The following is a 57,135-nucleotide window of genomic DNA, read 5'->3' on the forward strand; positions in this document are numbered from 1 at the left end:
ACGGTTGCTGCTTCCGCGCCCGTCAGTTCGCACAGCAGATCGTCGATCAGGTCGTCGCGGTCGCCGCGGCGGCCGGTACCGAGATCGAATTCGAGGTTCACGGGTTGCGTGAGTGCGGCGACCACCGCGTTCACTGCATCGTCGGGCAGCAGCGCGCGCCCGAGATTGGTATGCAGCACGGTGCCGGTCAGGTTGAACACCGCGCGCACGGCGCCCGCGCTCTGCGCGGCCAGCGTGCGGGCGACGGCCGCCGCGATGTGCGGCTCGTCGAGCGGCTCGGCCGACGACGGATCATGCTGCGCGGCGGCACGCCAGCGCTCGAGTTCGGTGCGCACCGCGTTCAGCACGCGGGTGCGGCCGTAGTCGGCGAGCAACGGTTGCAGCGGCGCCGACGACAACACGCGCTCGACCGACGGCACGCGCGCGAGGACGGTATTCAGTTCATTCAAACCCGGTTCGGTCACGTGGTCGTGGCTCCATTTCGATGCGCGGCAGGCAAACGGGGCCGGGGCTTGCGCGCCCGCCCCGGCTGGCCGCCGTCAGTCCGCTTCGCGCGACATGTCCGGCCACAGCAGCGGGTTCGGCGAACTGCGCTGGTAGCCCGCTTCGTTCATCAGCAGATCGAGCGTGAGGCTTGCGAGATCGTCCGCCAGCGGCTCGAACTCGTAGTCCTTTTCCTGGTAGCCGATCTTGCGATAGGTCTTGCACTCGTCGCACGACTCGGCCTTGACGGCTTCGCTGCCGCCCTCGATTCCGTGATAGGCGATGCCTTTCGTCGAGTCGCAGTGCGAACATTTCGTGCGCACCATATGCCACTCGGTCGTGCAGAGCCCGCACTGCAGGAAACGGTAGCCCTGGAACTGGCCGCCGACGCGCACGACGCTCGCGACCGGATGCGAGCCGCATACCGGGCACAGCCCCGGCTGGTCGAGATACGGAATATCGGCCGGTGCGACGCGGCTGGCGAGATCGGTCCACACAACCTGCAACGCGGCCATCAGGAACGGCGCGGTGGCCGGGTCGACTTCGGCGAAGCGCAGCGCGAGGATCGCGTCGGCCTGCGCGTCGAGTTCGGCTGGCGACATCAGGCGCAGCCGGTCGAGCAGCTTCGCGAGCGACGGATTGACGAGCCCGGCGCTTTCGACGCGGTCGAGCAGTTCATACAGCACGGCCCGCCACCGCGGGTCGCGCTCGCCGTCGAGCGCGGGCACGAGCGGCATCGAATGCTGCTGCGCGCGTGCGATCGCTTCCGGCGACGGCAGCGGCAGGTTCAACTGCTGCAGCGTCGCGTGCTGCGCGTCGGCGACGGTGGCCATCAGCCGCAGGTAGCCGCTGATCGGGTTCAGGTCGGCAAGCTTGCGCAGCCGCGTGGCGCGCGCCGCGAATGCGGTGCCGCGCTCCGGCAGGCGAAAGCGGGGAATGGCGGAATGATCGAGCGCCGAGATCTCGGTCGGTTCGAGAATGCGTTGTGTCACAAATATGTCTTCCAAAAAACAAGCGCCGACGGATCGGCGCTTTTCAGGCGATTCCGACGGTGCCGGAACGGTACGCCGCGATGGCGAGCCGCCCCGCTCCGGTGCGCTACTTCACGCTTTCACGGAACCACTTCGGGTGATGCTTGCGTGCCCAGCCCAGCGTGACGGTGCCGCGCACCATCGCACCGATCGAGCCCTTCACCCACAACGCCGCGTAAATGTGCACGATGATGCTTGCGATCAGCACGAACGCCGCCACTGCATGCACGACGGCCGCCGCACGGATCACCTCGATCGGAAAATAGAACGAGAAGTAGCGCCGCCAGATCACGAGCCCGGACAGCAGGAGCAGCAGCAGGCACGCCACCAGCGTGAAGAATAGCAGCTTCTGTCCGGCGTTATACCGGCCGACGGGCGGCAGCTTGTCTTCCTGGTTGGTCAGCACGTCGCCGATCTGCTTCAGCCATTGACGATCGTCCGCGTCGAGCGCGTTGTGGTGCCAGAACCGCACCACGAGAATCGCGAACGACACGAACATCACCAGACCGACGAACGGATGCAGGATCCGCGTCCACTGGCCGCCGCCGAACAGCGCGGTGAGCCAGAACATCGACGGGTGGAACAGCGCGAGCCCGGACAGCGCAAGCAGCACGAACGTGATCGCGGTGATCCAGTGGTTCGTGCGCTCGTTCGGCGTGTAGCGAACGATCAGGTTCGGGTCGTCGTGTTTCATTTTCCGTCCTCCTTGATGCGTCGCGCCTCGTCGCGGGCGGCGGCTTCTTCCTCGTCGCTGACCTCGTTCGGACCGACCCGCGTGTAGTGGAAGAACCCGGCCAGCGCGGTCAGCGCGAGGCCGGCGACCGCCAGCGGCTTCGCGATCCCCTTCCACAGCTTCACCATCGGGCTGATCGACGGATTGTCGGGCAGGCCGTGATACAGCGACGGCTTGTCGGCGTGGTGCAGCACGTACATCACGTGCGTACCGCCGACGCCCTGCGGATCGTACAGCCCCGCATGCTCAAAACCGCGCTCCTTCAGGTCCTCGATCCGCTCGGCCGCGTGCTGCTTCATGTCCTCCTTGGTGCCGAACACGATCGCGCCCGTCGGGCAGGTCTTCACGCAGGCCGGCTCCTGGCCGACCGCGACGCGGTCGGAACAGAGCGTGCACTTGTACGCGCGATGATCCTTCTTCGAGATCCGCGGCACGTTGAACGGACAGCCGGTCACGCAATAGCCGCAACCGATGCAGTTCTCCTCGTGGAAATCCACGATCCCGTTGTTGTACTGCACGATCGCGCCCGGCGACGGGCATGCCTTCAGGCAGCCCGGATCCTCGCAGTGCATGCAGCCGTCCTTGCGGATCAGCCATTCGAGGTCGCCCGCCGGGTTCTCGTATTCGGAGAACCGCATCACCGTCCACGAGTGCTCGGTCAGGTCGGCCGGGTTGTCGTACACGCCGACGTTCGTGCCGATCTCGTCGCGCAGGTCGTTCCACTCCATGCATGCCGTCTGGCATGCCTTGCAGCCGATGCACTTCGATACGTCGATCAGCTTCGCGACGCTCCCGGTCACCGGTTCGCGCACCGTGGGCGGCGGCGTCGTGGTGGCGGAGACGCGCTTGATATCCAGCGATTGCAATGCCATCTCTTCCCCCTTACGCCTTTTCGACCTTCACCAGGAACGACTTGAATTCCGGTGTGTACGAGTTGCCGTCGCCGACGGACGGAGTCAGGGTATTGGCGAGATAGCCGGGCTTCGCGAGACCCTTGAAGCCCCAGTGCAACGGGACGCCGACCGTCTGGACCGTCTTGCCTTCGATCGTCAGCGGTTTGATCCGCTTCGTGACGAGGGCGACCGCGATGATGTAGCCGCGCTTGGACGACACCTTCACGCGCTCGCCGTGCGCGACGCCGACTTCCTTCGCGAGTTCTTCGCCGATCTCGACGAATTGCTCGGGCTGGATGATCGAGTTCAGCCGCGCATGCTTGGTCCAGTAGTGGAAATGCTCGGTGAGCCGGTAAGTCGTCGCGACGTGCGGGAACTCGGACACCTTGCCGAACGACGCGCGGTCGTCCGCGAACACGCGGGCCGCCGGATTGTTCAGCGCCAGAGGGTTGTCAGGGTGCAGCGGGTTCGCGGCGAGCGGCGTCTCGAACGGCTCGTAGTGCTCGGGGAACGGACCTTCGTTCATCGCTGCACGCGCGAAGAAGCGCGCGACGCCTTCCGGGTTCATGATGAACGGATTCATCCCGTTCTCGGGCGGTTCGTCCGCCTTGAAATCCGGCACGTCGGCCCCTTTCCACGCGCTGCCGTTCCAGCCGATCAGCTTGCGGGTCGGGTCGAACGGCTTGCCGCTCACGTCGCACGACGCGCGGTTGTACAGGATCCGCCGGTTCGCGGGCCATGCCCACGCCCAGTTCAGCGTCTGACCGATGCCGGTCGGGTCGGCGTTGTCGCGCCGCCCCATCTGGTTGCCGGCCTGCGTCCACGCACCGCAGAAGATCCAGCAGCCGCTCGCGGTCGTGCCGTCGTCCTTCAGTTGCGCGAAGGCGGCAAGCTGCTCGCCCTTCTTCACGAGCACCTTGGCCGGATCCTTCGGATCGGTCAGGTCGGCGAGCGCGCGCCCGTTGAACTCCATCGCGAGTTCTTCGGGCGTCGGGCTTTCCGGGTTCGCATACGGCCAGGTCAGGTTCAGGATCGGATCGGGATACTTGCCGCCCTCTGCCTGATACATCTTGCGCATGCGCAGGAACAGCCCCGCCATGATCTCGAGATCGCTCCTTGCCTCGCCCGGCGGCTCCGCGCCCTTCCAGTGCCATTGCAGCACGCGGCTCGAACTCACGAGCGAGCCGTCCTCCTCCGCGAAGCACGTGGTCGGCAGGCGGAACACTTCGGTCTGGACCTTCGACGCATCGACGTCGTTGAAGTCGCCGTGATGCTTCCAGAACTCGGACGTCTCGGTCGCGAGCGGATCCATGATCACGAGCCACTTCAGCTTCGCGAGGCCCGCGGCCGTCTTCACCTTCGACGGCGCCGCCGCGAGCGGGTTGAAGCCCTGGCAGATGTAGCCGTTCATCTTGCCGGCATTCATCAGCTCGATCGCCTGCAGCAGGTCGTACTGCTTGTCCAGCTTCGGCAGGTAGTCGTAGCCCCAGTTGTTCTCGGCGGTCGCCGCATCGCCCCACCACGACTTCATGAAGCTGACGTGGAACGCCTTGTAGTTCTTCCAGTAGCTCAGCTGGTTCGGACGCAGCGGCTGCTGCGCGCGCTTCTTGATGTACGCGTCGAAGTCCTGCTCGGCCTGCATCGGCAGCGTCATGTAGCCCGGCAGCAGGTTCGACATCAGCCCGAGGTCGGTCAGCCCCTGGATGTTCGAGTGGCCGCGCAGCGCGTTCATCCCGCCGCCGGCGATGCCGATGTTGCCGAGCAGCAACTGCACCATCGCGCCGGTGCGAATGATCTGCGCGCCGATCGAGTGGTGCGTCCAGCCGAGCGCGTACAGCACCGTGCCGGCGCGGCCGGGCACGGCCGTCGTCGCGAGCATCTCGCACACCTTCAGGAATTTCTCGTTCGGCGTGCCGCAGACTTGCTGGACCAGGTCCGGCGTATAGCGCGCGTAGTGTTTCTTGAGCAGGTTGTAGACGCAGCGCGGATGCTGCAGCGTCGGGTCGACCTTCGCGAAGCCGTCGTCGCCGAGCTCGTAGTCCCAGCTCGATTTGTCCGGATACGCGTGTTTCTCCGCGTCGTAGCCGGAATAGATGCCGTCGTTGAACGCGAAGTCCTCGCGCACGATGAACGAGAAGTCCGTGTAGTTCTTCACGTACTCATGCTGGATCTTGTCGTGCGTCAGCAGATAGTTGATGACGCCGCCCAGGAAGACGATGTCGGTGCCGGTGCGAATCGGCGCGTAGTAGTCGGCCACCGAGGCCGTACGCGTAAAGCGCGGGTCGACGACGATCAGCCGCGCCTTGCGGTGCGCCTTCGCCTCCGTTACCCACTTGAAACCGCATGGATGGGCCTCGGCTGCATTGCCGCCCATCACGAGAATCACGTCCGCGTTCTTGATGTCGACCCAATGGTTCGTCATCGCTCCACGGCCAAACGTCGGGGCAAGACCTGCCACCGTCGGGCCATGTCAGACACGCGCCTGATTGTCGAATGCGAGCATCCCGAGGCTGCGGACAGCCTTGTGCGTCAGGTAACCGACTTCGTTGCTGCCCGCCGACGCGGCCAGCATGCCGGTCGTGAGCCAGCGATTGACCTTCGCGCCGTCTTCGGCCGTCTCGACGAAGTTCGCGTCGCGGTCGGCCTTCATCAGCTTCGCGATCCGGTCGAGCGCGTCATTCCACGAGATCGGCTCCCACTTGTCCGAACCGGGCGCGCGATACTCGGGGTGCGTCAGGCGGTTCGGGCTGTGGATGAAGTCGATCAGGCTCGCGCCCTTCGGGCACAGCGTGCCGCGATTGACGGGGTGATCGGGATCGCCTTCGATGTGGATGATGCTCGGCTGCGCATTCTTCGCGCCGTCGCCAAGGCCGTACATCAGGATGCCGCAACCCACTGAACAGTATGGACAGGTGTTGCGCGTTTCGGTGGTGCGCGCCAGCTTGTACTGTCGGACTTCGGCAAGCGCTTCCGTCGGAGAAAAGCCCATCAGGGCGAGACTCGATCCGGCAAGCGACGTGGCCGTCACCTTCAGGAACTGGCGCCGGGACATTTGTAGCATGATGGTCTCGGCGGTTTTGTGGGGTTGGGAGCAACTGAAAGGATTATAGACAGCCAACGCAACTATGATGGAATCTTCGGATCAATACTGATTTGTCTGATCCGCCAATATCCCGCGGTCAGCACACCACCGAACCGTCATGAAACGACAGATCACCTCGGAAGCCACCCGTCTCGCGCAACAACAGGCCAACTGGGCACTCAACGCGTTCAGGCGCTTCTCCTCGGACCGCTGCTCGGCGATGGCCGCGAGCATCGCGTTCTTCTCCGCGTTCTCGCTCGCACCGACGCTCGTGATGGTGATCGCGGTGGCCGGCTGGTTCTACGGCGACGATGCCGCGCGCGGCCAGGTGTTCGAGCAGGCACATCAACTGATCGGCGACGATGCCGCGGCCAGCATCCAGACCATCGTGCAGAACGCGCATCGCGCAGGCGAGCGCGGCGGCATCGCGGCGCTGATCTCGTTCGCCGCGCTCGCGATCGGTGCGTCGGCAACGTTCGCGTCGCTGAACACGGCGCTGAGCGTGATCTGGCCGAGCACCGAAAACCGCTGGTCGAGCATGCTCGGGCTCGTGCGCGTGCGGCTGGTTTCGTTCGGGCTCGTGCTCGGCGTCGCGTTCCTGCTGATCGTGTCGCTTGTGCTCGACACCGCGATCACGTTCGTCGGCACCTGGCTGCTCGGCAATTCGCCGTATGTGGTCGTCACCAACCTGCTGCAGTTCTTCGTCGGCATCGCGGTGCTCGCGGGCGCGTTCGCCGCGCTGATGAAGTTCCTGCCCGACGCGCGCGTCGCGTGGCGCGACGCGGCAGTCGGCGGGATCGTGTCGGCGATCCTGTTCTCCGGTGGCAAGAAGCTGTTCGCGCTGTATCTCGCACACGCTGGCACGGCGAGCGCGTTCGGTGCGGCCGGATCGTTCGCGGTACTGTTGATGTGGCTGTACTTCTCCGCCGCCGTGCTGTTGCTCGGCGCGGAATTCGCGGCTGCGCGCGGCGTCGCGCACCGCCGCACCGCCGATGTGCCGGCCGCGTCCGCACAGGCCGAGCGCCCCGCCGATCACGCGCGCGGCAACTGATTGCCCCTTCCTGCTCGTCACGCGGCCGCGCATGTTTGCGCGCGCGCCGTGCCTTGCACAACTCTTCGCGCTTTCGCAACGACCTCGCCGCCGCGCGCCGGCGCGACGCTGATGCGTTCGTTGCATCGGCGCGTAACGCTCGCCGCAAAGGCAAACGTTTGCAAGCTCCGATTTCCGTGCGCGAACCCGCCAAATCGGCCCGTGCGTTGCCGAATGCATCAAACGTCGCAACAATCGCGGCGCAGCAATTGTCAACTATTTCAAAAAGAGGAACAGTTCTTGATGTGCTTGATATATATGGACTTTTTCTCGCTGTTACCTTTTCGAGACACTTTATTTTTTAAGCTTTCTTGCCTGTATGGCACTGAGCTATTCTCCAATCCGCAACAAATAACGACTGAATCATTTGCGTGGAGATACTCAACGATGAAGAAACTCGCTCTCTCGACCCTCTCGCTCGCCCTGCTGGGCGCCGCTGGCGCTGCTCACGCTCAATCCAGCGTGACGCTGTACGGCGTGATCGATACGTCGATCGCACTGGTTCACGGCAATGACGGCCAGGCCAACAACATGGTGCAAATGCTGTCGGGCAACCTGCAAGGCAGCCGCTGGGGCCTGAAGGGTGCTGAAGACCTGGGTGGCGGCCTGAAGGCAATCTTCCAGATCGAAAACGGCTTCAACCCGGGCACCGGCAAGCTGAGCGCATCCAACACGATCTTCAACCGCCAGGCTTACGTCGGCCTGCAAAGCAACCAGTACGGCACGCTGACGCTGGGCCGCCAGTACGACCCGGTGGTCGACCTGGTCCAGGCAGTCACGGCTGACAACTACTTCGGCAGCTTCTTCGCGACCCCGGGCGACGTCGACAACAACGACAACAGCCTGCGCGTCAGCAACGCGATCAAGTACGCTTCGCCGGTCTGGAACGGCTTCCAGTTCGAAGGCATGTACGGTCTGAGCGGCGTTGCAGGCCGTCCGGGCCAAGGTCAGACGTGGTCGGCCGCAGCCGCCTACAACAACGGCCCGATCGGCATCGCAGCCGGCTACTTCTACGCGAACAACCCGTCGCCGACGACGGGCCCGACCCGTTCGGGCTGGGGCTCGACGACGTCCGACAACATCGTCGACGGCCCGATCAACGCAGGCTACGTGACGGCGAAGTCGATCGGCATCGCGCAAGTCGCAGGCCAGTACGCAATCGGCCCGGTGACGCTCGGCCTCGGCTACAGCAACGCGCAATACAAGCCGGACGCATACTCGCTCTACACGTCGACCGAGAAGTACAACACGGGCCGCGCGTTCGTGACGTACCAGGTCACGCCGCCGCTGCTGCTGGGCCTCGGCTACTCGTACACGAAGGCGAGCGGCAACACGGACGCCAAGTACCACCAGGTGTCGCTGGGTGCGGACTACTCGCTGTCGAAGCGCACGGACGTCTACCTGCTCGGCGCTTACCAGCACGCGAGCGGTACGCAGTTGAACGACGACGGCACGACGTCGGCAGCGCAAGCATCGATCGGCTCGTACGGCTACGCCGGCACGAAGTCGCAGGAAATGGTCGCTCTGGGCCTGCGCCACAAGTTCTAAGAAGTACGCTTCCGGTGTGCATGGCGTCTCCGACGCCATGTCGCCGAACTGCAAAACCAGTCATCGGTTTCGGCCGTGGCTGGTTTTTTTTCGTCCGTCGCCAGCGGCCCGGTGGCGGGCTGCGGTCGCGTGCCAGCCCTCGGGTACGACAACGGACGGGAAGCGGCTCCTGGAGGGCCTGTGACGCGCCAGAGGCGCACTTGCGGGCATCCGGGCACGTCGACCGTTGCCCCGCCCTCCATTCGATCACAACGCGCGTTGCACGATCCGGACGACTATCCTTCGACGTGTCGAGTTCGGCAGGCTTCATCCGTCGTATCGATGGCGGCATGCACGCAGGCTGCCGCTGCCCTATCGACCGCTGACAGGAGACATCCCATGACGATTCAGAAGATCACGCCATTCCTCTGGTACTCGACGGAAGCCGAGGAAGCCGCAGCCTTCTATGCAGGCATTTTCCCGAACTCGCGTGTCGTGCGCGTCACGACGGTATCCGGCGCCGGCGGCACGCGGATGGTCGAATTCGAGCTGTTCGGCCAACCGTTCATCGCGATGAGCCACCCGCGCACGGAGACGTTCAACCACGCGATTTCGCTGATGATCAGTTGCGCCGACCAGGCGGAACTCGACCGCTACTGGAGCGCGCTGCTCGAGAACGGCGGCACGGCCGACAGCTGCGGCTGGTTACGGGACCGCTACGGCGTCTCGTGGCAGATCGTTCCGGACGCGCTGATCCCGATGATGGCCGACCGCGACGAGATCAAGGCCGCACGCGTGGCCGCCGCGATGATGCAGATGACGAAGTTCGATGTCGCCGCGTTGAAGGCAGCGTATGAGGGCACGGCGGGCTGACGTTGAGCCATCGGTGCGACGCGTGCGTCGCGAGGCGCGGGGACGCTCGTGCGGCGCGGTCGATCGTGCATGGCCGTCGGCGCAGGACGTCTCTGCCGAGGCGCTGCGTCGCGTGGCGATGCAATCCCGGGCGATGGTTGCGTGCCATGCCGACAGCTTCGGTTCGACGGTCCATTCATTACACGTCGCGCATCGCGCGTCGCGCGTCGCGAACGAATGCGGCAACCGGTTCGGCGAACATCGATCGCGTCATCGCCGTCACTGCGCAACCAGAGTCGGTGCGCGCGGCCGTGACGATCGGCGCATACGTATCGGAGAGAGGTAGGCCACTCCGCTCGCCGCGGCGATGTTCTCGATCGATGACTCCGCAGATCACGGCGCTGTGCCGAACGCATGCGCAAATGCGAGCACGACGTTGCATTCGTCGCCGCACCCGCCTGGTTTCGCGACGGTCGCGAGAAGGGAGGTGACCGTCTCGCACACAGGCATTGGCTCGAACGAGGCGACGACGCGCGATGCATCTCTTCGTCGACAGAATCGCCAGATCGCGATCGCTGCATGCCAGCCCGTCGATACCGACAACACAAATCGCAGCGCGACGACTCGCCCGAATTGCAGTGCGCGTCGCGCCGACATGCAGCCCGATCGCGGCGCGCGCGACCCTCGAGCTGCCGGAGAATTCGACGGGAACGGCAGCGTCCCGGCTCGTAAAACGAGGCTCGCACGGCCACGCATGAACAACGGGCCGCGCGGCAAAGCAACCCGCGAGCGCATGCGCCGCGCCCACCATCCGCACATACGACACGCCGCCTCGAATGCGCATCGCGCGACACGAGATCGCACACCCCGCCTCGACCGCCGCCCGATTTGCGCAACGCAATAAAAATCCCCGCACGCTTTCGCGTGCGGGGATCGTCGGACATCGTAACGGTTGCCGACCTGCAGTCGGCAACCGTTACGCGGCATTACGCTGCCGCGTCCTTCAGCTTCTTCAGCGCACGTGCCTTCACGCGCACGCTGGCCGGCTTTGCCGGGAACCAGCGCTCTTCACCCGTGAACGGATCCTTGCCGAAGCGCTTCTTCTTCGCCGGAACGACTTGCGCCGTGATCTTCAGCAGACCCGGCAGCGTGAACTCGCCTGCGCCCTTCTTGTGAACCGAGCCCAGCACGACGTTTTCGAGTGCGGTGAGCACTGCCTTGACCGCCTTCACTTCGACAGCTGCGCGCTCGGCGATATGCGTTGCGAGCGATGCCTTCGTGAACTTGTCCTTCAGCGGCGTCGGAGCAGCCGGTGCTGCCTTCGCGACAGCCTTCTTGGCCACTACTTTCTTCGCGGGCGCAGCCTTTTTGGCAGCCACTTTCTTGGTGGCCGGTGCGGCAGCCTTCTTGGCCACCTTTTTTGCGGAAGTCGCCATGTTTCTCCTACCAGGTGTGGTCGTTGGATACACGAAGCGTGCAACGCGCGCGCTTCAACGCCGGATTCTACAAGCGCCTTGACGCTTCGTGCAGTACTTTTATGCGTTTTCGCGGGGTTTCCCGCAGGTTTTGTTGCGCCCGACCGACTTCGCCGACGCTCGAGCATCGAAAAACGTCGTCACGTATACGTCCGGACCGGAATTACGTTCGATATTTGCGTACCTATACTGACCTCGCTCAGTGCCACGGATGCCTTCATGCGCGAAGTCAGATACGTCAAAGGACTCGACGGCCTGCGAGCCATCGCCGTCATCCTCGTTTTCCTGTCCCACAAGGGCCACGTCCTCGCTGTCGACGTGGGCAAGCTCGGCGTGTGGACGTTTTTCTTCATCAGCGGATTCCTGATCGTCGGCGAGCTTCATCGCAACCGTCAGGCGATCGAGCGCGGCACGATGACGCGCCGCCATGCGTTCGCGCTGTTCCTCGCCAAGCGCGCGCTGCGGATCTTTCCCGTCTACTACCTGCTGCTCGCCGCGCTCGCGATCGCGCACGCGCTGTTCTACCAGCGCGGCGTCAATCTCGGGCTCGCGTGGCACGCGACGTTCCTGTCGAACTACTGGATCGGCGTCGTCAAGGACGGCTGGCCCGGCTCCACGTCGCACTTCTGGAGCCTCGCGGTTGAGCAGCAGTTCTATCTGATTGCGCCGCTGACGCTGCTCGCCGTGCCTGCGGCGCGACACGTCCGGCTCGGCATCTCGGCCGTCGCGGCATGCGCGCTCGCACATCTCGCGCTCTATGCGGTCGATGCGTCGCCGGTGCTGATCTACGCGTTTTCCCCGTGGAATTTCGCGCTGATCGCGCTCGGCGGCATCGGCGCAATGGCGCTCGCCGATCGCGGTCCAGCCGTCGCACGCCGCATTCCGCCCGGCTGGCTCGGTGCCGCCGGCATCGTGATTTTCCTCGTGCTGCCCGCGCTCACGACGCTGCCCGACCTCGTGACGGGGCTCGCGGATCTCGGCCTGTCCGCATCGCTCGGCTCGCTGATGCTGTGGATCGTGACCGAACCCGACCATCCAGCCGTGTCGCTGCTCGACTGGGCGCCGCTCGTCTATCTCGGCACGATCAGCTACGGCTTCTACCTGTTCCACAACCTGATTCCGGCGCGCTTCGGCGTGTTGCCGGCAACGTTCGCGCACGTGCCGATCCCGGCGATCGTCCGGGATGTCCTGCCTGAAGTGCTGCAGTTCGCGCTCGCCGTGCTGCTCGCGCATCTGTCGTGGCGCTACCTGGAAAAGCGTCTGCTCGACTTCAAGAAACCGGTCGCCGCGATGCTGGCGCGCCACTTCGTCGCTCGGCCCGACACGTCGCCGCGCCGAGCGGAAAGCCGGCGTCGATGACCTCGAACCGGAAACGCGTGGCGCGACCACGGTACGCGATGCCGGCACGCGGAAACGGCGCCGGAAACGCGTTGCACCGAAGGAGCAAGGCTTGAATACGCCGCGTCGACATCAATCCTGCATCGACATCACCGCGAACGCGGGCAGCGGTCACACCAACCGGGCATCGATCAAACCGCAAGCAGCCGGTACGCCGGCACCGGTTTCAGTCGGACAAGCAATCCTGACCGAACGCGACCGACGCGCACCGCAAACCAGGCCGCGCGCCGGTACGTCAGGAGCCCCGCGCCCGCTCGCCTTAAACCCGCCCGACTTCAGCCCGACCGCTCGCCCGCCGTCCGTCACCCGCCCCGTTTCGCCCGGACGCAAAAAAGCCCCGACGCGCAAGGCAGCCGGGGCCAACGGAACAACCACCACCTGAAACAACGGAGCAGCGCGGCTGCTTATGCGACAGCAGCCAGCGTGGGCAGACAGGTACGCAGATACGCCTCGAATTCGCGGCTCACTTCCGGATGCTGGAGTGCGAGCTCGACGGTCGCCTTCAGGTAACCGATCTTGCTGCCGCAATCGAAACGCGTGCCGTAGTAGCGATACGCGAGCACCTGTTCGTGCGCCAGCAGCGACTGGACGGCGTCGGTGAGTTGCAGTTCGCCGCCCGCCCCCGGCTTGAGCCGGCGCAGGTGATCGAAAATCGTCGGCATGAACACGTAGCGACCGACCACGCCGAGGTTCGACGGCGCATCTTCCGGCGCCGGCTTCTCGATGATGCCGGACAGCTTGATGATGTCCTCTTCCCATTCGCGGCCTTCGACGACGCCGTACGAACGGCTGTCGTCGCGCGGGATCGTCTCGACTCCGATCACCGAGCTGTGATAGTGATCGAACACGTCGACGAGTTGCTTGAGCACCGGCTGCTCGCCGTGCAACAGGTCGTCGGCGAGAATCACCGCGAACGGCTCGCCATGCACGAGCTTTTCCGCGCACAGCACCGCGTGGCCGAGGCCGAGCGCTTCCGGCTGGCGCACGTAGAAGCAGTTCACGTGGCTCGGCTTGATGCCGCGCACGAGTTCGAGCAGCTTTTCCTTGCCGCGCGCCTCGAGCTCGGCCTCGATCTCGTACGACTTGTCGAAGTGATCCTCGATCGCGCGCTTGCTGCGCCCGGTCACGAAGATCATCTCGGTGATACCGGCGTTGATCGCTTCCTCGACCGCGTACTGGATCAGCGGCTTGTCGACGACGGGCAGCATTTCCTTCGGGCTCGCCTTCGTTGCCGGGAGGAACCGCGTGCCGAGACCGGCGACGGGGAACACGGCCTTGGTGACTTTCAACATGTTCGCATCCTGATTGCGTTGACTGCGCCGCGTCGACCTGCGACCCGGCGCGGTTGTTTTCCGAACGGCATATCGAGAATCGACGGTACGGCCAATTTCACTCCGTTCATTTTCGATATGGACCGATTGCCCATGTTTCCGAAAAAGAGATAATCAGCCGATCCGGTCGATATTGCCGCACCCATTGTCGAAGCAGAAACAAATTACCGATTTCACGGATACAAATACTTACGATTCGAATTCCTCGATATACGGGACGCTACCCCGTTCGAGACCGGGGCGAATCGGCTCGTTCTTCAGCGCCTCGCGATACGCCGACAGCACGGCCATGACCAGCAGTACTGCCGCGCTCGCGATCCAATGCATGTCCATCTTGCCGCTCCTTGCATCAATCAACCGGAGCTTCAAACTAACAGAAAAAAATCGGCAAATAATTGCGGCGGCTTCGAAACCGCTTTCAGAACGTGAATAAGGCCATTACGTGAAACACCATTATTTCTCGTCGCGATTTTTTTATTCATTCGATCGAATTCTTGCGCATTACGATTGGACCATCCCCTTCATCCGTCGCAAGGAATCGAATCGCATGCAAGCTTTCAGCGGATCGTCTTTGACTGCGCCGCCCGTCGCCGACCACAAGGAACACGTGATCGACGCGATGCGCGGGTTCGCGGCGCTGCTCGTCGCCTATTTCCATTGCCGCCAGGTCGCCTGGGTCGGCATGCAGAGCTTCCATCGCGCTTACGGTCACGCGCTGGATCCGAGCGTGATCGTCGGCTATCTGACGTTCCCGTTCGCGTGGGGCTCGGCCGGCGTGCCGATCTTCTTCGTGATCAGCGGCTACTGCATCCACCGCAACGCGGCGCTGAAATTCGCGGCCAACCCGGCGTACCGGCTCGACGCGCCGAATTTCTGGGCGCGCCGCTTCGCGCGCATCTATCCGGTGCTGCTCGCCGCGCTGCTGTTCACGCTCGCGCTCGACGCGATCAGCCTGCAGATCGCGCCGGTCAGCCACAAGATCCGCGACATCGGCGTCGCCGCGTTTCTCGTGAACCTGTTCTCGCTGCAGGGCGTCGCCGGCTATACATACGGGTCGAACGGCGCGCTGTGGACGCTGTCGCTCGAAGTGCAGTTCTACGTGGTCTATCCGCTGCTGTTCGCGCTGCGCCGGCGCGTCGGGATGCCGGCCATCGTCGCGGGCGTCGCGCTCGTCAACGTCGCGTCGGCGTTGCTGCTGGAGCGGCACGACCTGCAGTTCTTCACGTCGTACTGGCTGTCGTGGACGATCGGCGCGTGGATCGCCGACGTGCGCGCGCAGCCGGCGCGCGGCACGCCCGCCGTGCCGTCGCGCGCGTGGTACGGCGCGGCTGCCATGCTGCTGGCTGCGGGCTGCGGCGCGTTCCACTTCGGCCAGTACGGCGCGTTCCAGCTGTGGGCGGCCGGCTTCGCGTGCTTCCTGTACCGCGCGCTCGCGTGCCCGCCGCGTCCGACACCGCTGCTGCGCTTGCTCGGCCGGTTCGGCGACTTCAGCTACTCGCTGTACCTGATTCACCTGCCGCTGTTCGTCTGCCTCGGCTCGGTGCTGTTCCATTCCGAGCTGCAACTGTCGATCTGGCCGTCGCTCGCGTTCATGGCCGCGGCGATTCCGGTCGCGTACCTGTTCTACCGGCTGTTCGAACGACCGGCGATGGCGTGGTCGGCGAGCCTGAAGCCGACGCGCGCGGCCCGGGTCGTCGCATCGGCGCCCGAGCAGGCCGCCTGAGCGCGTCGTGACGGCGGCTCCAGCCCCCGTGCGGCTTCCGGCTGCGCAGGGGCTTTTCATGGAACGAAGCGGCACGAGGATGCGTTCCCGCGCCAAGGCGTGACGCGAGCCACGCAGCAAGGCGCCTGACCGGCGCGTAACGGCCGCTTGTCGGCTGTCCTACCCGTCGGGCCGCGTCTCGACCGCGGGTCCGCACGGCGACGCCTCTGGCGTCCCGAAAGGCGATTCCGATCGAGACGGCTGCCGGCCGCATACCCGCAGAACGGGCATCTACCCGCCCCGACAAGGAAACATCCCTTGCCGCGCAGCACGCTCCCGTCCGCCCGCAAAACAAAGCCCCCATGCAGCGCGACACCGCATGAGGGTCCGTTTTTGCGCCGACTCGCGCCGGCACGCATGCTTACCGCTTCTTCGCCTTCGCAGCCTTCGCTGTATCCGCGAGAATCTTCTCGACCCGCTCAACATAGGTCTCGGTGCCGAACCGGCGCACCGCCGTCGCACGCCCGCTCGCGACGAGCCGCGCGCGCAACGCGGCGTCGCGCTGCAGCTTGCCGAGCGCATCGGCCAGCGCACCCGCGTCGCCCGGCTCGCACAGCAACCCGCTTTCCCTGTCCTCGATGATCTCGACGACCCCGCCCGCGCGGGCCGCGACCACCGGCCGGCGCGCGAGCATGCCCTCGACGATCACTCGCCCGAACGGCTCGGGCGTGATCGACGTATGCGCGACCACGTCCACCGCCTTCATGCACGCGGCCACGTCGCGCTGGAAACCGAGGAAATGCACGCGTTTGTCCATGCCGTGACGCGCGACGGTCTCGTGCAGTTGCGCGGCGTATTCGTCCTCGCCGAACAGCGGCGCGCCGACCAGCACCACGTGCATGTCCGGATGCCGCGCGGCGGCCTCGAGCAGCAGATGCTGCCCCTTCCAGCGCGCGAGGCGGCTGAACGAGCCGACCAGCCATGCGTGCTCGGGTAGCCCGAAGCGCGCGCGCAGCGCGGCCTGGCTGACGTCGTCCAGCGCATCGAACGGTTCGGCGGAAATCCCGTTGAACACGACGTCGACATGCTGCGGCGTGAAGCCCGTCAGCGCGCGAAATGCCTGTGCGGACGCATCGGAGTTCGCGATCACGCGCGTGACGCCCAGGCGCGCGCAGTACTTGATCGCCATCAGCTGCTTGCTGCCGAAATGGTCGTCGCTGACGATGTCGCGCAAGTGCCAGACCACCGGCTTGCGCGCGAGCCGCCCGGCCAGTGCGGCGACCACCATGGCGCGCTGCGTGTTCGCGTAGATCACCTCGGCGCGACGCGCACGCCGCGCGACGTCGCGCACCATCCCGACGAGCTGCTTCATTGCGCCGGCCGACACGCCGCCCTGCTTGCGCACGCCGGCGAGCGCGCCCTGGTCGAGCACGTCGACGCGTGCGCCGACCTCGTCGAGCGCCGCGCGAAACGGGCCGTCGTCAAACAGCAGCACGTCGGCGTTCGCGCGCATGTGCTTCATGATTTCGAGCAGCGACAGCTCGGCGCCGCCGAGCACGCCGCTCTGGTCGAGCACGAGCGTCGCCGGGCCGCGCGCGGCCGGCATCGGCGCTGCGGCCGTGCCGCGCTGCGCGGTCGAGCCGGGCAACGCCGCCTCCACATAGTCGATAAAACGTCGCCGGAAGGTGTCGGCGGAGAAGCGCTCCGCGTTCGCGCGGCACGCCTTCGGCGTGAAGCGCTGCGGCGCGCGCTCGAAATCGTCGACGGCCGCGACGATCGCATGCGGTGTCTGCTCGTCGAAGAACAACCCGGTCGGATTCCCGTGCGACTGCGGCTCCAGCACGGTTTCGAGCGCGCCGCCCTTGCCGTATGCGATCACGGGCGTGCCGCATGCCTGCGCCTCGACGACCGAAATGCCGAAATCCTCCTCGGCCGCGAACACGAATGCCTTCGCGCGGCGCATCCGGTCGTGCAGCACCGCGAACGGCTGATAGCCCATGATTTCGACGTTCGGGCCGGCCTTCGCGCGGATCTTCTGCATCTCCGGGCCGTCGCCGATCACGACGAGCTTGCGCTCGGGCGTGCGCGAGAACGCGTCGACGATCAGGTCGATCTTCTTGTACGGCACCATCCGCGACGCGGTCAGGTAGAAGTCGTCCTTCGTCTCGTTCAGCGAGAAGCTGTCGACGTCGACCGGCGGGAAAATCACGGCCGCGTCGCGGTGATACACCTTGCGGATCCGGCGCGCGATGAACGCGGAATTCGCGACGAAGCCGTCGACCGCATTCGCCGTGCGCGTGTCCCAGTTGCGGATGTAGTGCAGGATCATCCGCGCGAGCAGCGACTTCGGCCCGTGCGTGAGATTCGACTGCTCCAGATACTGGTGCTGCAGGTCCCACGCATAGCGGATCGGCGAATGCACGTAGCTGATGTGCATCTGGTCCGGCCCCGTCAGCACGCCCTTCGCGACCGCATGGCTGCTCGAGATCACGAGGTCGTACCCGGACACGTCGAGTTGCTCGATCGCAAGCGGCATCAGCGGCAGGTAGCTGCGGTATCTGGTGCGCGCGAACGGCAGTTTCTGGATGAACGACGTCGTCACCCGCTTGCCGCGCACGAACGCGCGATCGTCGAGAAAGTCGACGAGACTGAACAGGTCCGCGTCGGGAAAGCACGCGACGATCTGCTCGAGCACGCGCTCGGCGCCCGCATACGTGACGAGCCAGTCGTGGACGATCGCCACGCGCAGCGGGCGCGACGCATGGCGGGCGCCTGCCTGCCCGGCCGATTCGGCACGGCGCAGCGCGGCGGCGGCACCGGCTTCGGCCACGGCGCCGTCGGCCGTGGCGATGTTCAGGATGGCGTGTTCCGCCAGATCGCGATTCATCAGTCGCTCCATGAAACCCCGCCATTTCCCCCAAGGGGACTTCCTTCGGGGCGGATGACGGGAAGGAAAGGAGTGCTGTTGACAGGCAGCTTCTTCCACGGGTTAGTCTCGCCGGTATGATTCTTGTCTACCGCTACCGGGTGAAGTCGCTCAACGGACTGCTCAACAAGCAGAGCCGTGCGGTGAACTACGTCTGGAACTTCTGCAACGACACACAGAAGCACGCGCTCAAGTGGCGCAAGAAATGGCCGACCGGCTTCGACCTGAACGTGCTGACGACCGGCAGCAGCAAGGAACTCGGCATCCACTCCGGTACGGTCAACGCTACGTGCAAGCAATACGCGAAGTCGCGCAACCAGCACCGGCGCCCTTACCTGCGTTATCGCGGCAGGAAATCGCTTAAGGGCCGTGACCTGAAGCGCGACAGCGATGCGTTTTGCTTTGCCGGCAACACCTTCCGCGTGTTCAACAGTCGGCCACTTCCCGAAGGCAAGATCAAGGACGGAACCAACTTTGCGCAGGATGCGCGGGGCAACTGGTTTCTCAACATCGTGATCGAGATGCCTGATGTTCCTGCCCGACCGATCCGCTCCGGTGTCGGCATCGATCTTGGCCTGAAAGACTTCGCCACACTTTCGACGGGCGAGAAGCTGCCAAATGACCGGTTCGGTCGACGCGCGGCCGAGAAGCTCGCGAAAGCGCAACGGGCGCGACAGCACAAGCGGCATATCGCGAAATTGCACGCCAAGGTCGCGAATGCCCGTGCCGATTTCCAACACAAGCTCGCGCTCGATCTGGTGCGGCGCTTCGATTACATCGCGGTTGGCAACGTGTCGGCCGCGAAGCTCGCCAGGACCAGGATGGCGAAAAGCGTCTACGACGCATCCTGGTCGTCCTTCCGAAACAAGCTCCGTTATAAGGCGATCGCGCATGGGGCCACGTTCGAGGAAGTCGACGAAAGCGGTTCCACCCAGTCCTGTTCGGCGTGCGGGTCGAAAGACAGCACGACGCGGCCGAAAGGTATCGCGGGACTGCGAATAAGAGAGTGGGCCTGCGACGGCTGTGGTGTCGTGCATGATCGTGATATCAACGCTGCGCTGAACATTCTCCGATGCGGACGTGCATCGCCGGTTGTGGGAATCCGCTGCCTTTAGGCCGTGGAGGACGTCAAGTGGTTTTCCTCGCATTGAGACGGACGAACAGGTCGCGCACGAGCGCGCGCAGGCCCGGCGTCATCGTGAGCGACCACGCAAGGTTCAGCACCAGCACGACCGCGCACATGCCGATCGACTCGCCGAGCCCCGACCACGCCTGCGCGAGAAACAGGCTCGCGAGCAGGAAGGCGAGATGCGCGAGCATGTCGAGCACGATCGCGCGCATCCGGATCGCCGACAGGTACAGCAGCACGCCGTAGTCGACCAGCGCACGCGTGGCGACGACGACCGCCGCCCCGATCAGCCCGAAGTGATGAATGCCGAACCACAGGCCGCCGACGAAGAACGGCATCTCGATGAGGCCCGCGAACGCGGCGCGCGCCGGGTTGACCTGCGACTGGATCAGGATCCGCGTGACGCTCGCCTGACCGACGAGCCATACGCTGATCACCAGCACGCGCCCGACCGGCGCCGAATGCGCGGCGAGATCGGCGCCGACCCACAGCGTGAGAAACGGCGCAAGCGCGAAGATCGCGACGATGCCGACCGGCGTGAACACCCCGTTCAGGAATTCGAGCGACTGGCGCGCGAGCGTGTCGGCGTGATCGCGGCCGACCGCCGACAGGCGCGGAAACAGCGTGCGCACCAGCGCGTTCGGCAGCATGTTCAGCCGCGTGACGAGGTTCTGCGGGACCGTGTAGTAAGTGACGAACTTCGCGCCCATGCCGGCGCCGAGCATCACGCGATCGAGCGTGTCGGCGATCATGCTGGCCGTGCTGGCGATCAGCATCCAGCCGCCGAAGTTGAACAGCCCTTTCGCGGTGCCCCACCGCGGCGGATCGATGCGCCGGATCCCGAGCACCTTGATGCTCGCGTGACCGAGCATCACCGCCGCGATCAGCCGCGCGACGACCGCCGCGGCCAGCACCGTCTGCAGGTTCGGCGCGATCCACCACGCTGCGCCGAGCGGCAGCAGCTGGAACAGGAACGTGCCGATCGTCTGGTTCGTATTGAACACGCCGAACCGCTCGGCGCCGTTGATCGCGCCGGCGAACACCCACGACACGTTCGCGAGCGGAATCGCGAGCGCGAGCCACGGCAGCGCGAGATACACCTCGTGCTGCATCGCCGCCGACACCTTCGTGAAATACGCGGTGTAGACGAACGCGCCGAAGTAGATGAGCAGCCCGCCCGCGATGCCGGTGCCGAGGTTCAGCCAGAACGCGCTCCAGAACACGCGGGCGCTTTCGTCCTCGTTGCCGCTCGCGAGCGCCTTCGAGATGTGGTTCTGCGCGGCCATGCTCATCCCGAGATCGAGGATCCCGAAATAGCCGATCAGCGTCCACACGAGGCTCACGACGCCATAGCGTTCGACCCCGAGCGCGTGAATATAAGCCGGCACCGTCACCAGCGACACGAAGGTCGGCAGGATCAGCCCGATGAAGTTGATCGAAACGTTCTTGAGTATGCCTTTGTCCATGCTTTAGCCCATGGGCCCGTTACGGTTTCCAGCGGTACATGAGCACCTTGCCGCGTGCGTCTTCCTCGACGAACACCAGGTATTCGCCGTTCTCGCGCCGGAACGCGCTGATGCCGAACGGCACGTCGACCCAGCCCGACGCCTTGCCGACCTCCGCGCCCGGACTCATCACGCCGGCTTCCTTGCCGGTTTCCTTGTCGTACACGTGGATCTTGCCGACCGGCTCCACCGTGAAGATGTAGCGGCCCTCGACCGTGATCCCGATCAGGTCGAGGATCGGCTTCGCATCGAGCTGCCACGGCAGCGCGACCGTGTAGCGCACGACCGGCGAGCCGGTCGACCACTTGTCGTAGCGCACCAGCACGCGGCCGACTTCCTTGTTGATGCCCGGTTGCGGCGGCGCATCGGCCGTATAGCCCGTCACGTACAGCGTGTCCGTCTGCGGCTCGTAGATCGCACGGCGCAGTTGCGTGAACGGCTGCGGCATCGGATAGGTCGTGACCTTGTCGTACGCGTAGATCGGGTTGCCGGCCTTGTCGACGCCGCCGTAGCGGAAGCGGTGGATGCCGCGTACGTCGCTCGTGCGCCAGATGTCGCCCTTCGTGTCGACCCACCAGCCCCAGCCGCCGGCCTTCGCCTTGCCGGTCGTGTTGAGCTCGAACTCGTCCGCGTCGATGCGGCCGTTGCCGTTCGCGTCGCGCCAGATCCAGTCGCCGCCCGGCGGCTTGTTCGGCACCTTGTCGACCGGACGCGCGCGGCCCGCGATCAGGCCCGACGGAATCGCGACCTCGCCGTCGCGCTTCGCGTCGAAGCGGTAGATCTTCAGGTGATCGGCATACATGTCGGTCAGGTACAGGAACGTGCGGCCGTCGACGCGCCGCGCGAACGGCATGCCGGGATACTGATCCGTGTGGAACACGGGATCGTCCGGATACTTGAAGCGGTTCGACAGGAAGCCGGCGTATTTCCAGTCCTGGCCGGGCGGCTTCGACAGGTCGAGCTCGAAGCGCTTGTTGCCCGTATACACGCTGTTCGGCCGCGCGGGGTCGAGCCACGCGCCATCGACGAACAGCAAGCCCTGCACCTGCCAGCGCAGCTTGCCGTCCGGCGTATAGCTTTCGAGCACCGCGCCGAGCCCCGCGCCGATCGTGTCGTGGTGCGGGCCGATCCCGTTCATCGACACATAGATGTTGCCCTCGCGATCGACGCCCACGCCCGTCAGCCCGTTGAAGCGCTGCGGCCCGGGGCGACCCGGCACCGGACCCGAGAAGATGCCGCCGCGCTCGCCGAGCGTGCCGGACGCCGCGTAGCCCTTGCCGCCTTTCGAGAAAATCAGAATTTGCTGGCGCGGGCCGTTGTCCGCGACCAGCACGCGCCCTTTCGCATCGACCGCCACGTCCACTGCGTCGGTGCCGTCGGGCAGCGCGGGCGCGTCGTCGAGCTTGCGGCCGTCGGCGCGCACGTGCACGAGGTGCGCCGGCCCGCTGACCGTATCGGTCAAAAGCCACAGCGTGCCGTCGCCCGCGAGCGCGATGCGGCCCGGCTCGTGTGCGCTCCAGGTGGCCTTCTTCTGCATCGTGTCGGCGTCGTACACGTCGACCGCGTCATGTGACGGATTCGTCGCGAACAGCGTCTTGTCGTCCGCCGCTAGGCCGCCCACTTCCGCTTTCAACCCGCCCACTTCCGATCGGGCCGGCGCCGGCACCTCGTTGACCATCATGAAGCTCGCGGCCATTCGCGCGCGGCCGGCATCGGCGCGCCCGCCGGGCGCGACCTGCGGCGCGGCGCGAAACGGCGCCGGCTGCTTCATGTCGCCGAGCGTGCGCCGCGAGATGCCGAACCACTGCTTGCCCTTATCCGGCCAGATACCCGGCGACTGCAGATGGCCGCGCTCGTTGCCGACGCCGATCGCGACATACGCGTACTTGCCGTTTACCGCGATCGCACTGCCGCCGAGGTTGCCCCAGCCATGCGTGCCACCGGCGAAGCCGAGCATCTTCCCGTCCTGGTAGACGCTCGCCTCGGCGCCGCTCTCGTCCCACGGCGCATTCGTATAAACCTTGCCGTCGGGCGTCACCGCGATCGCACGGATGTCGATCTGCGTCCAGCTGCCGTCGCCATAGCCGAACGTGTTGCCGATCCACGAGGTCGTCGCGGGCAACACCGTTTCGGCCGATGCGGCGCTCCACGTGAGCGCCGCGCACACCGTCATGCCAACCAGAATCAGACGTCGCAATGCGCTCTCCAGACTTGATGCGGAAACGACCGGCGCCGCGGCGTGCCGCATGCCCGGATGACCTGTCGCGAAATGGGTTTCAAACGTCGCGATGCAGGTTACAAGCAAAAATAATCACAAGAAATTTGGAAATATTTTTGGATGTTTCTGCCTGAAATATCGATCTGGAACAAAATTTAAAATGACCGGCGATGCGGAAATAACGACCACCTTTCACGCACCAATCCGTAGAAAATGCCGCTCCGGCACGCCCCACATGGCGCCCACCCGGAAAACCTTTCATGTAGCGATTGAAACCGCCGTCATTCGCACGTTTTCAGCCGGATAAATGACATGCGTTTTTTTGCCGATTTCTTTTCCCTAGAATCGATTTCGGCTCAATATTTCATTTAAAAGGCATGCATTACGTTCACGCATCGAATGCGCGGCGCGCCACGGCTTCGGCCGCGCGTCGCGAAGGAGCGGCGCGATGACGGGCAGCGCGCAAACCGCCGGCCTCGCCCCGCCGCAACACGGCCGCATCGTGCAGCTCGACGGACTGCGCGCGATCGCCGTTGGCGCCGTGTTCCTGCAGCACGCGCTGAGGGCGCCGCTGTGGATGGGCGTCGACCTGTTCTTCGTGCTGAGCGGCCTGCTGATCACCGGCATCCTGCTTGATCGCAAGGCGCGCGGACAGTCGTACTTCAGCCACTTCTACGCGCGCCGCGTGCGCCGGATCCTGCCGCCGTACGCGCTGCTGCTCGTCGTGTCGACGCTGCTGTTCGGGGCGAGCTGGCTGCCGCACTGGCCATGGTTCGCGTTCTTCTCGACCAATATCGGGCTGTCGCTCGGCAGCATCGGCCATGACAGCCTGAACGTGCTGTGGTCGCTCGCCGTCGAGGAGCAGTTCTACATCTTCTGGCCGTTCGTCGTGCTGTGGTGTTCGGAGCGCGCACTGCTGTGGATCGCCGCCGCGCTGATCGTCGCGGCGCCCGTGCTGCGCGCGATCGCGACGCCGTGGTTCGATTCGTTCTGGCCGATCTACTACCTGACGCCGTTCCGGATGGATCTGCTCGCCGCCGGCGCGCTGCTCGCGATCGTGCTGCGCCGCGACCGCCGCGCGCTGGAGCCGTTCTACCCGCTTGCGATCGTCGGCGCACTCGTGTCGCTCGCGATCCTCGCGTGGCTGCACCTGTCGTTCCCGCGGTTCCGCGCGGCGAACACGCCGGTGTCGAACGCCGCGCTCTACAGCATCTCGCTGCTGCTGTGCACGTCGATCGTCGTGATCGCGCTGCGCGGACGCGGCCTCGTGCAACGCGTGCTGACGAACCCGCTGCTCGTCTACGTCGGCACCGTCAGCTACACCGTGTACCTGATTCACCTGAGCGTGCTGTACGCACTGTGGCCGCTGCACCTGAACCGCTTCGTGACGGCCGCGCTCGCGCTCGCGATCACGCTCGTGTACGCCACGCTGAGCTGGTACGGCTTCGAGCGGCGCCTCACGCGCGGCCCCGCACGCCGCACGTTGCCGGCCGCCGCCAGCACGACCGCCTGATTTTCTCAATTCAACGCTTCGACCAGGACATTGCCATGAGCCAAACTCGCAAGAAGGCCATCATCACGGGGATCACCGGTCAGGACGGCGCCTACCTGACCAGGCTGCTGCTCGACAAGGGCTACGAGGTCACAGGCACCTATCGCCGCACCAGCTCGGTAAACTTCTGGCGCATCGCCGAACTCGGCGTCGACACGCATCCGAACCTGACGCTCGTCGAGCACGACCTGACGGATGCGGGCTCCAGCCTGCGGCTGCTCGAACGCACGCAGCCCGACGAGCTGTACAACCTGGCCGCGCAGAGTTTCGTCGGCGTATCGTTCGACCAGCCGGCGACGACCGCCGAAGTGACGGGCATCGGCCCGCTCAACCTGCTCGAGGCGATCCGCGTGGTAAGCCCGAAGACGCGCTTCTACCAGGCATCGACGTCCGAGATGTTCGGCATGGTGCAGTCGATCCCGCAAACGGAAGCGACCGCGTTCTACCCGCGCAGCCCGTACGGCGTCGCGAAGCTGTACGCGCACTGGATGACCGTGAACTACCGCGAGTCGTACGGCCTGTTCGGCTGCAGCGGCATCCTGTTCAATCACGAATCGCCGCTGCGCGGCCGCGAGTTCGTCACGCGCAAGATCACCGACACCGTCGCAAAGATCAAGCTCGGCAAGGCGGCCAGACTCGAACTCGGCAACCTCGATGCCAAACGCGACTGGGGTTTCGCGCTCGAATATGTCGAAGGGATGTGGCGGATGCTGCAGGTCGACGAGCCCGACACCTACGTCCTCGCGACCAACCGCACGGAGACCGTGCGCGACTTCGTGCGGATGGCGTTCGCGGCCGCCGGCTATCAGATCGAATGGACCGGCAAGGGCGAGCAGGAACGCGGCCTCGACGCGTCGAACGGCAACGTGCTCGTCGAAGTGAACCCGAAGTTCTACCGCCCCGCCGAAGTCGACCTGCTGATCGGCTGCGCGGACAAGGCCAGATCCAGGCTCGGCTGGGCGCCCGAGACGACGCTCGAGCAGCTTTGCCAGATGATGGTGGAAGCGGACCTGACGCGAAATCGCCGCCATGACACGTACTGACGCGGGATGCCCGCCGCGCCGTGCGTTCGTCACGGGCCTGACGGGCTTCACCGGCCGCTACATGGCGCAGCGCCTCGAAGCGGCCGGCTACGACGTGTGGGGCACCGTGACGCCCGGTGCGACGCGGCCCGACGACCCGGCATTCGCGAACTGCACCCTGCTGCCGGCCGATCTGCTCGATGCGAACGCAATGCGTGCGGCGGCGGCCGATGCGCGCCCCGATGCGGTCGTGCATCTCGCCGCACGTGCGCACGTCGCGCGGGACGAGCCGTCGCAGACCTACGCGGTCAACATCGCCGGCACGCGCAACCTGCTGGCCGCGCTCGCGGGCCTCGACCGCCGCCCGTCGGCCGTGCTGCTCGCCAGCAGCGCGAACGTCTACGGCAATTCGACGGCCGGCGTGCTCGACGAGGGCGTCGCGCCGGCGCCCGCGAACGACTACGCGGTCAGCAAGCTCGCGATGGAATACGCAGCGAAGCTGTGGGCCGACCGGTTGCCGATCGTGATCGCGCGGCCGTTCAACTACACCGGCGTCGGCCAGGACGACGCATATCTGCTGCCGAAGCTCGTGTCGCACTATGCGTGCAACGCGCCGCGCATCTCGCTCGGCAATCTCGACGTGAGCCGCGATTTCTCCGACGTGCGCGACGTGACGGCCGCGTATCTGAAGCTGCTCGAAGCGGCGCCGGCCGGCGAGACGTTCAACGTCTGCTCGGAGCGCGCGTATTCGCTGAAAGAAGTGCTGGCGATGCTGTCGCGCATCGCCGGTTACGCGATCGACGTGACGATCGATCCGCGTTTCGTGCGGCATAACGAAGTAAAGCGCCTGAGCGGGTCGCGTGACAAGCTGCGGCGCGCGGTGGGCGAATTGTCCGCGACGCCGCTCGACGAAACGCTGCGCTGGATGGTGAACGCGATGCGCGACGCGCCACAGCCCGGGCAGGCCGCGCACGCAGGCTGAATCCGGCAACGCGCACGTCGCCAGTCAAAGCGAAACGGGCCGCTCAGTCTGAGCGGCCCGTCTTTCATGCAGCCGTGAAACCGGCCGCTACGCTCAGCCTTCGAGACCGCGCGCGAGATCGTTGCGCAGGTCGCCGGCGTTCTCCAGGCCGACTGCGAGGCGGATCAACCCTTCGCTGATGCCGGCGGCCGCACGCGCTTCCGGCGTGATGCGCGCATGCGTCGTCGTGGCCGGATGCGTGATCGTCGTGCGCGTGTCGCCGAGGTTGCCGGTGATCGAGATCAGCTTCGTGCTGTCGATCACGCGCCATGCGTTCGCGCGCTGCTGCTCCGGCGTGTCGCCCTTCAGCTCGAACGACACAATCGCGCCGCCCGCCTTCTGCTGGCGCTTCGCGAGCTCGTGCTGCGGGTGCGATGCGAGCCCCGGATAGAACACGCGTGCGACGGCCGGATGCGAATCGAGCCAGCGCGCGATTTCCAGCGCATTCGCCGACTGCTTCTCGACGCGCAGCGACAGCGTCTCCATCCCCTTCAGCAGCACCCACGCGTTGAACGCCGACAGCGTCGGGCCCGCGCTGCGCACGAACGGGAACACCTTGCCCATGATGAATTCCTTCGAACCCACCAGCGCGCCGCCGAGCACGCGGCCCTGCCCGTCGAGGAACTTGGTCGCCGAGTGCATCACGACGTCCGCGCCGAGTTTCAGCGGCTGCTGCAGCACCGGGCTGCAGAAACAGTTGTCGACGACGAACAGCGCGTTCGCGGCCTTCGCGATCTTGCCGATCGCCTCGATGTCCGCGAGCTCCGTCAGCGGATTCGACGGCGTTTCGAGGAAGAACATCTTCGTTTCCGGCCGCACGGCTTCCTGCCATGCGTTCAGGTCGGTCGGGTCGACGAAGGTCGTCGTGATCCCGAACTTGCTGAAGATCTGCGAGAACATCCCGAGCGTCGAGCCGAACAGGCTGCGCGAGCTGACGAGGTGATCGCCCGCCTGCAGGGCGGACATCACGACCGACATGATCGCGGCCATGCCTGACGCCGTCGCGATGCAGGCTTCGCCGCCTTCGAGCGCGGCGAGACGATCCTGGAACATGGTGACCGTCGGGTTCGTGAAGCGCGAATAGGTGAAATAGTCTTCCGAATTCGCGAAGCGCTCGGCTGCCTCGGCCGCGCTTGCAAAGCAGAAGCTCGACGTGAGGAACAGCGCTTCCGAATGCTCGTTGAAGTCGCTGCTACGCAGCGTGCCCGCGCGCACGGCGAGCGTGTCGAAATTGAGGGAGTCGTCCATGTTCCGTTTTCCGTATTCGAAGGTCGCGCCGAAGATCATGCATGACGCGCGAACCCAGCCAAAAACCAGGCCAAAACAAAAAGCCCGCTATGCGTCGGCATCAGCGGGCTTCGGTGCGGTACGACAGCGATCGACTCGGGCCGGCTGCCGCCGGCCTTCGCTTTAGCTGTTTTGGGAAGTCGCCCCGCGTCCGCAAGCTGAATCAAATCGACGCAAGGCCACATCCTATCACGCTTCATTCGAAGCGCGCGCCGGCATCACTCGACCGACAGCTGCAGGTTCATCTGCGACACCGCGGTGTCGCTGGCCGCGTCGCGGTCGGCCTGCGACGCCGGTGCGAGGCGTGCGCGCTCGATCGCATCGAGGTACTCGGGCGTCACCGCACCGGTGATGTAGTTGCCGTCGAAGCACGACGCCTCGAAGTGCTCGAGCTTCGGGTTGATGTCGCGCACCGCGCGGCGCAGGTCGTCGACGTCCTGATAGATCAGGTGGTCGGCGCCGATGATCTTCGCGACTTCTTCGTCGGTGCGACCGTGTGCGACCAGCTCGCCGCGCGTCGGCATGTCGATGCCGTACACGTTCGGGAACTTCACGGGCGGCGCCGCCGACGCGAAGATCACCGACTTCGCGCCCGCATCGCGCGCCATTTGCACGATCTCGTGCGAGGTCGTGCCGCGCACGATCGAATCGTCGACGATCAGCACGTGCTTGTCCTTGAACTCGATGCTCATCGCATTGAGCTTCTGGCGCACCGACTTCTTGCGCACGGCCTGGCCCGGCATGATGAAGGTCCGGCCGACGTAGCGGTTCTTGAAGAAGCCTTCGCGATACTCGACACCGAGCTTCGCGGCGACCTGCATTGCGGCCGGACGCGACGAATCGGGAATCGGCATCACGACGTCGATCGGCACGTTCGGCAGCTCGCGCTTGATCTTCTCGGCGAGGTAGTCGCCCATGCGCAGGCGCACGTTGTAGACCGGCACGCCGTCGAGGCACGAATCCGGACGGGCGAGATACACGTATTCGAACATGCACGGATTAAGCGTCGGCTGCTCCGCGCACTGCTGGCTGTGGAAGTTGCCGGCCTTGTCGATGAAGATCGCTTCGCCCGGCTGCACGTCGCGCACGAATTCGAAGCCGATGCCTTCGACCGCCACCGACTCCGACGCGACCATCCATTCGGTGCCGTGTTCGGTTTCGAGCTTGCCGAGGCAGAGCGGGCGAATGCCGAACGGATCGCGGAACGCGAGCAGACCGTAGCCGGCGATCAGCGACACGATCGCATACGAACCCTGCAGGCGGCGATGCACGCCCGCGACGGCCTTGAACACCGCGGCCGGATCGAGTTCGAGGCCGGTCGTCGACAGTTGCAGCTCGTGTGCGAACACGTTGAGCAGCACTTCGCTGTCGGAATTGGTGTTGATGTGCCGGCGATCGATCCGGAACATCTCGTCCTTCAGCTGTTCCCAGTTCGTCAGATTGCCGTTGTGCGCGAGGATGATCCCGAACGGCGCGTTCACGTAGAACGGCTGCGCCTCGGCTTCGCTCGACGCCGAGCCGGCCGTCGGGTAGCGGACCTGGCCGATGCCGAAGGTGCCGGGCAGGCTGCGCATGTTGCGCGTGCGGAACACGTCGCGCACCATCCCGTTCGCCTTGTACATGTGGAAATTGCTGCCATCCGCCGTCGCGATGCCTGCTGCGTCCTGACCGCGATGCTGCAAAAGCAGCAGGCTGTCATAGATCAGCTGATTGACGGGGGATTGGGAAATAACACCTACGATGCCGCACATGGCATGTCCTTCAAGATGACAAAATCGGTTCCGTCCTGCCCGGCCGCGTCGTCACACGCGTACGTACTGGGCCATGCCGTCGGGCAGGAGCTGCTTCAGCTCGTGCACGCCCTGTTCGGCGATAGGACGCAATAGCGCATTGCGCCAGAAATCCTGTTTGGGCAAGTCGGTCAGCCCGGCCGCCGCGACCAGCAGCACGACCAGCACGCAGCCGCGGATGAGCCCGAACATCATGCCCAGCGAGCGGTCGACACCGCCGAGGCCCGTCGCCTGCGCGATGCGCGACAACAGCGCGTTCGCGACCCCTGCGACGAACACCACGCCGATCACGATCAGCGCGAACGAGATCACCCACTGCGTCAGCGCGCCGCCCGGCCAGTTCGCCGGAATATACGGTACGACGAGTCCGACGTAGCGGCCCGCGATCACGATCGCCGCGATCCAGCCGATCAGCCCGAAAATTTCGGAGACGAAGCCGCGCCACGCGCCACGCAGCGCAGACAACGCGATCACCGCCAATACAGCGTAGTCGAAAGCCGTCAGCATCGCACGTTACTGCGTCAGTCCGGCTTCGCGCACCTTCGCGATCGCGGCGGATGCCGCCGCACGATCCGCGAACGGGCCGGCACGCAGCAGTGTAGCCGTGCTGCCGTCAGCCTGCTTGCGATGCTCGACATATGCGGGTACACCCGCCGATTTCAACTTGGCCGCCCACGAGCGGGCCGTTGCGTCATCCTTGAACGACCCGAGCTGCACCGCGAAGCGTGCGCCGGCCGGCGACGCCGGCGAAGATGCGTCGCCGTTGTCGGGCGCGGCATCGGTGTCGGTGTTCGCGACGGCCGCGGGCGCCGGCTTCGGCGCGACCGGTTTCGCCGCGGGGGCGGCCGGCTTCGCGGCAGGCTTCGGCGGCGTCACGCTTGCCGTGGTGGCCGTCGACGCGTCGGGCTTCGCAGCCGGCTTGGCCGTATCCTGCGCGGCAGGCGCGGGAGCGGCCGCCACGGCGGCAACGTCGGATGCCGGCGGTTCGTCGTGCGCGACACCCGCCTGCACGTCGGACGCATCGTCATCGCCCGCTGCGACCGCCTGATGCGCGGGCCGGTTCGGGATATCGATCGCGATATCGTCCGTCACCGGCTTCGGGTGCGAATCGAGCACCATCGGCAGCACGATCACGGCTGCGACGACGAGCGCGATCGCGCCGACGAGGCGACGGCGTGCGCGTTGCTTTTCAGGAAGGGTCGGATCGAGGAGCAGAGCATCCGACTCCGGACGCTCCGTACGGCGCGTGCGTCGCTCGACGCGTTCAGTGCGCTCCGTGCGCACGTTCCGGGAGGCCCCGGTACGACCGCCGCGCCGGGTGGGCGCGTCGTCGTCTTTCTTGCCGAACGAGAAAATTCCCATGAATGGCTGAGTCCGAAACTGCCCGTCAGTCAGTGTTGCTGCGATTTCCGGTAGGCCATCACACCTGCCACCGTATGGAAACTGCCGAAAACCACGATTCTATCATTCTCGGATGCTCTTTTTAGTGCATCGCGAAACGCTTCGGCGGGCGATGCGAAACGCGTGACGCTCGAATCAGCCCCCTCTTCCACGCCGGCCTTGCGCAGCGCGGCTTCGAGCTGCTCCGCACTCGCCGCGCGCGGCAGCGGCAAGTCGGTCACGCACCAGTGGTCGATCTCGCCCTTCAGGTGGCGCAGCACGCCATCGATGTCCTTGTCGTGCATCGCGCCGAACACCGCGTACGTGTACGGGAAGAAGCCCATGTTGCCGAGGTTCTGCTCGAGCACGGCCGCCGCATGCGGATTGTGTGCGACGTCCAGCACGATCGCCGGCTTGCCGGGCAGCACCTGGAAGCGCCCCGGCAGCTCGACGTTCGCGAGCCCGAGCCGGATGTCCTGCGCGGACACCGGTAGCACCGGGCGCAGCGCCTCGAGCGCGGCCAGCGCGGCCGACGCATTGATCAGCTGGTTCGCACCGCGCAGCGCCGGATACGCAAGCGCCGGATAGCGCTTGTCGCGGCCGAGGTAGCTCCACTGCTGACGTTCCGCACCCGGCTGCGCCTCGTAGCGGAAGTCGCGTCCGACCAGCCACAGGTCGGCGCCGATCGCGTCGGCATGATCGACCAGCGTCTGCGGCACCGCGGGATCGCCACAGATCGCCGGCTTGCCCGAACGGAAGATCCCCGCCTTCTCGAACGCGATCTTCTCGCGCGTGTCGCCGAGGTATTCGGTGTGATCGATATCGATGCTCGTGACGATCGCGCAATCGGTGTCGATGATGTTGACCGCATCGAGCCGGCCGCCGAGGCCGACTTCGAGGATCACCGCATCGAGGCCGCGCGACGCGAACAGATGCAGGATCGCGAGCGTCGTGAATTCGAAGTACGTGAGCGACACCGGCTCCGGCAACGACGTGCGTGCGGCTTCGACGGCTTCGAAGTGCGGCAGCAGTTCGGCGTCGCTGACCTGCTGCCCGTTCACGCGTGCACGCTCACCGAATTCGAGCAGGTGCGGCGACGTGTGACAGCCGACCTTGTATCCCGCGTGAACGAGGATCGCCTCGAGGAACGCGCAGGTCGAGCCTTTGCCGTTCGTGCCGCCGACCGTGATCACGGGGCACGCGAATTCGAGCTGCAGCGCCGCCTTGACCTGCCCGATGCGGGTCAGGCCCATGTCGATGCCGACCGGGTGCGCGCGTTCGAGATGCGAAAGCCACGCGTCGAGAGTGGGAAAAGTGCTCATCGGATCAAATCTGAATCAGTACCGCCACTACGCCAAAAAACGAAACGCGCCGCCCGGCGGTTCAGCCGGGCGACGCGCGCAGTTCACAACGCCGCGCCAATCAGGCCAGCGCGTCGGCCGGCTGTCGCTGCAGCAGCGCGAGCAGCTGCGCGATCTCGTCGCGCATCTTGCGGCGGTCGACGATCATGTCGATCGCGCCCGTCTTCAGCAGGAATTCCGCACGCTGGAAGCCTTCCGGCAGCTTCTCGCGCACCGTCTGCTCGATCACGCGCGGGCCGGCAAAGCCGATCAGCGCCTTCGGCTCGGCGATCACGACGTCGCCGAGGAACGCGAAGCTCGCCGACACGCCGCCCATCGTCGGGTCGGTCAGCACCGAGATGAACGGCAGCTTGGCTTCGGCCAGCTTGGTCAGCATCGCGGTGGTCTTGGCCATCTGCATCAGCGACAGCAGGCTTTCCTGCATCCGCGCACCGCCCGATGCCGTGAAGCAGATGAACGGCACGTGTTGTTCCAGTGCGTTCTGCGCGCCGCGCGCGAAGCGTTCGCCGACGACCGAGCCCATCGAGCCGCCCATGAACGAGAACTCGAAGCAGGCCGCGACGACGGGCAGCGTGTGGATCGCGCCGCCCATCACGACCATCGCGTCGGTCTCGCCCGTCTCGTCCATCGCTTCCTTCAGACGATCGGGGTACTTGCGGCTGTCCTTGAACTTCAACGAGTCGACCGGAACGATTTCCTGGCCGATTTCATAGCGGCCTTCCGGATCGAGCAGCCCGTCGAGGCGTTCGCGTGCGCCGATGCGCATGTGGTGATCGCACTTCGGGCATACGTGCAGGTTCGCATCCACGTCGTTGCGGTACAGCACGGCCTCGCAGGACGGGCATTTGACCCACAGACCTTCCGGAATGCCCTTGCGGCTTTTCGGGTCGGTCTGCTTGATCTTCGGCGGCAACAGTTTGTCGAGCCAGCTCATCGTATGGTTTCCTGTTCCGTGGCGGGGCGGGCCAAACGGCCCGCTCCCGCTTCCTGTGTTGTGTTTATCGCGCCGTCTTGCCGGCGCCGTCCAACGCGGCACGCAGCTCGGCGATGAACGTCTTCAGCTCGGCGGCAGCGCCCTCCGGTGCGGCGCTCTCGAGCAGTTGCACCAGACGGCTGCCGATCACGACGGCGTCCGACACTTCGGCCACCGCGCGCGCCGTTTCGGCGTCGCGAATGCCGAAGCCGACGCCCACCGGAACCGGCACGCGCGACTTGATGGCCGGGATTTTACCCGCAATGCTCGAAACATCCAGATTTCCGGCGCCGGTCACGCCCTTGAGCGACACGTAATACACGTAGCCGCTCGCGATCTTGCCCACGTCGGCGATGCGTTCGTCGGTCGACGTCGGCGCGAGCAGGAAGATCGGATCGATCTGCGCGGCGCGCATTTTCTCGGCGAACACGCCCGCTTCTTCCGGCGGATAGTCGACGACCAGCACGCCGTCGACGCCCGCCGCCTGTGCTTCGGCGGCGAACGCATCGACACCCATCCGTTCGATCGGGTTCGCATAACCCATCAGCACGACGGGGGTTTTCGGGTCGGTCTCGCGAAAGCGCTTCACGTCGGCGAGCACGCTCTTCAGCGTGACGCCGCGCGCGAGCGCGCGTTCCGACGAGCGCTGGATCACCGGGCCGTCGGCCATCGGGTCCGAGAACGGCACGCCGAGCTCGATCACGTCGGCGCCGCCTTCGGCGAGCGCATGCATGAATTCGACGGTCTTCGCGGGATCGGGGTCGCCGGCCGTGATGAACGGGATCAGGCCCTTACGGCCTTGTTCGGCGAGCGTGGCAAAGGTCTGCTGGATACGGGAGGACATGGCAATTTTCCTTGATGCGATCGGCACTGCGGCGGCGCGACTCACGCGCACGCCCGCGCGGCGAGCGCACTCACGCGCTCGTGCGCGATCGCGCAATAACTTTCGTTGATCTCGTAGCCGACGAAGTCGCGCCCCTGCCGTGCGCAGGCCACCGCGGTCGTGCCGCTGCCCATGAACGGATCGAGCACGCGGCCGCCCGGCGGGCAGCTTGCGAGCACCATCCGCTCAATGATTTCCAGCGGTTTCTGGGTCGGATGATCGACGCGCTCCGCGTGCTGCCGATGCAGGCGCGAGACCGACCAGACGTCCTTCGGGTTGTAGCCCATCTCCAGCCACTTGCTGCCTTCGAACAGCTTGCGCGAGCGGGCCTTCTTCGTGTCGGCGTCGTACGGGATGCGAACCGGATCGAGATCGAAGTAATACGCCCTGGAAACCGCGAAAAAGCCGATGTTGTCGTGCACCGACGTGAAACGGCGCGTCGTGCCGCCCATGCTCGGCACGCGCCGGTCCCAGATGATCTCGTTGATCATCGTGAGCTTCGTCTTCAGGAAGCTGAAGATTTCCGGCGCGTACTGCCACGTGCAGAAGATGTACATCGACCCGCTTGGCTTGAGCTTCGGGATCGCGAGCTCGAGCCACTCGCGCGTCCACGCGAGGAAATCGTCGCCCGAACGCTTGTCCGAGTCGTTGCCGTAGTCCTTGCCGAGCCCGTACGGCGGATCGGCGACGATCAGGTCGATCGACGCATCCGGCAGGCGCGCGGCTTCGGTCATGAAATCGCGGTTATGCAGTTCGATCCCGGACGGCAGCGCGCGCGGCACGGCGACGACGGGCTGCCCCGCCTCCGCTTCGCTCGCGGCGCCGCCGCCCGGCTGTTCGATCAGGTCACGCATCGGCGGCGGTCAGAGCGCGATGCCCGATCGCTCGGCGACCGTGTGCATGTCCTTGTCGCCACGGCCCGACAGGTTGACGAGCAGGATCTTGTCCTTCGGCAACGTCGGGGCGAGCTTCACGCCATACGCGATCGCGTGGCTCGACTCGAGCGCGGGAATGATCCCCTCGATCCGGCAGCAGTCGTGGAACGCCTTCAACGCTTCGTCGTCGGTGATCGGCACGTACTGCGCGCGGCCGCTGTCCTTCAGCCAGGCGTGCTCGGGGCCGACGCCCGGATAGTCGAGGCCCGCCGACACCGAATGCGTCTCGATGATCTGGCCGTTGTCGTCCTGCAGCAGGTACGTCCGGTTGCCGTGCAGCACGCCGGGGCTGCCGGCGATCAGCGATGCCGCGTGACGGCCCGTGTCGAGGCCGTCGCCGGCCGCTTCGACGCCGATCAGCTGCACGGATTTGTCATCGATGTACGGATAGAAGATGCCCATCGCGTTCGAACCGCCGCCGACGCAAGCGATCACCGCATCCGGCTGGCGGCCGGCGAGTTCCGGCATCTGCACCTTGCACTCGTCGCCGATCACGCGCTGGAAGTCGCGCACCATCGCCGGGTACGGGTGCGGGCCCGCGACCGTGCCGATGATGTAGAACGTACTTTCGATGTTCGTGACCCAATCGCGCATCGCTTCGTTCAGCGCATCCTTCAGCGTGCGCGAACCCGATTCGACCGGCACGACGGTAGCGCCAAGCAGCTTCATCCGGTACACGTTCGCGGCCTGGCGGCGCACGTCCTCGGCACCCATGTAGACGATGCACTCCATCCCGAAGCGCGCGCAGATCGTTGCCGTCGCGACGCCGTGCTGGCCGGCGCCCGTCTCGGCGATCACGCGCTTCTTGCCCATGCGCTTCGCGAGCAGCGCCTGGCCGATCACGTTGTTGATCTTGTGCGCGCCGGTGTGGTTCAGGTCCTCGCGCTTCAGGTAGATCTGCGCGCCGCCGAGCATCTCGCTCCAGCGCTGCGCGTGATAGATCGGCGACGGACGGCCGACGAAATATTTCAGTTCGCGCTCGTATTCGGCGACGAATTCGGGGTCGTTCCGGAATTTCTCATATGCGGCGCGCAGTTCGTCCAGCGCGTGAATGAGCGTTTCGGCGACGAACACGCCGCCATACGGGCCGAAGTGGCCGCGATCATCAGGAAGGTTGTACATGGTGTCACTCTCGATCGGTCGGCACGCCCGGCTTTTGGGGCCGCACCGCTTGCATCACCCGGCGTCCGCTTCGCGCACCGCGCGTACGAACGCCGCCATTCGGGCGTGATCCTTCACGCCCTTCGCGCCCTCCACTTCGATGCCACTCGAGACATCGACAGCAAACGGACGCAACTGGCGAATCGCATCACCGACGTTTTGCGCGTTCAAGCCACCACTCAAAACGGCCCGATGCGCGAGCTCTGCGGGAATAAGAGACCAATCGAAGACCTTGCCGCTACCGCCGTAGTCCGGCACAAGAGTGTCGAACAGGAGGCCGCGCGCTTTCGAATAATGAAGATCCGATTCTACCAAATCGGCCGGCTGCGTCGAGGGGCCGACGCGCACGGCGCGCAACCACGGCAGCCGGGCCGCGAGGCCGAGCGCGTCGCACTGCCCCGGCGTCTCGTCGCCGTGGAATTGCAGCACCGTCAGCGGCACGTCGCGCACGACGGCTTCGATCTCGGCTTCGGTTGCGTTCACGAACAGGCCGACCACCGATACGAACGGCGGCGCCAGGCTTGCGAGCTCGGCCGCCTGCGCGATCGATACCGCGCGCGGGCTCTTCGGGTAGAACACAAGTCCGATCGCGTCGGCACCGAGCGCGGCTGCGTGCAGCACGTCATCGGGGCGCGTCAGCCCGCACAGCTTGATGCGCGTGCGCGGCGCGAGGCCGGCCGCGGCGGAAATCGAAGAAGACACGGCGTGCTCCGTCATGATTGTGGGTCCAGATCGGCCCAGACGCTGCTCCACGGCACGCTGCCGAGCTGCGCGGGCGGGACGGCGAATTCCGCCGGGTAGCCGACGTGAGCGAGATACAGCCCGTCGGCCATGAACGTGGGCGCGGCGAGCGCGCGGTCGCGCCCTGCCAGCACGTCGGCGACCCAGTCCGCCGGATAGCGGCCGCGGCCGACCGCGACGAGGCAGCCCATCAGGTTGCGCACCATGTGATGCAGGAACGCGTTCGCGCGGAAGCGGAAATGGATGAAGTGGCCCGCGCGCCGCACGTCGATCTGGTACAGGTGTTTGACCGGCGTCTTCGACTGGCATTCCGACGACCGGAACGACGAGAAGTCGTGCTCGCCGATCAGGTGTGCCGCGGCGATGCGCATCGCGTCGTCGTCGAGCGGCGTGTGGATCCAGCCCGCGCGGCCGGCCAGCATCGGCGAGCGCACGGGCTGCACGTACAGCGCGTAGTAATAGGTGCGCTCGAACGCCGAGAAACGCGCGTGGAACGTGTCCGGCATCGCCTTCGCCCACTGCACGGAAACGGTCGGCGGCAGGAACGCGTTGGTGCCGCGCACCCACGAGAATTCCGCGCGATCGAGTTCAGTGTCGAAGTGCACGACCTGCCCGAGCCCGTGCACGCCGGTGTCGGTCCGTCCAGCGACCGTCGTATGCAGCGGCACGCACGCGAACTCGCCGAGCGCATGTTCGAGCGCGTCCTGCACGGTCTTGCCGTGCGGCTGCGCCTGCCAGCCGCAGAACGCGGCGCCGTCGTATTGGATCCCCAGCGCGATCCGCATCACGCCTGGTCCGCCAGCTTCGCGAGCAGCGCGCGCGCATCGTCGCGCGTCGCGGCATCGTTCGCGGCAATCACTTCCTGGAGCAGCGTGCGCGCGCCGGACAGGTCCCCGAGCTCGACGTACTCCGACGCAAGGTCAAGCTTGTTGCGCGCGATGCGCGCGAGCTCGTCCGGCGTCAGCGCGGGCAATACGGCGCCCGGCGTGGACGGCAGGTCGAGATCGAAATCGAGCTTCAATGCGCCGAACTGCGCACCGCCGAGCGGCGGCAGCGACGACGTGGACGAGCTGCCCACACGGGTGGCAGGCAATGCCGCATCCGGATCCCAATCGAAGTCGTCGTCCTGATCGCGCGCGCGTTCCGGGGACGGATCGTTCGCGCCAACTGGCGGTTGCGGCGCGAATTGACCGTTAGTTGCGATTTGATCGCTTGCCGTCTGTCCTTCCCGCGTGGCCGGCGCATCCGCAATACGCGGCGGCAGCGGCATGTCGAGACTGTTGAGCGCGGCGATCGCATTCTGCATCAGCGCAGCGTGCTGCGCGTCGTTTGCGGGACGTGCGGCGGACGGATCGGCCGGCGCATCCGCGACCGCTTCCGCATCGGGTTTCACGTCGTGCGAAACCGGCGCCGTATCGCTCTCGGGCGCGGTGTGCGCGGTCGTCGCTTCCGCTCGATCATCAAGAGGCTTCGCCACGTCCGGCTGCGGCGACACATCGGCATCGCGTGCATCGAATGCCTCGGCGGCTACCGCGTCCGCCGCGACGAGACTTGCGTCGGTCGCTGCGTCGCGGGCAAGCGGTGTTTCGGGCAGTGCCGGCGGCAGCGGCTCGACGGACGGCGACGCGCCGGCATCGGCAGTCGGTGCATCGCCGGATCCAGTCGCGATCGCGTTTGCAAGCCGGATTTTCCGGCGCCGGCGCCACGCGAACCCGGCTGCGAGAACGACCACACCCGTGCCGGCCACCGCAGCCGGACGCCAGTCCATCTGTACGCCATTGCTCGCAGGCGGTGCGCTTGTTACAGGCACGGCCGGTTGCACCGGCGCCGATGCCGGTTGCGCGGCACTGGTGGCCACGCCGGACGCCACTTCACTCGCCGGCGCTGCAGCGGCCGGCGCACCGGCATCGTTCGCGGCCGGGCGCGGCGCAGCAGGCGCAGGTGCCGTGCCGTTCGTTGCAGCCGGCTTGCCGATCCCGTGTTTCTGCAGCTCCATCAGCACACGATTCTTCAGCGCGAGCAGTTGCTGCAGGCTCGATGGCCGCGGCTGCGATGCGGCCGCGGCGGGTGCCGCACCGGCCGGTTCATGCGTGCCTTCGATCGGAGCACCCCGTGCAGGCTGGGCAGCCGCCTCGCTCACCGACGACGGTGCAGACTGGATCGTACCGCTCCAGACGTGCGGCCCGCTTGCACCGGCGACAGGTGCCGTCGGCTGCTCGGTTTCGACCGTCGACGCGCCATGCGCGGCGGAAGCACCGACCAAAGCGGATGCACCGGCTGGCGCTGCTGCGCTCGCACCGCTCACCGGTGCAGCATGCACGACCGATGCGCTCGGCGCGGCTTGCACGGCCGAACCCGGATGCGGCGCGGCTGCGGAGCCCCCCGCCCCGGCGACTGCGGCGGAGGCTGCCGTTGCCGCGGACGCACCGGCCGGCACGAGTGCCGCGCCCGTCGCGTCGAGCGCGGGCACCGTCAGCGTCGCGCCCGCTTTCAGGCGGCTCGCGTCATGCTTCATGAACGCCTGCGGATTCGCGTCGAACAGCGCGCGGCCGGCACGTGCGAGCACGACCGGATCGTGCGACTGCGTGGCCGCTTTCGCGATGTCGTTCAACGACTGGCCGGGCTGGACCGTCACGGTGAGCAGCGCGGCGCCGCCGGCGCCGGACGCCGGCAGTTCGCCGGTGCCGGCCGCCCAGGCCGACGCGGCCGCACCGAGCGCCAGGATCGCCAGCGCGCCACGCACGGCGCGCGACAGACGAGACTGACGCGGAAACAAGGAAATTCGGGACATCGTAGGCTCAATCGCCGCGCGCGGGCGCGGCTCGGATTCGCGTTTGGAAGCGTCAACAAAGTCGCCGCAGAAATGCAAAAGCGTCGCGCAGAACGCGACGCTTTCGGCGATTCTGCGCGTCGTAACCGCGTAGTTTACTTCACACGATCGGGTTCGGGCCGAATTCGTCGCCGGCGGGCGCGGCCGGCCGTGGCCGTGCATCGTTGCAATGACGTCCACGCCGGGCCGCCGGCGCATGAATCGCGTGCAGCGGTTTTATCGAGAACAGGGGTATCGATCGATACCGACCCTGCACACGCGGGCGACCAACGAAAAACGCCTGCCGCCCCGCAAAGGGCAGGCAGGCGTATCGCTTCGCGCGCCGATGGCGCGCGGCGCGGCCCGATACTTACTTGTCGAGCAGGATGCGCAGCATGCGGCGCAGCGGCTCGGCCGCACCCCACAGCAGCTGGTCGCCGACCGTGAATGCAGACAGGTATTCGCCGCCCATCGCGAGCTTGCGCAGACGGCCGACCGGCACCGTCAGCGTGCCGGTGATCTTGGCAGGCGACAGATCCCGCATCGACGCTTCACGCTCGTTCGGCACGACCTTCACCCAATCGTTCGCCGACGCGAGGATGCCGTTGACCTCGTCGAGCGGCACGTCCTTCTTCAGCTTGATCGTCAGCGCCTGCGAGTGGCAGCGCATCGCGCCGATCCGCACGCACAGGCCGTCGACGGGGATCGAACCCGGTTCGCCCATCGCGGGCTTGCCGAGGATCTTGTTGGTTTCCGCGCCGCCCTTCCATTCTTCCTTCGACATCCCGTTGCCGAGATCCTTGTCGATCCACGGAATCAGCGAGCCGGCGAGCGGCACGCCGAAGTGGCTCGTCGGCATCGCGTCGCTGTTCATCGTCGCGAGCACGCGGCGGTCGATGTCGAGGATCGCGGAAGCCGGATCAGCGAGTTGTTCCTGCACCGCGCCGTGCAGCGCGCCCATCTGCGACAGCAGTTCGCGCATGTTCTGCGCGCCCGCGCCCGATGCGGCCTGATACGTCATCGCCGTCATCCAGTCGACGAGGTTCTCGCGGAACAGGCCGCCAAGCGCCATCAGCATCAGGCTGACCGTGCAGTTGCCGCCGACGAAGTTCTTCGTGCCCTTGACGAGCGCGTCCTTGATCACGTCGAGGTTGACCGGATCGAGAATGATGACCGCGTCATCCTTCATCCGCAGCGACGATGCCGCGTCGATCCAGTAGCCGTTCCAGCCGGCCGCACGCAACTTCGGGAACACTTCGTTGGTGTAGTCGCCGCCCTGGCACGTGATGATCACGTCGCACTTCTTCAGTTCGTCGACGTTGGTCGCATCCTTGAGCGTAGTCTCGTTTTTCGCGAACGACGGCGCCTTGCCGCCCGTGTTGCTGGTGCTGAAAAACACCGGTTCGATCAGGTCGAAATCGCCCTCTTCCTGCATGCGCTGCATCAGCACGCTGCCGACCATGCCGCGCCAACCTACGAGACCTACGTTCATGACTAACCCTTTGAATGGAGCTTCCCCGCCATTTCCGTCCCCGGCGTGACCGCGCGGGGAAACAGGCGGGCACGACGGACGATCAGCGTTTAATGATCGTTTTCGTGGTAATGGTTTTCGTGATGACGATGGCGCGCGCACCCGCACGGGCAGTGTTGCCGTGGAGTTTCAGGACCGGGGAGATCAGGGAAATCAGCGCCATCGTTCGAGTCTACACAAAGCCGGTTGCCCGCACAACGGTCAACCGCGCGCGAACCGGCCGATTTTCCGGCCCGTTCGCGCCCTTTCTACATTAACTGCCGTACGCGTTACAGCGCGGCGACCACGGCGTCGCCCATCGCCGCCGTGCCGACCCGCTGGCAGCCCGGCGTCGCGATGTCGCCCGTGCGATAGCCTTGCTCGAGCACCGTTTTCACTGCGCGCTCGATGCGATCGGCCTGCTCCGCGCGATTCAGCGAGTAGCGCAGCAGCATCGCAGCCGACAGGATCGTCGCGAGCGGGTTCGCGATGCCCTTGCCCGCGATGTCCGGCGCCGAACCGTGCGACGGCTCGTACAGGCCCTTGTTGTTCTTGTCGAGCGACGCCGACGGCAGCATGCCGATCGAACCCGTCAGCATCGACGCTTCATCCGACAGGATGTCGCCGAACATGTTGCCGGTCACGATCACGTCGAACTGCTTCGGCGCCTTCGCGAGCTGCATCGCTGCGTTGTCGACGTACATGTGCGACAGCTCGACGTCCGCGTATTCCTTCGACACGTCGATCATGATGTCGCGCCAGAATTGCGACGTCTCCAGCACGTTCGACTTGTCGACCGACAACAGCTTCTTCGCGCGCTTTTGCGCGGCCTGGAACGCGACGTGCGCGATGCGGCGCACTTCCGGTTCCGAGTAGCGCATCGTGTCGAAGCCTTCGCGCTCGCCCGCGAACGGGCCATCCGGCGCCGCGCGCACGCCGCGCGGCTGGCCGAAGTAGATGTCGCCGTTCAATTCGCGCACGATCAGGATGTCGAGGCCCGCGACGAGCTCCGGCTTCAGCGGCGACGCATCGACGAGTTGCGAATAGCAGATCGCCGGGCGGAAGTTCGCGAACAGCTCGAGGTGCTTGCGCAGCCCGAGGATCGCCTGCTCGGGGCGCAGCGCGCGCTCGAGCGAGTCGTACTTCCAGTCGCCGACCGCGCCGAACAGGATCGCGTCAGCTTCCTTTGCGAGCTTCAGCGTCGCGTCGGGCAGCGGATGACCGCTCGCCTCGTAGCCCGCGCCGCCGACCGGCGCCTGCTCGAGCTCGAATTTTTCGTCGAGTGCATTCAGCACCTTGACCGCTTCGTTGACGATTTCCGGACCGATGCCGTCGCCGGGCAGCACTGCAATCTTCATGCGTTATTCCTGACTGGGTAGGTGATGGTGACAGGTCGGCGAGCGCGGTTCATGCGCGCCCGCCCGAAAGGCAATCTCAGCCGACCAGCTTGTTGTTGAGCCACGGCTGCTTTGCGAGCCGCTCCGCTTCGAACTGACGAATCTTGTCGGCGTGACGCAGCGTCAGGCCGATGTCGTCGAAGCCGTTCAACAGGCAGTACTTGCGGAACGCGGTGATGTCGAACGGATACTCGCGGCCGTCGCCCGTGCGCACGACTTGTGCGTCGAGATCGATCGTCAGCTGATAACCGGTGAACGCGTACGTGTCGTTGAACAGGTGATCGACCTGCTGCTCGGTCAGCACGATCGGCAGCAGCCCGTTCTTGTAGCAGTTGTTGAAGAAGATGTCCGCGAAGCTCGGCGCGATGATCGCGCGGAAGCCGTACTGTTGCAGCGCCCACGGTGCGTGCTCGCGCGAGCTGCCGCAGCCGAAGTTCTTGCGTGCGAGCAGCACCGATGCGCCCTGGTAGCGCGGCTGGTTCAGCACGAAGTCCGGGTTCAGCGGGCGCTTCGAGTTGTCCTGGCCCGGCTCGCCGTGGTCGAGATAACGCCATTCGTCGAACGCGTTCGGACCGAAGCCCGTGCGCTTGATCGACTTCAGGAACTGCTTCGGGATGATCGCGTCGGTGTCGACGTTCTCGCGATCGAGCGGCGCCACGACGCCGGTATGCACATTGAATTTTTCCATGATCCGTCTATCCGGTTGAAGGGCCGGCAATCAGCCGGCGCACATCGACAAATTCTCGGCGGGCATCAGTCCGCGGCGCGCTGGAGCGCGTTGCCGGCCGCATTGACGTCCTCGCCGAAGCCTCGGACGGTATTGCAGCCGGCCAGACCGAAGCCCAGCCCCGCGAGCGCCAGCGCGGCAACTAGCCGCGCGATGACCTTCGATGCCGTCACGCGTTACCCCAGCTTGCGAATATCGACGAAGTGGCCTTCGATCGCCGCTGCCGCCGCCATCGCGGGGCTCACGAGGTGCGTACGGCCGCCCGCGCCCTGCCGGCCCTCGAAGTTGCGGTTCGACGTCGACGCGCAGCGCTCGCCCGGATCGAGCCGGTCGGCGTTCATCGCGAGGCACATCGAGCAGCCCGGCTCGCGCCATTCGAAACCGGCGTCCGTGAACACCTTGTCGAGCCCTTCGCGCTCGGCCTGCGCCTTCACGAGGCCCGAGCCCGGCACGACCATCGCGAGGCGCACGTTCGATGCGACGCGACGGTTCAGCTTCTTCACGACATACGCGGCCGCGCGGATATCCTCGATGCGCGCGTTCGTGCACGAACCGATGAAGATCTTGTCGACCTTGATCGACTCGATCGGCGTGTTCGGCTCGAGCGCCATATAGGCCAGCGCGCGCTCCATCGCGTCGCGCTTGACCGGATCCTTCTCGCGCTCGGGGTCCGGCACGCGACCGTCGATCGACGTGACCATTTCCGGCGACGTGCCCCACGTGACCTGCGGGACGATCTCGGCCGCGTTCAGCTCGACGACGCGGTCGAACTGCGCACCTTCGTCGGACTTGAACTCGCGCCAGTATTCGACGGCCTGGTTCCATTCCGCGCCGGTCGGCACGAACGGACGGCCCTTCAGGTAGTCGATCGTCGTATCGTCGACGGCGACCATGCCCGCGCGCGCGCCGGCTTCGATCGCCATGTTGCAGACGGTCATCCGGCCTTCCATCGTCAGCGCGCGGATCGTCGAGCCGCCGAATTCGATCGCGTAGCCCGTGCCGCCTGCCGTGCCGATCTTGCCGATGATCGCAAGCACGATGTCCTTCGCGGTACAGCCGCGCGGCAGCGTGCCTTCGACCTTCACGAGCATGTTCTTGCTCTTTTTCTGCAGCAGCGTTTGCGTCGCGAGCACGTGCTCGACTTCCGATGTGCCGATGCCGTGCGCGAGCGCGCCGAACGCGCCGTGCGTCGACGTGTGCGAATCGCCGCATACGATCGTCATGCCCGGCAGCGTCGCGCCCTGTTCCGGCCCGATGATGTGCACGATGCCCTGGCGCACGTCATTCATCTTGAACTGCGTGATACCGAATGCATCGCAGTTCGCATCCAGCGTGTCGACCTGCAGCTTCGAGACGGGATCGGCAATGCCGTGGCTGCGATCGGTGGTCGGGACGTTGTGGTCCGACACGGCCAGGTTCGCGCTGATGCGCCACACCGGACGGTGCGCGACGTTCAGCCCTTCGAATGCCTGCGGGCTCGTGACTTCGTGCAGCAGCTGACGGTCGATATAGAGCAATGCCGTGCCGTCGTCCTCGGTGTGGACGACGTGGGTGTTCCACAGTTTGTCGTAGAGAGTCTGTGCCATGGGTATGCGGGGTCGTTGTGACTACAAGCCTTACTGGTGCGATCGATTATGCCACGCAGAATGCGCCACGGCGCAGCGAAGACGAGAAAAAACCCATTAAAAACAGTGGTTTGGCTGGTAGTGCCAATACCTGTATCGGCATTACCAGCCAAATTGGGGCATCAGCCGTTCGGGTATTCGCGGCTGATCGGGTCGAGCCGCAGGATGCCGAGCCGCACACCCGCGCTACTCGGCAGGTAGAGATCGCGACGCCGCAACGCGGGCATCTGCGCGGCGGTGTCGTAGCGCACCGGCAGCGTCACCCCGGCCGGCGACGTGCTATCCGTCCGTGCCCGCATTCGCCGCGCACCGCTTCGCCGGATTCTCCGACGACTTCTCGACCCGGGTGTCTTTCTACGGCCCCGAAAGCGGCGAGCGCAACGAACGCGGCGCATGACGCGCGGCACGCACCGCGCTTTCCGTACGATCTCCTAGACTGTCTATTCGCAACGGGGCGGCGCACGGCCGACCTCCCCGTCATCACGATGCGGGCATCGCCCGACGCATCGGCCGGACAGGAGCACTGCATGCGATACGAGCTCTATTACTGGCCCGAGATTCAGGGCCGCGGCGAATACGTACGGCTCGCGCTGGAAGCGGCCGAGGCTGACTATGTCGACGTCGCGCGGGAATCGGGGCGCGGCATGGGCATGTCGGCGATGATGCGCATGATGGACAGCACGAAGGCCGAGTGCGTGCCGTTCGCGCCGCCGTTCCTGAAAGCCGGCGACGTTGTCGTCGGGCAGACCGCGAACATCCTGCTGTTTCTCGGCGCGCGGCTCGGGCTCGCGCCCGACGACGAAGCCGGGCGGCTATGGGTGCATCAGCTCCAGCTGACCGTCGCGGATTTCGTCGTCGAGATCCACGACACGCATCACCCGATCGGCAGTGGCCTGTACTACGAGGACCAGAAGGCCGAGGCCGCCGAGCGCGCGGCCGATTTCCTCGAGCACCGGCTGCCGAAGTTCCTGGACTACTTCGATCGTGTGCTCGGCCAGAATCCGCACAAGAGCGGCTACATCGCGGGCAATGCGCTCAGTTACGCCGATCTGTCGATATTCCAGCTGATCGAAGGGCTGCGTTACGCATTCCCGAAAGCGATGAAGCGCGCGCAACACAAGGTTGCGGGACTCGTCGGCCTGCATGACCGCGTTGCGCAGCATCCTCCCGTCGCGCGCTATCTCGAGTCGGAGCGCCGCATCCCGTTCAACGACATGGGGATCTTCCGGCACTATCCGGAGCTGGACAAATAGCAGCGACTCAGGCGCCGACCGGCGTCTCGTGAAGGAGCGCCACCCAATCAGGCCATCCGCCTCGCGCAGGAACCCCGCCGTCGAGCGACGCACCGTGCGAAAACAGCGCGTCGACGCCCGTATAATCGAGCACCGAACCCGACAGCGTGACCAGCGAGAAACCGGCGAAAGGCGCTTGAGCAGCGATGCGGGCCGCTCGGGTTCCGCGTGACCCGACAGCCCGCGCCCGATGCCGAAGTGCGGACTTCATCGGAGCCGGCCTCCGGCCCATGCCGGCTCCGATGACCGTAGCGCCGCGGCCCCGCGATCAGCGCGACTGGCCGTGCTGCGTCGTCGCCGCGTCGACGGCCTCGACCGAGCGCGTCAGCCACGGGCCGATATCCATCTCCTCGTACCGCACGAGCCGGCTCTTGCGCGCGCGGCGATACGCCCACCAGATCGCGACGAACAGCGGAATCCACACGTAGATCGACAGCACTTCCATCCAGTCGATGCGGGTCGCGAAGAACGCCTGGTAATCCTGCCCGAGCGAGATCACGATGCAGACCGCGATCGCGAACAGCGGCCCGAACGGGAACCACTTCGCGCGGTACGGCAACTGGTCGAGCCGGTAGCCCTGCTTCAGGAAACCCCTGCGAAACCGGTAATGGCAGACCGCAATGCCGAGCCATGCAATGAATCCAGTGATGCCGACCGTATTGAGCAGCCACAGGTAGATGCTCTGGTTATTGGTCAGCGACGTCAGGAAGCACAGCCCGCCCACCGCCATCGTCGCGTACAGTGCGTTGCGCGGCACGCCGCCCGGCGACAGCGTCGCGAACATCGCGGGCGCACGGCCTTCGGCCGCGAGGTTGTACAGCATCCGCGTGGCCGCATACGTGCCGGAGTTGCCGGCCGACAGCACGGCCGTCAGGATCACCAGGTTCATCGCGCCGGCGGCAAGCCGGAAGCCCGCATGGCTGAACACCAGCGTGAACGGGCTCACGCCGATGTCGGTCACGTCGCTCTTCAGCAGGTTCGGGTCGGTGTACGGCACCAGCAGCCCGATCACGAAGATCGCGAACACGTAGAACAGCATGATCCGCCAGAAGATCTGCTTCACCGCGCGCGGAATCGTCTTGCGCGGGTTTTCCGATTCGCCGGCCGTGATCCCGACGAGCTCGGTTCCAAGAAACGAGAAACCCGCGATCAGCGCGACGCTCATCATCGCGTGCACGCCGCCGACGAACGGCGCGTCGCCGATCCTGAAGTTGTGCAAGCCGACCGGATGCCCGTTGCCGAGCAGGCCGGCCGCGATCAACAGCCCGGCCGCGATGAACGCGATCACGGTGACGACCTTGATCAGCGAGAACCAGTATTCGGATTCGCCGAAGCCGCGCACGGACAACGTATTCAACAGGAAGATCAGCACGAGGAACCCGGCACCCCACCATACGCCCGGGATCTCCGGAAACCAGTAGCGCATCACGATCTGCCCGGCGACCAACTCGATCGCGATCGTCACGGCCCAGCTGTACCAGTAGGTCCAGCCGAGCGCGACGCCGAAGCCTTCGTCGACGTACTTCTCGCCGTAGACCGCGAACGAGCCCGACACCGGCATCAGCGCGGCCATCTCGCCGAGCCCGGTGACGACGAAGTAGACCATCAGCCCGATCGCGATATATGCGGCGATCGCGCCACCTGGCCCCGCCTGCGCAACCGACGCGCCCGACGCGACGAACAACCCCGTGCCGATCGAACCGCCGATCGCGATCATCGCGATGTGGCGGCTCTGCAGCCGGCGCTTGAGCACCGTCCCGGACGGTGCGGCCGTCTCCGCTGCCGCTTGCAAAGCATCCATAGTGTTCACCCTGATTGGATTCGGCGCGATCGATTTGATTCGGAATACCAATCGATCGCGCCGGTTATTCGCATCGAAACCGGCGCTGCCCGACGGGCCCGCGCATCCGATGCCGCCGGCCCGTACGCGCACTGCCCCGTCAGACGACGCTGCGCTTGATCGCCTGCAGCTCGGCCGTCGTCACGATCTTCTCGATCCGGAAGCGCGAACTTTCCAGCCACTCGTTCGCGATCCGCCGGTATTCGTCGAGATCCTCGCACGCGAGTCGCACGAGAAAATCGAACGTGCCGCTGACGAGCCAGCAATCGAGCACGGCCGGATTCGCCCGCATCTCGTCCTCGAACGGCGCCTGCGAACGCCCGTGATCGGCCAGCACGATCTGCGCGATCACGACGATCGGCTTGGTCGCGCGCGGCGCCTTGATCACCGCGCGGTAGCCTTCGATCACGCCGAGCGCCTCGAGCCGTTCCACGCGCGCCTGACACGGGCGCGGCGTGAGGTTCACGAGCTCCGACAGCTTCCGGTACGAGATCCGTCCGTCGGTGCGCAGGATGTCGAGGATCCGTAGATCGATCTTGTCGAGCTGCATCTTCTTGTCGGTCATCCGCGTTCGCTCCGGTCGGGTCGTGGCTGGTGCGCGGAGCGTCTCCTCCAGTTCCGCGCGGGGGCCACATTATCCGGCCGAAGCGGACGCGCGCCAATCGGCTAGAACCGCAGCGACAGGCAGGTCAGGCCGCCGTCCATCTTGCGGAACTCGCTCGTGTCGATCACGTGCAGCGGCAGCCCGAGCGAGCCGATCGCGTCGTGCACGCGCGGATAGCCGGCCGGCGTGATCAGCGTGCCGTTCACGCGCAGCGTGTTGCCCGCATATTCGTCGGCGGTCGAGATCGCGATCCGGCGATAGTCGGCGAACGCCGGATGTGCGGCCAGCGCCTCCGTCACGAGCAGCGTGTCGTCGCCGAGCGCGTTGACGACCGACTTCAGGTGCAGGCCGGCGCCGACCGGCACCGCGACGACCGAATAGCCGTAGCGCGACACCAGCGATTCGAACGCGGCGATGCCTTCGGCGTCGGTGCGGCTCGTCAGGCCGATGTAGAAGCGCTTGCCGACCAGCATCACGTCGCCGCCATCGAGACGGCCTGCCTGCATCGGCAGCAGGTCGCGATGCGCGCCGAGCGCCGCTTCGATATGCGCCGTCTCGCCGCGCCGTGCCGGCGCGCCGGGTCGCGTGATCACCGCGAATTCGGGCGTCACGACGGCGACGTCCTCGACGAAGTGCGAATCGGGGAACGCGTCCAGCGGCGGCAGCTCGGTCAGCTCGACGCCGAGCCCGCGCAGCGCGTCGCAGTATGCGTGGAACTGCGTGAGCGTCTTGTCGTAGTCCGGCGCACCGAGCACGGCGGTGGTGAGACCCGCGCCACAGGACGGCGCGGGACGGCGAACGATCGCTTGCGTGAATTGCATCGACTTCTCCATGGTCATCGCTTCCCCCATGCGGCGCACGGGGCAGCTGCGTTGTGTCCGGACCATTATCGGAAGCCAAATTGCGCAATTCGCGTCGATTTCGCGGGTGTCCGCAGCCGATCGCGTCGAATTGCATGCGCGATGCAGCGGATTCGGCAGGCCGCCTCCGACGGCGGCTCAAACGGCCGCCGAAGGTACCTGCGCGACGCGTCGCAACCGTTACGCGAGCGGCTCGAACCCCATCTGCGCGCGGCCGGGTGCGGTGAGATCGCCCACCACTGCCCGCCCGTCGAAGTCGACCTCGAAATGGTCTGCCGGGAAATCGGGCGGGCTGTCGCCGCGCAGGAACGCGAGCCGCTGGCGCTGCAGGTATGCATCGTTCTTCGCGCAACCGGGCGCGGCCGCGATGTACATCACGTTGCTGTCCCCGCTGCCGCGATGCGCATCCTCGACCGCGTGCACGACGTCGCAATGCCAGAACACCGCATCGCCCGGCTCCATGTGCGGGATCGGCACCAGCGCGTCGAGCAGCAGCGCATGCCATTCCGGCAGGATCGACAACGCGCGGCCCGGACGTGCGCCGCACAGGTCATCGTCGGCGACGTCGTCCTGCAGCGCGCGCAGCACGACATACGCCATTGCGTTCGCGACCGGAATCAGCTGCAGCGTGCCGTCGCCGGGCCCTTGCGGCGTCAGCGCGGTCCAGCCCTGGAACGTGCGGAACATCGAGCACACGGCCGGCGACGGAATCTCCTCGACCTCCGGGCGGAACGCCGCGTCGAACGGATCGTAATCGCGCCACCGGCCGGCCAGCACGTGTCGGTAAACCTGCCGGAAATTCGCGCCGAGCCAGCGTTCGACCGAGCCGCCGTCGACGTGCGGCGACAGCCCGAGCGACGTCGAACCGGGCGGCCGGCGGCGGATCCGGTCCGCGTAGGCCGGCACCTGATCGGGATCGAAATGTGAGCGCGCGCCGTCCGCATGGCGCCACAGGCGGTTCAGGAACACGCGTGCCTGCGTGAGTGCCGGCGACTGGCGCGCGGCCACCTGCGGCTTCGACCAGTAGACGCCAAAGATCTGCGGCTTGCTCGACGCGAGGTTGCCGAAGTAGCGATCCTCCGCGCGCGCATGCAGACGCTCGGCAAAGCGGTTCGACTCCAGATAGGCGCAGATCTCGTCGTTCCAGTCGCGCGCCTGCCGCGCGTCGAACACCCCGCGGATCACCGCCGCGCCGCGCGTGCGGATCGCGGCAATCGCGCCCGGATCGACCGTGCCGTTCGCGATATCCGCGAATTGCAGCACCGGAATCACATCGTGGCCGTGCGCGTGCGCGCGGCGGATCGCGTCGACCTGTCGCGCGATGTCGCCCTCCAGTTCGCGGAACGTGGCCGCGTAGCCGGGCAGATCGGCGCGCAGCGCCTGTTTCGCCGCGCCAATCGCGACGGGCAGATCGTCAATCGTCAGGTGCATCGTTGTCTCCTCGCTGAATCGTGTCGTGACAAGTGCTCAGCGTACGGCCGCCGCGCGTCCTGCAACGACACTATTCAGCCAACAATCGATACAATCCTGACAACCGATATCATTCGGCCCGGTGACACGCCACGCATAGCTTGTTGCCGTCCGGGTCGCGGAAATACGCACCGTAATAGTCGGGGTGATAATGCGGCCGCAGCCCCGGCGGCCCTTCGCAGGTGCCGCCCTGCTGCAGTGCGAGCGCATGGCAGCGATCGACCTGCGCGCGCGTCTGCGCGGCGAACGCGATCGTATGGCCGTTGCCCGGTTCCGGCGTGCGGCCGTCGAGCGGGCGGCCGAAGAAGAACAGCGGACGGTCGGTATCGGCCGGCATCCAGCCCGACCAGCCGTCCGGCTCGCTGAACTTCAGACGCAGCCCGAGTGCCGAGAGCAGCGGCGCATAGAAGTCGTACGCGCGCGCGGTATCGCCGACACCCACGCAAACATGTGAAAACATGGCATCGCTCCGTCGTGACGAATGCTCACGATCATGCCACGGCGCGTTGTCTGCTCCCGCTGGAGGCCGCGATGAAACCGCAGTATGAGCACGTGACGTTCGCCCCCGGCTGTTCGATCCGCGTGTACCACCGCCAGCTCGCGCGCATTCCGTTCGAATGGCACCGCCATCCCGAATACGAACTGACGCTGACGCTCAACAGCCGCGGCCGGCGCTTCGTCGGCGATCACGTCGCCAGCTACGCGGACGAGGACCTGGTACTCGTACCGCCCAACCTGCCGCATACGTGGTCGTCGAACGCGCGCATCGATCGCGATGCGCCCGAAGTCGCGCTCGTCGTCTGGTTCGATGGCGACTGGGCGCGACGCATGGCCGACTGCTGCCCCGAGTACGCGCCGCTGCGCTCGCTGCTGCGGCGCGCGACGCCCGGGCTGAGCTTTGCAGCCGGCACGGCCCGCGCGATGCGCGCACGGCTGCCGCAGTTGCTCGATCCATCGCCGCGCATCCGCCTCGCGGCCGCACTCGACACGCTCGCCGATCTCGCGGAAGCCGGCGGCGAGCCGCTCGCCACCGCGCAGGCGTATGGCCGGCCCGCTGCACCAGCCACGTCCGTGGCCGCCGACGTCGCCGCGCCGGAGGCCGAACGCCTCGACCGCGTGCTCGATACGATCGACCGGCACTTCCACGAACCGCTGCGCGTCGACGCACTCGCCGCGGCGGCACACATGTCCGAACGCACGCTGCAGCGGCTCTTCGTGCGGCACCTCGGCGAAAGCGTCGGCCGCTACGTGCAGCGGCTGCGGCTCGCGCATGCGTGCCGGCATCTGGTCGGCACCGACTGGCCGATCGCGACGGTGGCCGTGCGCTGCGGCATTCCGAACGCGGCGAACTTCAACCGCCAGTTTCTTGCCGCGCGCGGGATGACACCGGGCGCATACCGGCAGTTCTTCGTGCAGCACGGCCACGCGCCCGATAACGGCGCGTCGCCGCTCGATACGCGGCCGCCGTCGCTGGAACACCGCACCGGATCGGGCCGGCTTCGGCCGCACAAATGAAAACACCCCGGCGGGATGACCCACCGGGGTGTCGAGGCGTTGCGCCTGCCGGACGCGAGCGGCCTCGCGGCCGTTCGCGCCACGCACGACTTAACGTGCGCTGATCGGCTTCGCTTCGCGCGGCGTGTCGCCGATGAACAGCTGACGCGGACGGCCGATCTTCTGCTCGGGATCGGCAATCATTTCGTTCCACTGTGCGATCCAGCCGACCGTACGTGCCATTGCGAAGATACACGTGAACATCGACGTCGGGATGCCCAGCGCGCGCTGAACGATACCCGAGTAGAAGTCGACGTTAGGGTACAGCTTGCGCGACACGAAGTACTCGTCTTCCAGCGCGATCTTCTCGAGCTGCATCGCGAGCTTGAACAGCGGGTCGTCGTGCAGGCCCAGTTCGTTCAGCACTTCGTAGCACGTTTCGCGCATCAGCTTCGCACGCGGGTCGTAGTTCTTGTACACACGGTGACCGAAGCCCATCAGCTTCACGCCCGAATTCTTGTCCTTCACCTGCTTGATGAATTCGGGAATGTTGTCCGGCGAGCCGATCTGCTCGAGCATGTTCAGCGCGGCTTCGTTCGCACCACCGTGCGCCGGGCCCCACAGACAGGCGATACCGGCTGCGATACATGCAAACGGGTTCGCGCCCGACGAGCCGGCCAGACGGACGGTCGACGTCGATGCGTTCTGCTCGTGATCGGCGTGCAGGATCAGGATACGGTCGAGTGCGCGGACGAGCACGTCGTTGACCTTGTACTCTTCGCACGGGTTCGAGAACATCATGTGCATGAAGTTCGCGCTGTACGACAGCTCGTTCTTCGGATACACGAACGGCTGGCCGATGCTGAACTTGTACGCCATCGCGACGAGCGTCGGCAGCTTCGCGATCATGCGGATCGCCGACACTTCGCGGTGACGCGGGTCGTTGATGTCGAGCGAGTCGTGATAGAACGCCGACAGTGCGCCGACGGCCGCCACCAGCACTGCCATCGGGTGCGCATCGCGACGGAAGCCGCGGAAGAAGAAGTGCATCTGCTCGTGCACCATCGTGTGCTTCGTGACGGTGTCGACGAATTCCTTCTTCTGCGCTGCATTCGGCAGTTCACCCTTCAGCAGCAGATAGCAGGACTCGAGGAAGTCCGCGTTTTGCGCGAGGTTGTCGATCGGGTAGCCGCGGTACAGCAGTTCGCCCTTGTCGCCGTCGATGTACGTGATCGCCGAATTACAAGCTGCCGTCGACATGAAGCCCGGGTCATACGTGAACTTGCCGGTCTGGCCGTACAGCTTGCGGATGTCGATTACGTCCGGGCCCATCGTGCCCTTGTAGATCGGCATTTCGACGCTCGGCGAGTTGTCGCTGAACGATAGCGTGGCTTTAACATCAGACGGAGTCATGGCACATCCTCAATCGAAATAAAGAAACGGGATTCGATAACGGGCGTAACGCGTTACACGTTGCGCAGCATCTCCAACAGCCGGTGAATATCCGGGCTGTCTAGGTCGCCTTCTGGTTCCTTGCGCGCGAGGAGCAAGTCCATCAGGTCGTTGTCGCTCAGATCGAGCAGGCGCGACAACGCGCCTACGTCTGCATCGGTGAGGTCATGCTCGTATCTGCCGAAGAACCGTTCGAAAACGATGTCGTTCTCCAGCAGACCCCGTCGCGCGCGCCAGCGAAGGCGCGCGCGACGGTGCGGGTCGGATTGATGCGAATCGTCGCTCATACGACCTTAAACCGCGCGGCGAACCATCAGTTCCTTGATCTTGCCGATCGCCTTCGTCGGGTTCAGGCCCTTCGGGCAAACGTCGACGCAGTTCATGATCGTGTGGCAACGGAACAGACGGTACGGATCTTCCAGGTTGTCGAGACGCTCGCCGGTGGCGGTGTCGCGGCTATCCGCGATGAAGCGGTAAGCCTGCAGCAGGCCGGCCGGGCCGACGAACTTGTCCGGGTTCCACCAGAAGCTCGGGCACGACGTCGAGCAGCTCGCGCACAGAATGCACTCGTACACGCCGTCGAGCTCGTCGCGTTCTTCCGGCGACTGGAGGCGCTCCTTCTCCGGCGGCGGCGCGTCGTTGATCAGGTACGGCTTGATCGAGTGATACTGGTTGAAGAAGTGCGTCATGTCGACGATCAGGTCGCGCACGACGGGCAGGCCCGGCAGCGGGCGCAGCACGATCTTCTGCGGCAGGTCGTTCAGGTTCGTCAGGCACGCGAGACCGTTCTTGCCGTTGATGTTCATCGCGTCCGAACCGCACACGCCCTCACGGCACGAGCGGCGGAACGACAGCGTCTCGTCCACTGCCTTCAGCTTGACCAGTGCGTCGAGCAGCATGCGTTCATGCTTGATCTCGAGCTCGTACGTCTGCATGCGCGGTGCCGCGTCCTTGTCCGGATCGTAGCGGTAGACTTCAAAAATGCGTTTTGCCATTTCGGATTCCTTTGACTCGGCTTAGAACGTGCGCGGCTTCGGCGGCACGGATTCGACCGTCAGCGGCTTCATTTGAACCGGCTTGTAGTCGAGGCGATCGCCTTCGCTGTACCACAGCGTGTGGCGCAGCCAGTTGTCGTCGTCGCGGTGTTCGTAATCGCTGTGTGCGTGCGCGCCACGGCTTTCCTTGCGCGCTTCCGCCGACACCATCGTCGCGCGGGCCACTTCGATCAGGTTCTCCAGCTCGAGCGCTTCGACGCGCGCGGTGTTGAACACCTTCGACTTGTCCTTCAGGTGGATGTTTTCCACGCGGGCCTTCAGGTCGGCCATCTGCTCGACACCTTCCTTGAGCAGCGCCGACGTGCGGAACACGCCTGCATGCTTCTGCATCGTCGAACGGATGTCGTTCGCGACGTCCTGCGTGTACTCGCCCGAGCTCGACTTCTCGAGCTTCGCCAGGCGTGCCAGCGAGAATTCGCCTGCATCAGCCGGCAGCGGCTTGTGTTCCTTCTGGTTCTTCACGTGCTCGACGATGTGGTTGCCGGCCGCACGGCCGAACACCACGAGGTCCAGCAGCGAGTTCGTGCCGAGACGGTTCGCGCCGTGCACGGACACGCACGAGCATTCGCCCACTGCGTAGAAGCCGTTGACCGGTTCCTTGTGATCGCGCGACGTGCCGACGACCTGACCGTGGATGTTGGTCGGGATGCCGCCCATCTGGTAGTGGATCGTCGGGACGACCGGGATCGGCTCCTTGATCGCATCGACGTTCGCGAACTTCAGCGCGATTTCGCGGATCGACGGCAGACGCTTCATGATCGTCTCTGCGCCGATGTGCGACAGGTCGAGCAGCACGTGGTCCTTGTTCGGACCGACGCCGCGGCCTTCCTTGATTTCCTGGTCCATCGAACGCGACACGAAGTCACGCGGCGCCAGATCCTTCAGCGTCGGTGCGTAGCGCTCCATGAAACGCTCGCCGTTCGCATTGCGCAGAATGCCGCCTTCGCCGCGCACGCCTTCGGTGATCAGCACGCCCGCACCGGCCACGCCGGTCGGGTGGAACTGCCAGAACTCCATGTCCTGCAGCGCGATGCCCGAGCGGGCTGCCATGCCGAGGCCGTCGCCGGTGTTGATGAACGCGTTGGTCGATGCCGCGAAGATCCGGCCTGCGCCGCCCGTCGCGAACAGCGTCGTCTTGCCTTCCATGATGTAGACGTCACCCGTCTCCATCTCGAGGGCCGTCACGCCCAGCACGTCGCCGTCGGCGTCGCGGATCAGGTCGAGCGCCATCCACTCGACGAAGAACTGCGTCTTCGCTTCGACGTTCTGCTGGTACAGCGTGTGCAGCAGCGCGTGACCGGTACGGTCGGCAGCCGCGCAAGCGCGCTGGACGGGCTTCTCGCCGTAGTTCGCGGTGTGGCCGCCGAACGGACGCTGGTAGATCGTGCCGTCGGCGTTACGGTCGAACGGCATGCCGAAGTGTTCCAGTTCGTACACGACGTTCGGTGCTTCGCGGCACATGAACTCGATCGCGTCCTGGTCGCCGAGCCAGTCGGAACCCTTGATCGTGTCGTAGAAG

Annotated in this window: 53 protein-coding genes (2 of these 53 cut by a window edge); 12 read left to right on the forward strand and 41 right to left on the reverse strand. The window is 65.7% G+C overall.

Features of this window, described 5'->3' with window-relative positions; translation table 11 throughout:
- The 5 genes from selA to fdnG form a co-directional block, all read right to left on the reverse strand.
- A protein-coding gene (gene selA, locus DIE13_RS06380; protein WP_124826358.1) for an L-seryl-tRNA(Sec) selenium transferase crosses the window boundary here: on the reverse strand, nt 1-464 show its start. Its footprint begins 976 nt before the window's first position; only the first 464 of its 1,440 coding nucleotides appear in the window; its start codon is at nt 462-464; its stop codon lies beyond the left edge, outside the window.
- A gap of 75 nt (nt 465-539) precedes the next feature.
- Nucleotides 540-1,475, reverse strand: a complete 936-nt coding sequence (gene fdhE, locus DIE13_RS06385) for a formate dehydrogenase accessory protein FdhE (protein WP_175751643.1) — start codon at nt 1,473-1,475, stop codon at nt 540-542.
- Nucleotides 1,476-1,581: 106 nt separating this feature from the next.
- Entirely contained in the window at nt 1,582-2,208 is a 627-nt protein-coding gene (locus DIE13_RS06390; RefSeq protein ID WP_124826360.1) for a formate dehydrogenase subunit gamma, read from the reverse strand.
- Nucleotides 2,205-3,119 (reverse strand): formate dehydrogenase subunit beta, encoded by a 915-nt coding sequence (fdxH, locus tag DIE13_RS06395; RefSeq protein ID WP_124826361.1) that lies wholly within the window; start codon nt 3,117-3,119, stop codon nt 2,205-2,207. Before fdxH ends, DIE13_RS06390 begins: the two co-directional genes overlap by 4 nt.
- Before the next feature lie 10 nt (nt 3,120-3,129).
- On the reverse strand, nt 3,130-6,201 hold the full coding sequence (gene fdnG / locus DIE13_RS06400; protein ID WP_148094082.1) for a formate dehydrogenase-N subunit alpha: 3,072 nt from the start codon (nt 6,199-6,201) through the stop codon (nt 3,130-3,132).
- Nucleotides 6,202-6,340: 139 nt separating this feature from the next.
- Between fdnG and DIE13_RS06410 the strand changes: the two genes are divergently transcribed.
- From DIE13_RS06410 to DIE13_RS06425, 4 genes are all read left to right on the forward strand, one after another.
- Nucleotides 6,341-7,273 (forward strand): YihY/virulence factor BrkB family protein, encoded by a 933-nt coding sequence (locus DIE13_RS06410; RefSeq protein ID WP_124826363.1) that lies wholly within the window; start codon nt 6,341-6,343, stop codon nt 7,271-7,273.
- 53 nt (nt 7,274-7,326) lie between these two features.
- Complete coding sequence (locus tag DIE13_RS06415) at nt 7,327-7,617, forward strand: hypothetical protein (RefSeq protein ID WP_124826364.1); 291 nt, start codon at nt 7,327-7,329, stop codon at nt 7,615-7,617.
- 82 nt (nt 7,618-7,699) lie between these two features.
- A complete protein-coding gene (locus tag DIE13_RS06420; protein ID WP_124826365.1) occupies nt 7,700-8,860 on the forward strand; it encodes a porin in 1,161 nt (386 codons plus the stop codon).
- Between the two features lie 378 nt (nt 8,861-9,238).
- Complete coding sequence (locus tag DIE13_RS06425) at nt 9,239-9,712, forward strand: VOC family protein (protein ID WP_124826366.1); 474 nt, start codon at nt 9,239-9,241, stop codon at nt 9,710-9,712.
- Nucleotides 9,713-10,677: 965 nt separating this feature from the next.
- Here DIE13_RS06425 and DIE13_RS06430 read toward each other — a convergent pair.
- The gene (locus DIE13_RS06430; protein ID WP_006754477.1) at nt 10,678-11,127 is read right to left on the reverse strand and encodes an HU family DNA-binding protein; all 450 of its coding nucleotides are present in this window, start codon (nt 11,125-11,127) and stop codon (nt 10,678-10,680) included.
- A gap of 258 nt (nt 11,128-11,385) precedes the next feature.
- On the opposite strand from DIE13_RS06430, the gene DIE13_RS06440 reads away from it, so the two are divergent.
- The gene (locus tag DIE13_RS06440; protein ID WP_124826367.1) at nt 11,386-12,525 is read left to right on the forward strand and encodes an acyltransferase; all 1,140 of its coding nucleotides are present in this window, start codon (nt 11,386-11,388) and stop codon (nt 12,523-12,525) included.
- 443 nt (nt 12,526-12,968) lie between these two features.
- On the opposite strand, the gene galU is transcribed toward DIE13_RS06440, so the two are convergent.
- Entirely contained in the window at nt 12,969-13,856 is an 888-nt protein-coding gene (gene galU / locus DIE13_RS06445; protein ID WP_124826368.1) for a UTP--glucose-1-phosphate uridylyltransferase GalU, read from the reverse strand.
- Between the two features lie 228 nt (nt 13,857-14,084).
- Nucleotides 14,085-14,228: a hypothetical protein gene (locus DIE13_RS32800; protein ID WP_175686281.1), complete on the reverse strand. Its 144-nt coding sequence runs from the start codon at nt 14,226-14,228 to the stop codon at nt 14,085-14,087.
- Nucleotides 14,229-14,442: 214 nt separating this feature from the next.
- Between DIE13_RS32800 and DIE13_RS06450 the strand changes: the two genes are divergently transcribed.
- Nucleotides 14,443-15,618 carry an acyltransferase gene (locus DIE13_RS06450; RefSeq protein WP_124826369.1) on the forward strand — a complete coding sequence of 392 codons (1,176 nt, stop codon included), beginning with the start codon at nt 14,443-14,445 and terminating at the stop codon, nt 15,616-15,618.
- A gap of 400 nt (nt 15,619-16,018) precedes the next feature.
- On the opposite strand, the gene DIE13_RS06455 is transcribed toward DIE13_RS06450, so the two are convergent.
- Nucleotides 16,019-18,484 (reverse strand): glycosyltransferase family 4 protein, encoded by a 2,466-nt coding sequence (locus DIE13_RS06455; RefSeq protein WP_124826370.1) that lies wholly within the window; start codon nt 18,482-18,484, stop codon nt 16,019-16,021.
- A 116-nt stretch (nt 18,485-18,600) separates the two neighbouring features.
- Here DIE13_RS06455 and DIE13_RS06460 point away from each other — a divergent pair, with 116 nt between their 5' ends.
- The gene (locus DIE13_RS06460; RefSeq protein ID WP_124826371.1) at nt 18,601-19,638 is read left to right on the forward strand and encodes an RNA-guided endonuclease TnpB family protein; all 1,038 of its coding nucleotides are present in this window, start codon (nt 18,601-18,603) and stop codon (nt 19,636-19,638) included.
- A gap of 13 nt (nt 19,639-19,651) precedes the next feature.
- Here DIE13_RS06460 and DIE13_RS06465 read toward each other — a convergent pair whose 3' ends face one another.
- The 3 genes from DIE13_RS06465 to DIE13_RS32805 form a co-directional block, all read right to left on the reverse strand.
- Entirely contained in the window at nt 19,652-21,118 is a 1,467-nt protein-coding gene (locus DIE13_RS06465) for a flippase (RefSeq protein ID WP_124826372.1), read from the reverse strand.
- A gap of 19 nt (nt 21,119-21,137) precedes the next feature.
- Complete coding sequence (locus DIE13_RS06470) at nt 21,138-23,330, reverse strand: hypothetical protein (RefSeq protein ID WP_175751679.1); 2,193 nt, start codon at nt 23,328-23,330, stop codon at nt 21,138-21,140.
- Nucleotides 23,331-23,433: 103 nt separating this feature from the next.
- Nucleotides 23,434-23,637 (reverse strand): hypothetical protein, encoded by a 204-nt coding sequence (locus DIE13_RS32805; RefSeq protein WP_185731196.1) that lies wholly within the window; start codon nt 23,635-23,637, stop codon nt 23,434-23,436.
- Between the two features lie 186 nt (nt 23,638-23,823).
- Between DIE13_RS32805 and DIE13_RS06475 the strand changes: the two genes are divergently transcribed.
- Genes DIE13_RS06475 through DIE13_RS06485 form a run of 3 tightly spaced genes read left to right on the forward strand, consistent with a single transcriptional unit; the run spans nt 23,824 to nt 26,931 of the window.
- Nucleotides 23,824-24,888, forward strand: a complete 1,065-nt coding sequence (locus DIE13_RS06475; protein WP_124826374.1) for an acyltransferase — start codon at nt 23,824-23,826, stop codon at nt 24,886-24,888.
- 35 nt (nt 24,889-24,923) lie between these two features.
- Nucleotides 24,924-25,970 (forward strand): GDP-mannose 4,6-dehydratase, encoded by a 1,047-nt coding sequence (gmd, locus tag DIE13_RS06480; RefSeq protein ID WP_124826375.1) that lies wholly within the window; start codon nt 24,924-24,926, stop codon nt 25,968-25,970.
- Nucleotides 25,957-26,931 carry an NAD-dependent epimerase/dehydratase family protein gene (locus DIE13_RS06485; RefSeq protein ID WP_124826376.1) on the forward strand — a complete coding sequence of 325 codons (975 nt, stop codon included), beginning with the start codon at nt 25,957-25,959 and terminating at the stop codon, nt 26,929-26,931. Before gmd ends, DIE13_RS06485 begins: the two co-directional genes overlap by 14 nt.
- A gap of 93 nt (nt 26,932-27,024) precedes the next feature.
- Here the strand turns inward: DIE13_RS06485 and DIE13_RS06490 are convergent, their stop codons facing one another.
- From DIE13_RS06490 to DIE13_RS06580, 19 genes are all read right to left on the reverse strand, one after another.
- The gene (locus DIE13_RS06490; protein WP_124826377.1) at nt 27,025-28,218 is read right to left on the reverse strand and encodes an O-succinylhomoserine sulfhydrylase; all 1,194 of its coding nucleotides are present in this window, start codon (nt 28,216-28,218) and stop codon (nt 27,025-27,027) included.
- 257 nt (nt 28,219-28,475) lie between these two features.
- Nucleotides 28,476-30,008, reverse strand: a complete 1,533-nt coding sequence (purF, locus tag DIE13_RS06495; RefSeq protein WP_124826378.1) for an amidophosphoribosyltransferase — start codon at nt 30,006-30,008, stop codon at nt 28,476-28,478.
- A 51-nt stretch (nt 30,009-30,059) separates the two neighbouring features.
- Nucleotides 30,060-30,554, reverse strand: a complete 495-nt coding sequence (locus DIE13_RS06500) for a CvpA family protein (RefSeq protein WP_124826379.1) — start codon at nt 30,552-30,554, stop codon at nt 30,060-30,062.
- 6 nt (nt 30,555-30,560) lie between these two features.
- Complete coding sequence (locus DIE13_RS06505; protein WP_124826380.1) at nt 30,561-31,409, reverse strand: SPOR domain-containing protein; 849 nt, start codon at nt 31,407-31,409, stop codon at nt 30,561-30,563.
- A gap of 29 nt (nt 31,410-31,438) precedes the next feature.
- Nucleotides 31,439-32,749, reverse strand: a complete 1,311-nt coding sequence (gene folC / locus DIE13_RS06510) for a bifunctional tetrahydrofolate synthase/dihydrofolate synthase (RefSeq protein WP_124826381.1) — start codon at nt 32,747-32,749, stop codon at nt 31,439-31,441.
- Between the two features lie 100 nt (nt 32,750-32,849).
- Nucleotides 32,850-33,722 (reverse strand): acetyl-CoA carboxylase, carboxyltransferase subunit beta, encoded by an 873-nt coding sequence (gene accD, locus DIE13_RS06515; RefSeq protein ID WP_009691548.1) that lies wholly within the window; start codon nt 33,720-33,722, stop codon nt 32,850-32,852.
- 64 nt (nt 33,723-33,786) lie between these two features.
- The gene (gene trpA / locus DIE13_RS06520) at nt 33,787-34,605 is read right to left on the reverse strand and encodes a tryptophan synthase subunit alpha (protein WP_124826382.1); all 819 of its coding nucleotides are present in this window, start codon (nt 34,603-34,605) and stop codon (nt 33,787-33,789) included.
- A 41-nt stretch (nt 34,606-34,646) separates the two neighbouring features.
- Entirely contained in the window at nt 34,647-35,498 is an 852-nt protein-coding gene (locus DIE13_RS06525) for a site-specific DNA-methyltransferase (RefSeq protein ID WP_124826383.1), read from the reverse strand.
- Nucleotides 35,499-35,507: 9 nt separating this feature from the next.
- Nucleotides 35,508-36,701 (reverse strand): tryptophan synthase subunit beta, encoded by a 1,194-nt coding sequence (gene trpB, locus DIE13_RS06530; protein ID WP_124826384.1) that lies wholly within the window; start codon nt 36,699-36,701, stop codon nt 35,508-35,510.
- Between the two features lie 54 nt (nt 36,702-36,755).
- Nucleotides 36,756-37,457: a phosphoribosylanthranilate isomerase gene (locus DIE13_RS06535; protein ID WP_124826385.1), complete on the reverse strand. Its 702-nt coding sequence runs from the start codon at nt 37,455-37,457 to the stop codon at nt 36,756-36,758.
- Entirely contained in the window at nt 37,454-38,266 is an 813-nt protein-coding gene (truA, locus tag DIE13_RS06540; protein ID WP_175751658.1) for a tRNA pseudouridine(38-40) synthase TruA, read from the reverse strand. Before truA ends, DIE13_RS06535 begins: the two co-directional genes overlap by 4 nt.
- Nucleotides 38,266-40,272: a FimV/HubP family polar landmark protein gene (locus DIE13_RS06545; RefSeq protein ID WP_124826387.1), complete on the reverse strand. Its 2,007-nt coding sequence runs from the start codon at nt 40,270-40,272 to the stop codon at nt 38,266-38,268. Before DIE13_RS06545 ends, truA begins: the two co-directional genes overlap by 1 nt.
- Before the next feature lie 388 nt (nt 40,273-40,660).
- A complete protein-coding gene (gene asd, locus DIE13_RS06550) occupies nt 40,661-41,782 on the reverse strand; it encodes an aspartate-semialdehyde dehydrogenase (protein WP_124826388.1) in 1,122 nt (373 codons plus the stop codon).
- Between the two features lie 82 nt (nt 41,783-41,864).
- Nucleotides 41,865-41,984 carry a hypothetical protein gene (locus DIE13_RS33340; RefSeq protein ID WP_006756675.1) on the reverse strand — a complete coding sequence of 40 codons (120 nt, stop codon included), beginning with the start codon at nt 41,982-41,984 and terminating at the stop codon, nt 41,865-41,867.
- A 106-nt stretch (nt 41,985-42,090) separates the two neighbouring features.
- A complete protein-coding gene (gene leuB, locus DIE13_RS06560; protein ID WP_124826389.1) occupies nt 42,091-43,158 on the reverse strand; it encodes a 3-isopropylmalate dehydrogenase in 1,068 nt (355 codons plus the stop codon).
- Nucleotides 43,159-43,234: 76 nt separating this feature from the next.
- Nucleotides 43,235-43,885: a 3-isopropylmalate dehydratase small subunit gene (gene leuD / locus DIE13_RS06565; protein WP_124826390.1), complete on the reverse strand. Its 651-nt coding sequence runs from the start codon at nt 43,883-43,885 to the stop codon at nt 43,235-43,237.
- 65 nt (nt 43,886-43,950) lie between these two features.
- Nucleotides 43,951-44,097 carry an entericidin A/B family lipoprotein gene (locus tag DIE13_RS06570; protein WP_124826391.1) on the reverse strand — a complete coding sequence of 49 codons (147 nt, stop codon included), beginning with the start codon at nt 44,095-44,097 and terminating at the stop codon, nt 43,951-43,953.
- A 3-nt stretch (nt 44,098-44,100) separates the two neighbouring features.
- On the reverse strand, nt 44,101-45,510 hold the full coding sequence (gene leuC / locus DIE13_RS06575) for a 3-isopropylmalate dehydratase large subunit (protein ID WP_096503953.1): 1,410 nt from the start codon (nt 45,508-45,510) through the stop codon (nt 44,101-44,103).
- A gap of 161 nt (nt 45,511-45,671) precedes the next feature.
- Nucleotides 45,672-45,848 (reverse strand): hypothetical protein, encoded by a 177-nt coding sequence (locus tag DIE13_RS06580; RefSeq protein WP_233410084.1) that lies wholly within the window; start codon nt 45,846-45,848, stop codon nt 45,672-45,674.
- Between the two features lie 228 nt (nt 45,849-46,076).
- Between DIE13_RS06580 and DIE13_RS06590 the strand changes: the two genes are divergently transcribed.
- Nucleotides 46,077-46,802, forward strand: coding sequence for a glutathione S-transferase (locus DIE13_RS06590; protein ID WP_124826392.1), 726 nt, complete (start codon nt 46,077-46,079; stop codon nt 46,800-46,802).
- A 7-nt stretch (nt 46,803-46,809) separates the two neighbouring features.
- On the opposite strand, the gene DIE13_RS06595 is transcribed toward DIE13_RS06590, so the two are convergent.
- The 6 genes from DIE13_RS06595 to DIE13_RS06620 form a co-directional block, all read right to left on the reverse strand.
- Entirely contained in the window at nt 46,810-47,052 is a 243-nt protein-coding gene (locus DIE13_RS06595) for a hypothetical protein (RefSeq protein ID WP_124826393.1), read from the reverse strand.
- 57 nt (nt 47,053-47,109) lie between these two features.
- The gene (locus DIE13_RS06600) at nt 47,110-48,642 is read right to left on the reverse strand and encodes an amino acid permease (RefSeq protein WP_124826394.1); all 1,533 of its coding nucleotides are present in this window, start codon (nt 48,640-48,642) and stop codon (nt 47,110-47,112) included.
- A gap of 139 nt (nt 48,643-48,781) precedes the next feature.
- A complete protein-coding gene (locus tag DIE13_RS06605) occupies nt 48,782-49,246 on the reverse strand; it encodes an Lrp/AsnC family transcriptional regulator (RefSeq protein ID WP_124826395.1) in 465 nt (154 codons plus the stop codon).
- Nucleotides 49,247-49,347: 101 nt separating this feature from the next.
- Nucleotides 49,348-50,106, reverse strand: a complete 759-nt coding sequence (locus DIE13_RS06610) for a dimethylarginine dimethylaminohydrolase family protein (protein ID WP_124826396.1) — start codon at nt 50,104-50,106, stop codon at nt 49,348-49,350.
- Between the two features lie 219 nt (nt 50,107-50,325).
- A complete protein-coding gene (locus DIE13_RS06615; RefSeq protein ID WP_124826397.1) occupies nt 50,326-51,576 on the reverse strand; it encodes a DUF1479 domain-containing protein in 1,251 nt (416 codons plus the stop codon).
- Between the two features lie 109 nt (nt 51,577-51,685).
- Nucleotides 51,686-52,075: a VOC family protein gene (locus DIE13_RS06620; RefSeq protein ID WP_124826398.1), complete on the reverse strand. Its 390-nt coding sequence runs from the start codon at nt 52,073-52,075 to the stop codon at nt 51,686-51,688.
- Nucleotides 52,076-52,146: 71 nt separating this feature from the next.
- On the opposite strand from DIE13_RS06620, the gene DIE13_RS06625 reads away from it, so the two are divergent.
- Entirely contained in the window at nt 52,147-53,130 is a 984-nt protein-coding gene (locus DIE13_RS06625; protein WP_124826399.1) for an AraC family transcriptional regulator, read from the forward strand.
- Between the two features lie 90 nt (nt 53,131-53,220).
- On the opposite strand, the gene gltA is transcribed toward DIE13_RS06625, so the two are convergent.
- The 4 genes in view from gltA to sdhA are tightly spaced (at most 53 nt apart) and all read right to left on the reverse strand, a layout consistent with a single transcriptional unit that may run on beyond the window.
- The gene (gene gltA / locus DIE13_RS06630) at nt 53,221-54,522 is read right to left on the reverse strand and encodes a citrate synthase (RefSeq protein WP_096503987.1); all 1,302 of its coding nucleotides are present in this window, start codon (nt 54,520-54,522) and stop codon (nt 53,221-53,223) included.
- 53 nt (nt 54,523-54,575) lie between these two features.
- Entirely contained in the window at nt 54,576-54,848 is a 273-nt protein-coding gene (locus tag DIE13_RS06635) for a succinate dehydrogenase assembly factor 2 (RefSeq protein WP_011548107.1), read from the reverse strand.
- 6 nt (nt 54,849-54,854) lie between these two features.
- Nucleotides 54,855-55,556 carry a succinate dehydrogenase iron-sulfur subunit gene (locus DIE13_RS06640; protein ID WP_038570896.1) on the reverse strand — a complete coding sequence of 234 codons (702 nt, stop codon included), beginning with the start codon at nt 55,554-55,556 and terminating at the stop codon, nt 54,855-54,857.
- Between the two features lie 21 nt (nt 55,557-55,577).
- Nucleotides 55,578-57,135 carry the 3' portion of a succinate dehydrogenase flavoprotein subunit gene (sdhA, locus tag DIE13_RS06645; protein ID WP_124826400.1) on the reverse strand. It continues 218 nt past the right edge of the window, so 1,558 of the gene's 1,776 nt are visible here — the last part of the coding sequence; the start codon falls outside the window, past its right edge; it ends in the stop codon at nt 55,578-55,580.

The organism is Burkholderia sp. Bp9016 (genome assembly GCF_003857765.1).
Classification (GTDB): domain Bacteria; phylum Pseudomonadota; class Gammaproteobacteria; order Burkholderiales; family Burkholderiaceae; genus Burkholderia.

Coding starts and splice junctions, on each gene's coding strand:
- DIE13_RS06485 (WP_124826376.1), top strand. CDS start 25,957: ATGACACGTACTGACGCGGGATGCCCGCCGCGCCGTGCGTTCGTCACG.
- gltA (WP_096503987.1), bottom strand. CDS start 54,522: ATGACTCCGTCTGATGTTAAAGCCACGCTATCGTTCAGCGACAACTCG.
- DIE13_RS06620 (WP_124826398.1), bottom strand. CDS start 52,075: ATGTTTTCACATGTTTGCGTGGGTGTCGGCGATACCGCGCGCGCGTAC.
- purF (WP_124826378.1), bottom strand. CDS start 30,008: ATGTGCGGCATCGTAGGTGTTATTTCCCAATCCCCCGTCAATCAGCTG.
- accD (WP_009691548.1), bottom strand. CDS start 33,722: ATGAGCTGGCTCGACAAACTGTTGCCGCCGAAGATCAAGCAGACCGAC.
- DIE13_RS06595 (WP_124826393.1), bottom strand. CDS start 47,052: ATGAAGTCCGCACTTCGGCATCGGGCGCGGGCTGTCGGGTCACGCGGA.
- gmd (WP_124826375.1), top strand. CDS start 24,924: ATGAGCCAAACTCGCAAGAAGGCCATCATCACGGGGATCACCGGTCAG.
- folC (WP_124826381.1), bottom strand. CDS start 32,749: ATGAGCACTTTTCCCACTCTCGACGCGTGGCTTTCGCATCTCGAACGC.
- DIE13_RS06455 (WP_124826370.1), bottom strand. CDS start 18,484: ATGAATCGCGATCTGGCGGAACACGCCATCCTGAACATCGCCACGGCC.
- DIE13_RS06635 (WP_011548107.1), bottom strand. CDS start 54,848: ATGAGCGACGATTCGCATCAATCCGACCCGCACCGTCGCGCGCGCCTT.
- DIE13_RS32805 (WP_185731196.1), bottom strand. CDS start 23,637: ATGAAAGGTTTTCCGGGTGGGCGCCATGTGGGGCGTGCCGGAGCGGCA.
- truA (WP_175751658.1), bottom strand. CDS start 38,266: ATGCGGATCGCGCTGGGGATCCAATACGACGGCGCCGCGTTCTGCGGC.
- DIE13_RS33340 (WP_006756675.1), bottom strand. CDS start 41,984: ATGGCGCTGATTTCCCTGATCTCCCCGGTCCTGAAACTCCACGGCAAC.
- DIE13_RS06500 (WP_124826379.1), bottom strand. CDS start 30,554: ATGCTGACGGCTTTCGACTACGCTGTATTGGCGGTGATCGCGTTGTCT.
- leuD (WP_124826390.1), bottom strand. CDS start 43,885: ATGGAAAAATTCAATGTGCATACCGGCGTCGTGGCGCCGCTCGATCGC.
- DIE13_RS06450 (WP_124826369.1), top strand. CDS start 14,443: ATGCAAGCTTTCAGCGGATCGTCTTTGACTGCGCCGCCCGTCGCCGAC.
- DIE13_RS06545 (WP_124826387.1), bottom strand. CDS start 40,272: ATGTCCCGAATTTCCTTGTTTCCGCGTCAGTCTCGTCTGTCGCGCGCC.
- leuB (WP_124826389.1), bottom strand. CDS start 43,158: ATGAAGATTGCAGTGCTGCCCGGCGACGGCATCGGTCCGGAAATCGTC.
- DIE13_RS06430 (WP_006754477.1), bottom strand. CDS start 11,127: ATGGCGACTTCCGCAAAAAAGGTGGCCAAGAAGGCTGCCGCACCGGCC.
- DIE13_RS06475 (WP_124826374.1), top strand. CDS start 23,824: ATGACGGGCAGCGCGCAAACCGCCGGCCTCGCCCCGCCGCAACACGGC.
- DIE13_RS06460 (WP_124826371.1), top strand. CDS start 18,601: ATGATTCTTGTCTACCGCTACCGGGTGAAGTCGCTCAACGGACTGCTC.
- galU (WP_124826368.1), bottom strand. CDS start 13,856: ATGTTGAAAGTCACCAAGGCCGTGTTCCCCGTCGCCGGTCTCGGCACG.
- DIE13_RS06390 (WP_124826360.1), bottom strand. CDS start 2,208: ATGAAACACGACGACCCGAACCTGATCGTTCGCTACACGCCGAACGAG.
- DIE13_RS06440 (WP_124826367.1), top strand. CDS start 11,386: ATGCGCGAAGTCAGATACGTCAAAGGACTCGACGGCCTGCGAGCCATC.
- DIE13_RS06525 (WP_124826383.1), bottom strand. CDS start 35,498: ATGCGTGACCTGATCGAACAGCCGGGCGGCGGCGCCGCGAGCGAAGCG.
- DIE13_RS32800 (WP_175686281.1), bottom strand. CDS start 14,228: ATGGACATGCATTGGATCGCGAGCGCGGCAGTACTGCTGGTCATGGCC.
- trpA (WP_124826382.1), bottom strand. CDS start 34,605: ATGTCCTCCCGTATCCAGCAGACCTTTGCCACGCTCGCCGAACAAGGC.
- trpB (WP_124826384.1), bottom strand. CDS start 36,701: ATGTACAACCTTCCTGATGATCGCGGCCACTTCGGCCCGTATGGCGGC.
- leuC (WP_096503953.1), bottom strand. CDS start 45,510: ATGGCACAGACTCTCTACGACAAACTGTGGAACACCCACGTCGTCCAC.
- DIE13_RS06615 (WP_124826397.1), bottom strand. CDS start 51,576: ATGCACCTGACGATTGACGATCTGCCCGTCGCGATTGGCGCGGCGAAA.
- DIE13_RS06505 (WP_124826380.1), bottom strand. CDS start 31,409: ATGGGAATTTTCTCGTTCGGCAAGAAAGACGACGACGCGCCCACCCGG.
- DIE13_RS06640 (WP_038570896.1), bottom strand. CDS start 55,556: ATGGCAAAACGCATTTTTGAAGTCTACCGCTACGATCCGGACAAGGAC.
- DIE13_RS06590 (WP_124826392.1), top strand. CDS start 46,077: ATGCGATACGAGCTCTATTACTGGCCCGAGATTCAGGGCCGCGGCGAA.
- DIE13_RS06625 (WP_124826399.1), top strand. CDS start 52,147: ATGAAACCGCAGTATGAGCACGTGACGTTCGCCCCCGGCTGTTCGATC.
- DIE13_RS06535 (WP_124826385.1), bottom strand. CDS start 37,457: ATGACGGAGCACGCCGTGTCTTCTTCGATTTCCGCCGCGGCCGGCCTC.
- asd (WP_124826388.1), bottom strand. CDS start 41,782: ATGAACGTAGGTCTCGTAGGTTGGCGCGGCATGGTCGGCAGCGTGCTG.
- DIE13_RS06470 (WP_175751679.1), bottom strand. CDS start 23,330: ATGACGGTGTGCGCGGCGCTCACGTGGAGCGCCGCATCGGCCGAAACG.
- DIE13_RS06580 (WP_233410084.1), bottom strand. CDS start 45,848: ATGCGGGCACGGACGGATAGCACGTCGCCGGCCGGGGTGACGCTGCCG.
- DIE13_RS06605 (WP_124826395.1), bottom strand. CDS start 49,246: ATGACCGACAAGAAGATGCAGCTCGACAAGATCGATCTACGGATCCTC.
- DIE13_RS06465 (WP_124826372.1), bottom strand. CDS start 21,118: ATGGACAAAGGCATACTCAAGAACGTTTCGATCAACTTCATCGGGCTG.
- DIE13_RS06425 (WP_124826366.1), top strand. CDS start 9,239: ATGACGATTCAGAAGATCACGCCATTCCTCTGGTACTCGACGGAAGCC.
- DIE13_RS06600 (WP_124826394.1), bottom strand. CDS start 48,642: ATGGATGCTTTGCAAGCGGCAGCGGAGACGGCCGCACCGTCCGGGACG.
- DIE13_RS06420 (WP_124826365.1), top strand. CDS start 7,700: ATGAAGAAACTCGCTCTCTCGACCCTCTCGCTCGCCCTGCTGGGCGCC.
- fdxH (WP_124826361.1), bottom strand. CDS start 3,119: ATGGCATTGCAATCGCTGGATATCAAGCGCGTCTCCGCCACCACGACG.
- DIE13_RS06490 (WP_124826377.1), bottom strand. CDS start 28,218: ATGGACGACTCCCTCAATTTCGACACGCTCGCCGTGCGCGCGGGCACG.
- DIE13_RS06410 (WP_124826363.1), top strand. CDS start 6,341: ATGAAACGACAGATCACCTCGGAAGCCACCCGTCTCGCGCAACAACAG.
- DIE13_RS06610 (WP_124826396.1), bottom strand. CDS start 50,106: ATGCAATTCACGCAAGCGATCGTTCGCCGTCCCGCGCCGTCCTGTGGC.